52 protein-coding genes and 1 tRNA gene (1 of these 53 only partly in view) are annotated in these 55,035 nt (G+C 71.9%); 24 read left to right on the top strand and 29 right to left on the bottom strand.

Annotated elements, in window-relative coordinates; translation table 11 throughout:
- The 9 genes from lnt to ACWGPE_RS10775 all read right to left on the bottom strand — a co-directional run.
- Positions 1-952, bottom strand: partial view of an apolipoprotein N-acyltransferase gene (lnt, locus tag ACWGPE_RS10815; RefSeq protein WP_231431036.1) — the 5' portion only. Its footprint begins 605 nt before the window's first position; the window shows 952 of its 1,557 coding nt (coding positions 1-952); its start codon is at positions 950-952; its stop codon lies beyond the left edge, outside the window.
- A gap of 23 nt (positions 953-975) precedes the next feature.
- Positions 976-3,402 (bottom strand): DEAD/DEAH box helicase, encoded by a 2,427-nt coding sequence (locus ACWGPE_RS10810; RefSeq protein ID WP_452048681.1) that lies wholly within the window; start codon positions 3,400-3,402, stop codon positions 976-978.
- 29 nt (positions 3,403-3,431) lie between these two features.
- Positions 3,432-4,190 carry a twin-arginine translocase subunit TatC gene (tatC, locus tag ACWGPE_RS10805; RefSeq protein WP_231432333.1) on the bottom strand — a complete coding sequence of 253 codons (759 nt, stop codon included), beginning with the start codon at positions 4,188-4,190 and terminating at the stop codon, positions 3,432-3,434.
- Positions 4,191-4,240: 50 nt separating this feature from the next.
- On the bottom strand, positions 4,241-4,459 hold the full coding sequence (gene tatA / locus ACWGPE_RS10800) for a twin-arginine translocase TatA/TatE family subunit (protein WP_231431034.1): 219 nt from the start codon (positions 4,457-4,459) through the stop codon (positions 4,241-4,243).
- A gap of 121 nt (positions 4,460-4,580) precedes the next feature.
- Positions 4,581-5,573, bottom strand: coding sequence for a helix-turn-helix transcriptional regulator (locus tag ACWGPE_RS10795; RefSeq protein ID WP_231431033.1), 993 nt, complete (start codon positions 5,571-5,573; stop codon positions 4,581-4,583).
- Positions 5,570-6,589 carry a helix-turn-helix transcriptional regulator gene (locus tag ACWGPE_RS10790; RefSeq protein ID WP_231431032.1) on the bottom strand — a complete coding sequence of 340 codons (1,020 nt, stop codon included), beginning with the start codon at positions 6,587-6,589 and terminating at the stop codon, positions 5,570-5,572. Before ACWGPE_RS10790 ends, ACWGPE_RS10795 begins: the two co-directional genes overlap by 4 nt.
- A gap of 49 nt (positions 6,590-6,638) precedes the next feature.
- Positions 6,639-7,562: an FKBP-type peptidyl-prolyl cis-trans isomerase gene (locus ACWGPE_RS10785; protein ID WP_452048680.1), complete on the bottom strand. Its 924-nt coding sequence runs from the start codon at positions 7,560-7,562 to the stop codon at positions 6,639-6,641.
- Positions 7,563-7,604: 42 nt separating this feature from the next.
- Positions 7,605-8,657 carry a tRNA (adenine-N1)-methyltransferase gene (locus tag ACWGPE_RS10780; protein WP_452048679.1) on the bottom strand — a complete coding sequence of 351 codons (1,053 nt, stop codon included), beginning with the start codon at positions 8,655-8,657 and terminating at the stop codon, positions 7,605-7,607.
- Positions 8,654-9,328 carry an HAD family hydrolase gene (locus tag ACWGPE_RS10775; protein WP_376930186.1) on the bottom strand — a complete coding sequence of 225 codons (675 nt, stop codon included), beginning with the start codon at positions 9,326-9,328 and terminating at the stop codon, positions 8,654-8,656. The genes ACWGPE_RS10780 and ACWGPE_RS10775 overlap by 4 nt, the downstream gene beginning before the upstream one ends.
- A gap of 75 nt (positions 9,329-9,403) precedes the next feature.
- Between ACWGPE_RS10775 and ACWGPE_RS10770 the strand changes: the two genes are divergently transcribed.
- Positions 9,404-10,309: a PAC2 family protein gene (locus ACWGPE_RS10770; protein WP_231431028.1), complete on the top strand. Its 906-nt coding sequence runs from the start codon at positions 9,404-9,406 to the stop codon at positions 10,307-10,309.
- 72 nt (positions 10,310-10,381) lie between these two features.
- Here ACWGPE_RS10770 and ACWGPE_RS10765 read toward each other — a convergent pair whose 3' ends face one another.
- Both ACWGPE_RS10765 and ACWGPE_RS10760 read right to left on the bottom strand, forming a co-directional pair.
- Positions 10,382-11,212 (bottom strand): undecaprenyl-diphosphate phosphatase, encoded by an 831-nt coding sequence (locus ACWGPE_RS10765; RefSeq protein ID WP_275505808.1) that lies wholly within the window; start codon positions 11,210-11,212, stop codon positions 10,382-10,384.
- Between the two features lie 85 nt (positions 11,213-11,297).
- A complete protein-coding gene (locus tag ACWGPE_RS10760; RefSeq protein WP_275505807.1) occupies positions 11,298-12,617 on the bottom strand; it encodes a M20/M25/M40 family metallo-hydrolase in 1,320 nt (439 codons plus the stop codon).
- Positions 12,618-12,796: 179 nt separating this feature from the next.
- Here ACWGPE_RS10760 and ACWGPE_RS10755 point away from each other — a divergent pair.
- From ACWGPE_RS10755 to ACWGPE_RS10735, 5 genes are all read left to right on the top strand, one after another.
- A tRNA-Leu gene (locus ACWGPE_RS10755) sits at positions 12,797-12,881 on the top strand.
- 115 nt (positions 12,882-12,996) lie between these two features.
- Positions 12,997-13,758: a hypothetical protein gene (locus ACWGPE_RS10750; protein ID WP_452048678.1), complete on the top strand. Its 762-nt coding sequence runs from the start codon at positions 12,997-12,999 to the stop codon at positions 13,756-13,758.
- Positions 13,755-15,299, top strand: a complete 1,545-nt coding sequence (locus tag ACWGPE_RS10745; RefSeq protein ID WP_231431024.1) for a DNA polymerase Y family protein — start codon at positions 13,755-13,757, stop codon at positions 15,297-15,299. The genes ACWGPE_RS10750 and ACWGPE_RS10745 overlap by 4 nt, the downstream gene beginning before the upstream one ends.
- A gap of 13 nt (positions 15,300-15,312) precedes the next feature.
- Entirely contained in the window at positions 15,313-18,765 is a 3,453-nt protein-coding gene (locus ACWGPE_RS10740) for an error-prone DNA polymerase (RefSeq protein ID WP_231431023.1), read from the top strand.
- A gap of 65 nt (positions 18,766-18,830) precedes the next feature.
- Positions 18,831-19,700 (top strand): DUF3097 domain-containing protein, encoded by an 870-nt coding sequence (locus ACWGPE_RS10735; protein ID WP_452048677.1) that lies wholly within the window; start codon positions 18,831-18,833, stop codon positions 19,698-19,700.
- A 40-nt stretch (positions 19,701-19,740) separates the two neighbouring features.
- On the opposite strand, the gene ACWGPE_RS10730 is transcribed toward ACWGPE_RS10735, so the two are convergent.
- The 3 genes from ACWGPE_RS10730 to ACWGPE_RS10720 form a co-directional block, all read right to left on the bottom strand.
- The gene (locus ACWGPE_RS10730) at positions 19,741-20,493 is read right to left on the bottom strand and encodes an SDR family oxidoreductase (RefSeq protein WP_231431021.1); all 753 of its coding nucleotides are present in this window, start codon (positions 20,491-20,493) and stop codon (positions 19,741-19,743) included.
- Positions 20,494-20,530: 37 nt separating this feature from the next.
- Positions 20,531-21,625 (bottom strand): VIT1/CCC1 transporter family protein, encoded by a 1,095-nt coding sequence (locus tag ACWGPE_RS10725; RefSeq protein ID WP_231431020.1) that lies wholly within the window; start codon positions 21,623-21,625, stop codon positions 20,531-20,533.
- Positions 21,626-21,863: 238 nt separating this feature from the next.
- On the bottom strand, positions 21,864-22,340 hold the full coding sequence (locus tag ACWGPE_RS10720; protein ID WP_231431019.1) for an Lrp/AsnC family transcriptional regulator: 477 nt from the start codon (positions 22,338-22,340) through the stop codon (positions 21,864-21,866).
- A 110-nt stretch (positions 22,341-22,450) separates the two neighbouring features.
- On the opposite strand from ACWGPE_RS10720, the gene ACWGPE_RS10715 reads away from it, so the two are divergent.
- Positions 22,451-23,671 carry a trans-sulfuration enzyme family protein gene (locus ACWGPE_RS10715; protein WP_255679933.1) on the top strand — a complete coding sequence of 407 codons (1,221 nt, stop codon included), beginning with the start codon at positions 22,451-22,453 and terminating at the stop codon, positions 23,669-23,671.
- A 69-nt stretch (positions 23,672-23,740) separates the two neighbouring features.
- Here ACWGPE_RS10715 and ACWGPE_RS10710 read toward each other — a convergent pair whose 3' ends face one another.
- Positions 23,741-25,594 carry a DEAD/DEAH box helicase gene (locus ACWGPE_RS10710; protein WP_420831063.1) on the bottom strand — a complete coding sequence of 618 codons (1,854 nt, stop codon included), beginning with the start codon at positions 25,592-25,594 and terminating at the stop codon, positions 23,741-23,743.
- Between the two features lie 47 nt (positions 25,595-25,641).
- Between ACWGPE_RS10710 and ACWGPE_RS10705 the strand changes: the two genes are divergently transcribed.
- Positions 25,642-26,427, top strand: coding sequence for an SGNH/GDSL hydrolase family protein (locus ACWGPE_RS10705; RefSeq protein WP_231431017.1), 786 nt, complete (start codon positions 25,642-25,644; stop codon positions 26,425-26,427).
- On the opposite strand, the gene ACWGPE_RS10700 is transcribed toward ACWGPE_RS10705, so the two are convergent.
- On the bottom strand, positions 26,409-27,686 hold the full coding sequence (locus tag ACWGPE_RS10700; protein ID WP_376930191.1) for a D-alanyl-D-alanine carboxypeptidase family protein: 1,278 nt from the start codon (positions 27,684-27,686) through the stop codon (positions 26,409-26,411). The two genes, ACWGPE_RS10705 and ACWGPE_RS10700, sit on opposite strands and share 19 nt — an antisense overlap.
- Positions 27,683-28,501: a TrmH family RNA methyltransferase gene (locus ACWGPE_RS10695; protein ID WP_452048676.1), complete on the bottom strand. Its 819-nt coding sequence runs from the start codon at positions 28,499-28,501 to the stop codon at positions 27,683-27,685. The genes ACWGPE_RS10700 and ACWGPE_RS10695 overlap by 4 nt, the downstream gene beginning before the upstream one ends.
- Positions 28,502-28,644: 143 nt before the next feature.
- On the opposite strand from ACWGPE_RS10695, the gene ACWGPE_RS10690 reads away from it, so the two are divergent.
- Both ACWGPE_RS10690 and ACWGPE_RS10685 read left to right on the top strand, forming a co-directional pair.
- Positions 28,645-29,427: a Sir2 family NAD-dependent protein deacetylase gene (locus ACWGPE_RS10690; RefSeq protein WP_452048690.1), complete on the top strand. Its 783-nt coding sequence runs from the start codon at positions 28,645-28,647 to the stop codon at positions 29,425-29,427.
- A 31-nt stretch (positions 29,428-29,458) separates the two neighbouring features.
- Positions 29,459-30,070, top strand: coding sequence for a histidine phosphatase family protein (locus ACWGPE_RS10685; RefSeq protein WP_376930192.1), 612 nt, complete (start codon positions 29,459-29,461; stop codon positions 30,068-30,070).
- 30 nt (positions 30,071-30,100) lie between these two features.
- Here ACWGPE_RS10685 and ACWGPE_RS10680 read toward each other — a convergent pair whose 3' ends face one another.
- Together ACWGPE_RS10680 and ACWGPE_RS10675 are read right to left on the bottom strand one after the other, a co-directional pair.
- Entirely contained in the window at positions 30,101-31,189 is a 1,089-nt protein-coding gene (locus tag ACWGPE_RS10680; protein ID WP_452048675.1) for a glycosyltransferase family 4 protein, read from the bottom strand.
- The gene (locus tag ACWGPE_RS10675; RefSeq protein WP_275505798.1) at positions 31,186-32,079 is read right to left on the bottom strand and encodes an alpha/beta fold hydrolase; all 894 of its coding nucleotides are present in this window, start codon (positions 32,077-32,079) and stop codon (positions 31,186-31,188) included. The genes ACWGPE_RS10680 and ACWGPE_RS10675 overlap by 4 nt, the downstream gene beginning before the upstream one ends.
- A 145-nt stretch (positions 32,080-32,224) precedes the next feature.
- Here ACWGPE_RS10675 and ACWGPE_RS10670 point away from each other — a divergent pair, with 145 nt between their 5' ends.
- Positions 32,225-32,941: an exonuclease domain-containing protein gene (locus ACWGPE_RS10670; RefSeq protein ID WP_231431011.1), complete on the top strand. Its 717-nt coding sequence runs from the start codon at positions 32,225-32,227 to the stop codon at positions 32,939-32,941.
- A 57-nt stretch (positions 32,942-32,998) separates the two neighbouring features.
- On the opposite strand, the gene ACWGPE_RS10665 is transcribed toward ACWGPE_RS10670, so the two are convergent.
- From ACWGPE_RS10665 to glgA, 3 genes are all read right to left on the bottom strand, one after another.
- The gene (locus ACWGPE_RS10665; RefSeq protein WP_231431010.1) at positions 32,999-33,247 is read right to left on the bottom strand and encodes a type B 50S ribosomal protein L31; all 249 of its coding nucleotides are present in this window, start codon (positions 33,245-33,247) and stop codon (positions 32,999-33,001) included.
- 155 nt (positions 33,248-33,402) lie between these two features.
- Complete coding sequence (locus ACWGPE_RS10660; RefSeq protein WP_231431009.1) at positions 33,403-34,194, bottom strand: ABC transporter ATP-binding protein; 792 nt, start codon at positions 34,192-34,194, stop codon at positions 33,403-33,405.
- Between the two features lie 49 nt (positions 34,195-34,243).
- The gene (gene glgA, locus ACWGPE_RS10655; RefSeq protein WP_275505796.1) at positions 34,244-35,431 is read right to left on the bottom strand and encodes a glycogen synthase; all 1,188 of its coding nucleotides are present in this window, start codon (positions 35,429-35,431) and stop codon (positions 34,244-34,246) included.
- An 81-nt stretch (positions 35,432-35,512) separates the two neighbouring features.
- Between glgA and glgC the strand changes: the two genes are divergently transcribed.
- Both glgC and serB read left to right on the top strand, forming a co-directional pair.
- Complete coding sequence (gene glgC, locus ACWGPE_RS10650) at positions 35,513-36,760, top strand: glucose-1-phosphate adenylyltransferase (protein WP_231431007.1); 1,248 nt, start codon at positions 35,513-35,515, stop codon at positions 36,758-36,760.
- The gene (serB, locus tag ACWGPE_RS10645) at positions 36,757-37,419 is read left to right on the top strand and encodes a phosphoserine phosphatase SerB (protein WP_231431006.1); all 663 of its coding nucleotides are present in this window, start codon (positions 36,757-36,759) and stop codon (positions 37,417-37,419) included. Before glgC ends, serB begins: the two co-directional genes overlap by 4 nt.
- Before the next feature lie 28 nt (positions 37,420-37,447).
- Here the strand turns inward: serB and ACWGPE_RS10640 are convergent, their stop codons facing one another.
- Positions 37,448-38,158: a beta-ketoacyl-ACP reductase gene (locus ACWGPE_RS10640; RefSeq protein ID WP_231431005.1), complete on the bottom strand. Its 711-nt coding sequence runs from the start codon at positions 38,156-38,158 to the stop codon at positions 37,448-37,450.
- A gap of 104 nt (positions 38,159-38,262) precedes the next feature.
- Between ACWGPE_RS10640 and ACWGPE_RS10635 the strand changes: the two genes are divergently transcribed.
- From ACWGPE_RS10635 to ACWGPE_RS10625, 3 genes are read left to right on the top strand one after another with little or no spacing between them, the layout of a single operon-like run.
- Positions 38,263-38,598 carry a DUF3099 domain-containing protein gene (locus ACWGPE_RS10635; RefSeq protein WP_231431004.1) on the top strand — a complete coding sequence of 112 codons (336 nt, stop codon included), beginning with the start codon at positions 38,263-38,265 and terminating at the stop codon, positions 38,596-38,598.
- Positions 38,595-38,849, top strand: coding sequence for a hypothetical protein (locus ACWGPE_RS10630; RefSeq protein WP_231431003.1), 255 nt, complete (start codon positions 38,595-38,597; stop codon positions 38,847-38,849). Before ACWGPE_RS10635 ends, ACWGPE_RS10630 begins: the two co-directional genes overlap by 4 nt.
- Positions 38,846-39,697, top strand: coding sequence for an SURF1 family cytochrome oxidase biogenesis protein (locus tag ACWGPE_RS10625; RefSeq protein ID WP_452048674.1), 852 nt, complete (start codon positions 38,846-38,848; stop codon positions 39,695-39,697). The genes ACWGPE_RS10630 and ACWGPE_RS10625 overlap by 4 nt, the downstream gene beginning before the upstream one ends.
- A gap of 42 nt (positions 39,698-39,739) precedes the next feature.
- Here the strand turns inward: ACWGPE_RS10625 and ACWGPE_RS10620 are convergent, their stop codons facing one another.
- The gene (locus tag ACWGPE_RS10620; RefSeq protein ID WP_231431001.1) at positions 39,740-41,338 is read right to left on the bottom strand and encodes an ABC-F family ATP-binding cassette domain-containing protein; all 1,599 of its coding nucleotides are present in this window, start codon (positions 41,336-41,338) and stop codon (positions 39,740-39,742) included.
- Positions 41,339-41,452: 114 nt separating this feature from the next.
- Here ACWGPE_RS10620 and ACWGPE_RS10615 point away from each other — a divergent pair, with 114 nt between their 5' ends.
- On the top strand, positions 41,453-42,577 hold the full coding sequence (locus tag ACWGPE_RS10615; protein ID WP_452048673.1) for a winged helix DNA-binding domain-containing protein: 1,125 nt from the start codon (positions 41,453-41,455) through the stop codon (positions 42,575-42,577).
- Positions 42,578-42,684: 107 nt separating this feature from the next.
- On the opposite strand, the gene ACWGPE_RS10610 is transcribed toward ACWGPE_RS10615, so the two are convergent.
- Both ACWGPE_RS10610 and ACWGPE_RS10605 read right to left on the bottom strand, forming a co-directional pair.
- On the bottom strand, positions 42,685-43,248 hold the full coding sequence (locus ACWGPE_RS10610; RefSeq protein WP_231430999.1) for a YceI family protein: 564 nt from the start codon (positions 43,246-43,248) through the stop codon (positions 42,685-42,687).
- Positions 43,249-43,373: 125 nt separating this feature from the next.
- Positions 43,374-44,543, bottom strand: coding sequence for a glycoside hydrolase family 3 N-terminal domain-containing protein (locus ACWGPE_RS10605; RefSeq protein WP_452048672.1), 1,170 nt, complete (start codon positions 44,541-44,543; stop codon positions 43,374-43,376).
- A gap of 80 nt (positions 44,544-44,623) precedes the next feature.
- On the opposite strand from ACWGPE_RS10605, the gene ACWGPE_RS10600 reads away from it, so the two are divergent.
- The 6 genes from ACWGPE_RS10600 to ACWGPE_RS10575 all read left to right on the top strand — a co-directional run bounded on the left by ACWGPE_RS10600 (position 44,624) and on the right by ACWGPE_RS10575 (position 50,778).
- Positions 44,624-45,781, top strand: coding sequence for an aggregation-promoting factor C-terminal-like domain-containing protein (locus tag ACWGPE_RS10600; RefSeq protein ID WP_275505793.1), 1,158 nt, complete (start codon positions 44,624-44,626; stop codon positions 45,779-45,781).
- Positions 45,781-46,584: an oxygenase MpaB family protein gene (locus tag ACWGPE_RS10595; RefSeq protein ID WP_452048671.1), complete on the top strand. Its 804-nt coding sequence runs from the start codon at positions 45,781-45,783 to the stop codon at positions 46,582-46,584. Before ACWGPE_RS10600 ends, ACWGPE_RS10595 begins: the two co-directional genes overlap by 1 nt.
- Before the next feature lie 14 nt (positions 46,585-46,598).
- On the top strand, positions 46,599-47,093 hold the full coding sequence (locus tag ACWGPE_RS10590; RefSeq protein WP_275505792.1) for an Lrp/AsnC family transcriptional regulator: 495 nt from the start codon (positions 46,599-46,601) through the stop codon (positions 47,091-47,093).
- 108 nt (positions 47,094-47,201) lie between these two features.
- Positions 47,202-48,323, top strand: coding sequence for a pyruvate dehydrogenase (acetyl-transferring) E1 component subunit alpha (gene pdhA, locus ACWGPE_RS10585; RefSeq protein WP_452048670.1), 1,122 nt, complete (start codon positions 47,202-47,204; stop codon positions 48,321-48,323).
- Entirely contained in the window at positions 48,320-49,339 is a 1,020-nt protein-coding gene (locus tag ACWGPE_RS10580) for an alpha-ketoacid dehydrogenase subunit beta (protein WP_231430993.1), read from the top strand. The genes pdhA and ACWGPE_RS10580 overlap by 4 nt, the downstream gene beginning before the upstream one ends.
- Positions 49,336-50,778 carry a dihydrolipoamide acetyltransferase family protein gene (locus ACWGPE_RS10575; RefSeq protein ID WP_452048669.1) on the top strand — a complete coding sequence of 481 codons (1,443 nt, stop codon included), beginning with the start codon at positions 49,336-49,338 and terminating at the stop codon, positions 50,776-50,778. Before ACWGPE_RS10580 ends, ACWGPE_RS10575 begins: the two co-directional genes overlap by 4 nt.
- A gap of 27 nt (positions 50,779-50,805) precedes the next feature.
- On the opposite strand, the gene ACWGPE_RS10570 is transcribed toward ACWGPE_RS10575, so the two are convergent.
- Positions 50,806-51,309 (bottom strand): hypothetical protein, encoded by a 504-nt coding sequence (locus ACWGPE_RS10570; protein ID WP_231430991.1) that lies wholly within the window; start codon positions 51,307-51,309, stop codon positions 50,806-50,808.
- Between the two features lie 92 nt (positions 51,310-51,401).
- A complete protein-coding gene (locus ACWGPE_RS10565; protein ID WP_275505787.1) occupies positions 51,402-51,899 on the bottom strand; it encodes a glutathione peroxidase in 498 nt (165 codons plus the stop codon).
- 132 nt (positions 51,900-52,031) lie between these two features.
- Here ACWGPE_RS10565 and ACWGPE_RS10560 point away from each other — a divergent pair, with 132 nt between their 5' ends.
- Complete coding sequence (locus ACWGPE_RS10560) at positions 52,032-52,811, top strand: metal-dependent hydrolase (RefSeq protein ID WP_308191648.1); 780 nt, start codon at positions 52,032-52,034, stop codon at positions 52,809-52,811.
- Between the two features lie 376 nt (positions 52,812-53,187).
- On the opposite strand, the gene ACWGPE_RS10555 is transcribed toward ACWGPE_RS10560, so the two are convergent.
- Positions 53,188-54,855 (bottom strand): amidohydrolase, encoded by a 1,668-nt coding sequence (locus tag ACWGPE_RS10555; protein ID WP_231430989.1) that lies wholly within the window; start codon positions 54,853-54,855, stop codon positions 53,188-53,190.
- Between the last annotated feature and the right edge of the window lie 180 nt (positions 54,856-55,035).

The raw sequence follows: 55,035 nt of genomic DNA, 5'->3' as shown, positions 1-55,035 counted from the left end.
GGATCGACGTGTTGAAGAACTCGTCGCCCCGCGTCGTCACCGTGTTCAACACGATCGGCGCGTCGAGGCGACGCCCGAGCGTGTCGAAGATCCCCGCGGTCGCCGGGCTCCGCGTGGGGTCGAGGTCCGACCCGCCCTCCGGCCAGAGCAGGACATCGATGCCCTCCTCGTCGAGGATCGGCTCCGTCGCCTCGAGCTGTGCGGCGAGCACGTCGCCGGGCTGACGTTCGTCGAAGTACCCGGACGGTCCGTTGCCCTGCACGCTCGCGACCCGGAGCTCTCCCGAGGCGGTCGTCGGAAAGGCGGGAGCCATCACCGCGACGATCAGCAGCGCGACGACGGGGATGGCCGTACGCAGGTCGCGCCAGCCCCGCAGGCGCACCCACTCGATGACACCGGCCACCAGCGCGACCATCACGAATCCGAGTCCGGTCGAGCCGATCCAGGCGACGACCTCGGCGAACGGACTCTGCGACTGGCTCAGCGCGGCGCGACCCCAGGGGAAGCCGCCGTACGGCATCGTGCCCGCGGCGGTCTCGCGCACGATCCAGAGCCCCGACACGAGCAGCGGCAGCCAGACGAGCCTCGTCCATCGCGAGTCGCTCGCCCGCGGCACCCAGCGGTACGCGAGCGCGATGAGCACGGCGCCGCCGGCCATGAAGAACGATTCGAAGATCGAGAGCGCGAGCCACGGGATCGGCCCGAGGTAGAGCGAGGTCCACGAGACGTGCGGCAGGTAGAAGGCGAGTCCGAAGACGAAGCCGACGAGCGCGGCGCTCCACGCGCTTCGGCCGATGAGCGGCAGGAGGGCGAGCGCGATGCCCGCGAACGCGAGGGGCCAGGCCGACACGTCGGGGAACCCGAGGTCGTAGACGAATCCGCCGACCGCGGCGACGATGACGGCTGCCCACAGCGGCAGCGGAAGCAGGCGTCGTGCAGGGGTGGATGGCACCAGATCAGCCTAGGCGACTCGGATCAGGCGACCGTGCCGTAGGCGACGACACCGCGTCGTACCTCATCGATGGCGGAGCGTGCCGTGGCGGCGAGCTCGGCGTCGGCGACGATCGAGATCTGGTCGAGCAGGTCGATCACCTGCTTCGTGAGCCGCACGAAGTCGCCGGCCGCGAGCTCGGTGTCTTCGAGCACGCCCGCGAGCGCACCGCCCCGGGCCCAGCCGTGCATCGCCGAGGCGAGCGCGGGTGACGGCTGCTCGCTCGACGGCAGGCGATGATCGCGTTCGAGGTCGTCGAGCGCGCTCCACACGTCGAGCGTCTTGTCGAACGCCTCGCGGAAGCCGCGTCGCGGCAGCCGGTACTCGACCCCGCGGTCGTCTCGTCGGGGCTCGTAGACGAGGGAGGCGGCCATCGCGGCGATGCCCGCGACGTCGAGGCCGTCCCAGAGCCCGAGGCGCAGGCACTCGGCGACGAGCAGGTCGCGTTCGCCGTAGATCCGCTTGAGGACGCGGCCGGCCGACGTCGAGACGAGGCGGCCGTCGCCGTCGACCTCGAGATAGCCGAGCGCGGTGAGCACCTCGGACACCCGATCGAACCGCTTGGCGACCTGCCCCGTCCGGCTGCGGATCTGCCGGGAGAGATCGTCGTGCTCCTGCTTGAGGCGCCACCACCGCTCCGCCCAGCGCGCGTGCGACTCGCGCTCGGCGCAGCCGTGACAGGGGTGGGCGCGCAGGCGCTTGCGCGCGTCGGCGAGCTCTCGCTGCAACCGCTCGCGCTCGGCGTGCGTCGGGTTGCCCTTCGAGGACTGGCGCTCGAGCCGGCCGATCTCACGGCGGATGCCCGCGTACTCGGCGAAGTCGCCGAGATGGCAGCGCATCGCCTCGTCGTAGCCCGACATCGACTCCTCCTGCTTCCGCAGGGTGCGGGCGAGGTCGACGACCGCGCGGTCGGCCTGGAACTGCGCGAACGAGAGCTCGAGGATCTGCCGGGTGCGCTCACGACCGAATTGGTCGATCAGGTTCACCGCCATGTTGTACGTCGGACGGAAGCTCGAGTTGAGCGGATAGCTGCGTCGGGAGGCGAGCGCCGCGACCGACTCGGGGTCGAGGCCGTCGACCCACTGGATGACGGAGTGGCCTTCGATGTCGATACCGCGCCGGCCGGCACGGCCCGTGAGCTGGGTGTACTCCCCCGGAGTGATCGGCACTCGGGCCTCGCCGTTGAACTTGTCGAGCTTCTCGAGCACCACCGAACGAGCCGGCATGTTGACGCCGAGAGCGAGCGTCTCGGTCGCGAACACGACCTTCAGCAGCTTCTTCTGGAAGAGCTCCTCGACGATCTCCTTGAACGCCGGCAGCATGCCCGCGTGGTGCGCGGCGACGCCGCGCTCGAGCCCTTCGAGCCAGTCCCAGTACCCCAGCACCGCGAGGTCCTCGTCGCGAAGCATCCTCGCCCGTTCTTCGACGATGGCGCGGATCTCGGCGCGCTCGTGTCCCGCGGTGAGCCGGATGCCGGAGCGGAGCACCTGGCGTACTGCCTGATCGCAGCCCGCACGGGAGAAGATGAACACGATCGCGGGGAGCAGGTTCTTGCCCTGCAGCAACGCGACGACCTCGGGCCGATCGAGCCGACCGCCCTGCTGGGCCTGGTGGAACCGGCCGCGATCGCCGCCCCGGCGCCCGCGGGCCGAACGCTGCCCGAGCGACCGGCCGCCGGCCCGCGCCAGTTGCTTCAGTTCGGGATTCACCCGGTGGGTGGCGGCCTGGCCCGACGAATCGAACAGCTCGACGAGCTTCGAACGCACGAGCACGTGCTGTTCGAGCGGCACCGGGCGGTCTTCGGAGACGATCACCTCGGTGTCGCCGCGCACCGCCTGGAGCCAGTCGCCGAACTCCTCCGCGTTCGACACGGTCGCGCTCAGCGAGACGAGGCGCACCTCCTCGGGGAGGTGGATGATGACCTCCTCCCAGACGGCGCCGCGGAACCGGTCGGCGAGGTAGTGCACCTCGTCCATCACGACGTACGCGAGGCGGTCGAGCAGCGGCGAGTCGGCGTAGAGCATGTTGCGCAGCACCTCGGTCGTCATGACGACGATGCGCGCGCCCGAGTTCACGTTGGTGTCGCCCGTGAGGAGCCCGACTTGGTCGGCCCCCCAGGTGTCGCAGAACTCCTGGTACTTCTGGTTCGAGAGCGCCTTGATCGGGGTCGTGTAGAAGACCTTCTCGCCGCGCTCCTGCATGGCGAGGTGCACGGCGAACTCGGCGACCACGGTCTTGCCCGCACCCGTCGGAGCGGCGACGAGCACGCTGCGCCCCTCGTCGAGCGCCGCGCAGGCCGCCGCCTGGAACGGGTCGAGGTCGAATCGCATCGAAGCGGCGAAGTCGGCGAGCCGCGGCTGCCGTCGTTGTTGGCGCGACCGCGCGTAGCGCTCGGCCGGCGAGAGGCTCATCACCCCTCCAGCCTAGACAGCGACGAACCTCAGACCGCTTCGCCGAACTCGGCGATGTTGCGACGTGCGACGCGCTTGTCGTGCAGGTTCGCGATGAACCAGGCGGCGAAGTACAGCACGATCATCGGGATGGCGAGCATGAACATCGAGACCACGTCGGCCGACGGCGTCGCGATGGCGGTGAACAGCACGATCACGAGGATCGCGACGCGCCACGACTTGATGATCGCCGCCGCGCTGATGACGCCGGCGAAGTTCAGCAGCACGATGAAGACCGGTACCACGAAGGCGACGCCGATCGCGATCACGAGCTTCAGGACGAAGTCGATGTACTCCTTCGCCGTCAGCAGCGACATCGCCCCTTCGGGCACGAAGCTCGTCATGAGCTTGACGATGTTCGGCAGCACGAACCAACCGGCCGCGCAGCCCGCGAAGAAGAGCGGGATCGCCGTCGCGAAGAACGCGAGCGTGAAGCGGCGCTCCTTCTGATTGAGCCCCGGTACGAGGAAGGCGAAGATCTGGTACAGCCACACCGGGCTCGAGATCACGAGGCCGAGGGTGAACGCGATCTGCAGGCGCAGGTCGAACGCGCTCGAGATCGTCGGGAAGACGATCGCGGTCTCTGCGCTGTGCCCCTGCGCCTCTGCGACGCGCACGACCGGCTGCTGGATCGCGTCCCAGACGTAGAGATCGGTCAGCACCCATCCGGCGACCATGCCGACGACGATCGCGATCGCCGAGATGAAGAGGCGCTTGCGCAACTCGACGAGGTGCGCGGCCAGAGACATCCGCTTCTCGCGGTTCTTCTCCCCGCGATCTTTCACCGCGGTCATCTGTGTCAGGCGCTCTTGCCGGAATCCGACTCCTCGGACTTCGGCGTGTCGTCACCGGCGGCGGCAGCGTCGCCGTCGCCCTTGTCGGAGCGCACCTCGGTCTTGAGAATCTTCATCGACTGCCCGAGGCTGCGGGCGAGCGCCGGAAGCTTGGGGGCGCCGAACAGCAGCAGGATGACCACGAGGATGATCAGCGCGTGCCAACCGGTGAAGCCTTGCCACATAGGTTTTCGTCCGTTTCTCGGGGGATGTTGGCGACAGTCTACCTGCCGGAGGTTTCTGCGAGGTCACGGCTGTGGACGGATGCCCCGGTCGGACCGTCGGGTCCGACGCGGCGATCCGTACTCAGTGACCGGATGCCTCGTCGTCAGCGTATCCGGCGAGCCCGGCGGTCGCCCAGCCGGCGACCGCCGCCCGCGCCTCCGCGGGCGAGACGACGGTGACGAGCCCGGGAAGTCCGGCGACGAGCCGCTTGAGCCCGTGCACGTGGGCCAGTCGCAGGGTGACCCTGAGTCGCCCGTCGACCTCCTCGGACTTCGAATCGGCCAGATAGTCCGCGAGGAGCGGCAGCGCTTCGGGGAGCGCATCGACCACGACGTCGAAGTCGCTGTCGGATCCCTGGAAGAGGGTGTCGGGCACGACGGTCTCGGCATGCTCGCCGATCGGAAGGTCGGAGACCACGAGGTCGCTCATGCGGTCGACGCGGAAGTTGCGGACGTCTTCGCGCGTATGGCAGTAGGCCTGCAGGTACCAGTCGGCGTCCTGCGAGAGGATGCGAAGGGGGTCGACCCGGCGACGCCCCGCGACCCCGACCGCGTTGCGGTAGTCGAACTCGAGCTGCCGTCCGTCGGCGACGGCCGCGCGGATCGCGGCGAGCGACGCGTCGCTCTCCGACTCGGCGACGGCGAGCCTCGTCGGTGCCGCCGAGGCGCCGGCGGTGAGCTTCTGCATGAGGGCGCCGAGCGAGGCGCTCCCCGCGTTCTCGGGCAGTGCGGAGAGGTACTGCAGTCCGGCGATGAGCGCGGCCGCCTCGCGCGCCGAGAGGCGCGGGGCGTCGTCGATCGCGACGTGGTGCACGATGACGATGACGTCGTCGTCCTCGAACGCGTCCCAGTCGATGTCGAACAGGTCGTTCGGCTGGTAGGTGCCGGTGGCGCCCGGCAGCCCCGATGTCGCGATGAGTCGGACGGCGTCGCGGATCTCGTCGTCGGTCACGCCGAAGTGGGCCGCGGCGTCGGGCACGTCCACGACCTGCTGCTCGAGCAGGTACGGCACGAGCGAGAGCAGGAACACCAGCTTGTCGGAGGCCTTCAACGGCTTGCGTCGCGACTCGTTCATCGTTCGCTCCTCCCGCGGTGCGCGTCGGCGACGAGGCGCAGGCGATCGCGCACCGCCTGCCGCAGCGACGCCGGGCCGAGCACGCGCACCTCGGGCCCGTACGCGGCGAGCTCGTCGGCGAGCACCGCCTCGTCGGTGTAGTGGAGACGGATGACCCCCGCGTCCTCGTCGCCGTCGACGGCGCGCTTGCCGAGACGGACTTCGGCGTCGCTGCCGGCGGTGACCGCCAGGTCGGCGACGTTCGAGAGGCGCAGCGCGTCGAGTTCGGCGATCACGCGGTCCTGGATGCCGGGCGGCGGCGCATCGAAGGTCGAACCGGCGACGGGCTGGACCTCGCCGACGATGCGGGAGAGCAGGAACGTGCGGGGCTCGTCGACATCGCGGTCGCGGGCGTGCAGGTGCCAGCGGCCCTCGTGCAGCACGACGGCGAGCGGGTCGACGGTGCGCACACGCGGCTCGCGCTCGCCAGGCTTGAAGTACCGGAAGCGCACGGTCTGCCGGCGATCGAGCGCCTGACGCAGCGGCTCGAAGGCGGCGTCGCGCACGCGCAGGCGCGGTGCGTAGCCGATGACGGGGTCGCGCGGCTCGATGCCCAGCGAGCGCAGCTTCGTGAGCGCGCGCTGCGAATCGGCCGACACGGATGCCTCGCGCCAGACCTCGGCGGCGAGGCCGAGCAGCGCCAGCTCGTCGGGGCTGAACCGCACGGCCTCGGGGAGCTCGTACTGCCCCTTCGGGATGCGGTAGCGCAGCGACTGGTTGTCTCCTGGGCGATCGGGCGACTCGACCGTCTCGAGCGGGATGCCGAGATCGCGGATCTCGTCCTTGTCGCGCTCGAACTGGCGCTCGAGGTTCGCGTTCGAACCCGAGGCGTCGTAGCGTTCGGCGTAGCCCCGGACGGTCGAGAGGATCTCGGACTTCAGCAGTCCGGTCTCGGTGGCGACGAGCGCCAGGACGAGGCTGAACAGCCGGTCCTCGACCGGAACCTTCGCTGCACCACTGGGTTCTGTTCCGGCCACACGAGCGATCATACTGAACCGCCGGCGCCGCTCGGGCGCCGGCGATCGGTCACAGGACTCCGAGAATGTCGACGACGTAGAACTGGGCCGAGCCGCTCGCATCGTCACCTTCGGGGGCCACGATCACGCCGATCTGCGATCCGGCCTTCTGGCCGACGAGCTCCTTCGTGACCGCGGGGGGAAGGCTTCCGCCCTGGCCGCCGTCACCGGCCACGGCCGTGACGGGGGCACCGTCCTCCCAGGTGGAGCCGGTCACCTCGTTCGACTCCCAGTCGACCGCGGTGTACTGCACGACGACCTGGTCGCCCTCTTCGACGACCTCGCCCGATCCGGCCTTCAGCGTCTCGACCTCGCTCTGCTCCGGCGCGGGGCTCTTCGGGACCGTGATGCCGGGGCGGCCGTCGGGAGCGAGCACCACGGCGGGGAAGCCGTCGCGTGTGAGGCGGGGGCTTCCGTCGGCGCGCGACGGGAATGCGCGCTGCACGTCGATCACGAAGACGAGGCTGTCACCGGGGTTGACACCGATCTGCGGGTTGCCGTTGGGCCCGAACGCGTCCTTCTCGGGCACGACGACCGCGACCCGCGACCCCTCGCGGGCGCAGGTGAGGCCCTTCTTCAGGCCAGTGAGCGATTGGTTGGTCACGACGAGCGGAATCGGCTCCTCGTCTCCGAATCCGGTCACCTGGATCTCGTCGCCGGTCGCGCCGTTGTACACGGCGAGGCCGGTGAGCGCGAGCTGACCCTCCTCGAGGTACGGCCCCTCCCCCGCGACGATCTCGGTGCACTCGGTCTCTTCGGGCATGAGCGGCGTCGGGAACTCGACCTCGGGGCTCGTACCGAAGTCACCGGTCACGTCGATCGTGTCGGACGACCCGCCCGGCGCGGCCTCGGGCGCGGGTGCCTGGGTGGCGCAGCCGGAGAGCGCGACGGCGACGAGCGCGGCCGTGGCGATGAGCGCGAGAGACGAGCGCACAGATCCTCGATTCTTCATGGGTCGCTGAGGGGCGATGAAAGCCTACCCGTCCGAGACGGGCGACTCCTGCTCGGGGGTTTCGAGGTCGCCGGCCGACTCGGAACCGGCCTCATCCGAACCGGCGGACTTCCGTGCCGCGGCGTCGGCCGCGCGAACCCGCTTGCGCAGCGCCTTGGCGCTGACCTGGCGTTCGCCGAGGGCGCCCGGCGTCCACGCCTCGACGTCCTCGTCGCTGAACTCGGTCTTCGACGGACGTCGCTTGAGCTCGGGCAGGACGGTGCCGGGCGCGAGCCGGCGCGCCGTGATGAGGAACCCGGTGTGGGCGATCATCCGGTGGTCGGGTCGCACGGCGAGACCCTGCACGTGCCAGCCGCGCACCATCGTCTCAGAGGACTGCGGTTCGGTGTACTCGCCCGTGGCGCGGATGGCCTCCGCGACCCGCGACAGCTGGGTGACGGTGGCGATGTAGCAGAGCACCACTCCGCCGGGCTTGAGCGCACGGGAGACCTCGTCGATGCACTCCCACGGCGCGAGCATGTCGAGCACGACCCGGTCGACCGAGCCCTCGTCGACGGTCTCGGGCAGCGCCTCGGCGAGGTCGCCGAGCGTGATCGACCAGTTGTCGGGCACCGCACCGTGGAAGGTCGCGACGTTGCCGCGGGCGACGTCGGCGAACTCCTCGCGACGTTCGAACGAGTGCAGGCGGCCGCGTTCCCCGATCGCGCGGAGCAGCCAGAGCGAGAGGGCGCCGGAGCCGACGCCCGCCTCGACGACGGTCGCGCCGGGGAAGATGTCGGCCTGCGCGAGGATCTGCGCGGCGTCCTTCGGGTAGACGATCGCGGCGCCACGGGGCATCGACATCACGAAGTCGCTGAGCAGCGGGCGAAGGGCGAGGTACTCGATCCCGACCTGGTTCGCGACGACCGAGCCGTCGGGGAGGCCGATCAGGTCGTCGTGCGCGATCGGCCCCTTGTGGGAATGGAAGAGCTTGCCCGGCTCGAGCGTGATGGTGTGCATCCGGCCCTTGGGGCCGGTCAGCTGAACGCGGTCGCCGACCCGGAACGGCCCACTCTGCTCGCCTCGACTCGTGGTCATCTGGTCGCCTCCCGTTCGCCGACGAGCGCCGCGACATCGGCCACCGTCATGCCCTCGAGCGTCGGCCAGAGCACCGTCGACGACACGTCGTCGAGCTCGAGGATGTTGGGCACGCCGACGGCGATGGTGCCGGCGTCGTAGGCCGAGGTGAGGCCGGCAGGCGAATCCTCGAACGCGACGCAGTCGGCGATGTCGACGCCGAGCTCGGCCGCGGCCTGCAGGTACGGCTGGGGATGCGGCTTGGCATGCTCGACCGAGTCGCCCGTCACGATCGCGTCGAACGCCGTGAAGGGGATCGCGGAGATGATCTCGTCGGCCATCGAGCGCAGCGACATGGTCACGAGCGCGGTCGGCACGGATGCCTCGCGCAACGCGAGGAGCAGCTCCCGGGCGCCGGGCCGCCAGGGCACGCCGTGCTCGGCGAGCATCTCGGCCACTCGATTCGTGAGGCGCAGGACGATGGTGTCGGCGTCGAGGTCGACGCCCTTCGCCTGGAAGACGCGGGCGGATTCCCACAGGCCGCTGCCGACGAGGGCCAGCGCCTCGTCGTGGGTCCAGGTGCCGCCGAAGGCTTCGACCAGCTCCTCCTCGGCGGCCATCCAATAGCGTTCGGTGTCGACGAGGGTTCCGTCCATGTCCCAGAGGACGGCGGCAGGCAGGCGTGAGGTCACAACGCCCAAGTCTACGGGCACGGCCTATTGTGGAGGGGAACCCGGACGACCGGGGTGGGAAGCGGGGCACACGGAGTGATTCAGCCGGCCGGATTCGAGGGCCGAAGGCTGCTCGTCGTCGCCTTCGAGGGCTGGAACGACGCGGGCGAGGCCGCGAGCGGCGCCGCCAAGCTGCTCGCCGAGCGGCTCGGCCTCGTCGAGGTCGCCGCCGTCGACCCAGAGCTCTACTTCGACTACCAGTTCACCCGCCCGACCGTGGTCGTCGGCGACGACGGCGTCCGCAGGCTCGAGTGGCCGGGCGCCGCGATCCTCGGTCCGAGCGGACCGGCCGATGTCGACGAGCCGGTGACCGGCCCCGGGGCATCCGGCCTGCACGTGCTCATCGGAGCCGAGCCGGCCCGCAGTTGGAAGGGCTTCGCCGCCGAGCTCATCGACGCCGCGCTCGCCGCCGACATCGACGGCGTCGTGCTGCTCGGGGCGATGCTCGCAGACGCCCCTCACACGCGCCCGCTCACCGTGTTCGCGTCGAGCGAGAACCCCGAGGTCCGCGAGGCGCTCGGCGTCGAGCGCTCGACCTACGAGGGGCCGGTCGGCATCCTGAGCGTGCTGGCCGACCGGGCCGAGCGCCTCGGCATCCCGACCGTGTCGCTGTGGGCGTCGGTGCCCCACTACGTGCACAACGCGCCGTCGCCCAAGGCCGTGCTCGCCCTGCTCGGCAAGCTCGAGGAGCTGACCGGCCTGTCGATCCCCCGCGGCACCCTCGAGACCGAGGCGCAGGCGTGGGAGGCCGGGGTCGACGCCCTCGCCGCCGACGACGAGGAGATGGCCGGGTACATCGCCCAGCTCGAGCAGGCGCGCGACGCGGTCGACGCCCCCGAGGCGAGCGGCGAGGCGATCGCGCAGGAGTTCGAGCGCTACCTCCGTCGCCGCGGCGACGGACCCGAGGGCCGTGCCGACGGGCGCGGTCCCGCGACGCCCTGACGGCTGCTTCCCCGCTGCCGGAATCACGCCGTCGTGGACGCCTCGGTCGAGGCATCCACGACCGGCGTCGACCTAGACCGGCTGCAGCGTGCCGTTCGCGAGCAGGAAGAAGAGCAGCCCGCCGACCACGATGCGGTAGATCACGAACGGCAGGAAGCTGTGCTTCGAGATCCAGCTCATGAAGAACGCGATCACGAGGATGGCCACGACGAACGCGACGACCGTCGCCGCCGCGGTCTCGAGCGGACTGTAGACCGACGGCTCGTCGAGGCTCTTGACGAGCTGGAACAGCCCGCTGCCGAACACGGCCGGGATCGCGAGCAGGAAGGCGTAGCGGGCCGCTGCGGCGCGTTCGTAGCCGAGCAGCAGGCCCATCGTGATCGTGCCGCCCGAGCGCGAGACGCCGGGGATGAGCGACAACGACTGGGCGAGTCCGAAGAGCACGCCGTGCGGGTACGTCAACTGGTCGAGCTTGCGGCGCTTGGCTCCGGCCCAGTCGGCCAGGCCGAGGATGATGCCGAACACGACGAGCATCGTCGCCGTGATCCAGAGCGATCGGAGCACCGTCTCGATCTCGTCCTGGAAGAGCAGGCCGAACACCACGATGGGGATCGAGCCGATGATGATGAGCCAGCCCATGCGGGCGTCGGGGTCGTTGCGGGGCACGCGCCCGGTGAACGAGCCGAACCAGTGCGACACGATGCGCACGATGTCGCGCCAGAAGAACACGACGACCGCGGTCTCGGTGCCGAGCTGGGTGATCGCGGTGAAGGCCGCCCCCGGGTCCTGCGCGCCCGGCAGGAACTCCCCGAGGATGCGCAGGTGGGCGCTCGAGGAGATCGGGAGGAACTCGGTGAGGCCCTGGACGAATCCCAGGATGAGCGCTTCGATCACGTGGTGCATCCGCCTTCCGCCTCCGCGGAAGTCGGAGGTCTCAGCTGGCCTGACGTGGGTGGCCCGATGGGCCGCCGCGCCGTCGACTCGCCGGTCAGTACTCGAGGAGCAGGTCGCGAAGGACCCGCCTACCGAAGACTAGTGCGTCGAGCGGCACCCGCTCGTCAACGCCGTGGAACATCGCAGGGAAGTCCAAGCCTTCGGGCAGGCGCAGCGGGGCGAAGCCGTAGCCGGCGATGCCGAGGCGACTGAGCGCCTTGTTGTCGGTGCCGCCCGACAGCAGGTAGGGGAAGACCGGCGCGCCGGGATCGTGGGTCTCGAGCGAGCGCTTGACGGCATCCACGAGCGATCCGGACGTCGCGGACTCGAGTCCGACGTCGCGGTGCACCACCTCGATCTCGATGCCGTCGCCGACGAGCGCCTGCACCTCCGCGAGCACCGCCTCCTCTTCGCCGGGGAGGGTGCGGATGTCGATGAGCGCCTCGGCGCGGTCAGGGATCACGTTGTGCTTGTAGCCGGCCTCGAGGAGGGTCGGATTCGACGTCGTGCGCAGCGTCGCCGTGATGAATCCCGACGCGGATCCGGTCGCGAGGGCGAGCTCGTCGGGCGACACCTGTTCGGGGTCGACGCCGAGCACCGCGGCGATCTCGGCCAGGAGCTCGCGGGTCGTGTCGGTGAGGCGCATCGGCCACTCGGTGCGCCCGAGCGTCGCGACCGCCTCGGCGAGCTTCGTGATCGCGTTGTCCCGGATGAGCCGCGAGCCGTGCGCCGCGACGCCGCGGGCGACGAGCTTGATCCAGAGCAGCGACTTCTCGCCCGTCTGCAGCAGGTAGGCCCGGCGGCCGCCGACGGTGATCGAATAGCCGCCGACCTCGCTGATCGCCTCGGCGGCCCCGGCGAAGAGCTCGGGGTGGTGGTCGACGAGCCAGCCCGAGCCCGCTCCCCCGCCCGCCTCCTCGTCGGCGAAGAAGGCGATGACGAGGTCGCGCTCGGGCTGCGCCCCGCTGCCGAGGATGTCGCCGAGCGCGGCGAGCATCATGGCGTCCATGTCCTTCATGTCGACGGCGCCGCGACCCCAGAGCATTCCGTCGCGGATCTCGCCCGCGAAGGGGTCGACGCTCCAGTTGCGGGCGTCGGCGGGCACGACGTCGAGGTGGCCGTGCACGACGAGGGCGGGCTTGTCGGGATTGCGCCCGGGAACGCGGGCCACGACGCTCGTGCGCCGGGGCTCGGGTTCGAACATCCTGGGCGCGAGTCCGAGGCCGGCGAGCCGGGCCTCGACGTACTCCGCGGCCTCGCGTTCGCCGTTGGCCCGCCCGCTCCCGTAGTTGGAGGTGTCGAACCGGATCAGGTCGCGCGCGATCACCGCGGTCTCGTCGAGCACTGGGTCTGGGGTCGCGGATGCCTCGGCCATGCGCTCCACGCTAGTCGGTACGGCAACCGGTGCTCGCAGCGATCCCGGAATCGCGAGTTTTCCTGCCGCTCACCCGGGGTTTCGAGGCGTCGACGACCTCGTCGTGGCGGTTTGGTCAATCGGGCTCCGCAAACCGTGCTAATGTCTTCTACGGCCGCTGAGCGATCAGCGGAAACCACGCGCGGGTGGCGGAATTGGCAGACGCGCTAGCTTGAGGTGCTAGTGCCCGTATAGGGCGTGGGGGTTCAAGTCCCCCCTCGCGCACGTGGGTCGAAAGGGCCGGATCGGAAGATCCGGCCCTTTCGCGTTTTCCAGAACGGTTTCGGACGTTCGGCCGAGACGACTTGCCAGTTTCGAACATGTGTTCGAAACTTGAAGGGTGACCCAGGCCGCTCCCCTCCCCTCGTCGACGGCCCGCCTCGAGCGGGTCGACGAGTTGCAGGCGCGCATCCACGGCATGCAGTCGACCCGGCTCGAGACCCGGGCGGTGCCGACCCATGCGGCCTTCACGGGGCTGCTGCCGGGCGGAACCCTGCGTGAGGGCACCGTCGTCGAGGCGCACGGGTCGACCACCCTCGTGATGGCGCTGCTGGCCGGCCCCTCGGCGAGCGGGCGCTGGGCGGCCGTCGTCGGCATGCCCGAGTTCGGGGTCGAGGCCGCGGCCCGGTTCGGCATCGATCTCGAGCGGCTCGTGCTCGTGCCGGAGCCCGGGCGGCAGTGGTTCGCGGTGGTCGCGGCGCTCGCCGACGTCATTCCCATCGTCGCAGTGCGACCGGCCGAGCGCGTCGCCCCTGCCGAGGCATCCCGGCTCGCCGCCCGCCTGCGCGAGCGCGGTGCCGTGCTGATCGCCGCCGGCCCCTGGCCGGGCAGTGACGCGAGCCTCGACGTCGAGGCGAGCGAATGGCACGGCCTCGAGTCCGGCCACGGCCTGCTCGACGAGCGAGAGGTCGTCGTGAGCGCTGCAGGCCGCGGCGGCTTCGTGAAGCGGCGTCGTTCGAAGCTGCGGCTGCCCGACCGCGCGCTCGGGTTCGAGGCGCTGGACGAGGGGCCGGGTGCAGCAGATGCGGCCGGGTCTCCCCCGTCCGGCACCGAGGCGGGGCTGGCCCCCGTGCTCCACGGCGAGTTCCGGAGGCCGGCATGAACCCGGCCTCCCCCACGAGGGCGATCGTGCTCTGGTGCCCCGACTGGCCCGTGTTCGCCGCGGCTCGCGAGGCGGGGCTCGACCTCGACGCGCCCATCGCCCTCACCGAGGGCGGTGCGGTGCACTCCTGCTCGGCGGCGGCACGACGCGACGGCGTGGCGCGCGGGCTGCGCCTCCGCGAGGCGCAGTACCGCTCCCCCGCGCTCACCGTGCTGCCGTACGATCCCGCCCTCGACGTGCGCGCCTTCGAACCCGTCGTCCGACGGGTCGAAGACGCGGTGCCGGGGGTGCAGGTCGTGCGCCCCGGCACGCTCGCGATGCGGGCGCGGGGGCCGGCCCGCTACTACGGCGGCGAGGACGCCGCGGCACGGGCACTGCTCGACACGGCACGGCAGCTCGGCCCCGAGGTGCGGGTGGGCGTCGCCGACGGGCCGTTCGCCGCCGAGCAGGCGGCACGCGCGGTGCGCTCCTCGCCGCACATCGGCATCGTGGCGCCGGGCGGCTCGGCCGAGTTCCTCGCGCCGCTGCCCGTCGGCCTCGTCGTCGACGAACGCACCCGGGTGCTGCTCAATCGGCTCGGGGTTCGCACGCTCGGCGACTTCGCGGCGCTGCCGGCCGACGATGTGCGCCGCCGGTTCGGGGCCGCCGGTGCGTTCGCCCACGACCGGGCCGCCGGCCGCGAGTCCAACGGGGTGGCGGCCCGAACCCCGCCGCCCGAGTTCGAGGTGCTCGCCGAGTTCGAACCGCCGCTCGATCGCATCGACCAGCTCGCATTCGCGTTCCGAGTGCGAGCCGACGAGTTCATCGACCGCATGCGGGCGGTCAGGCTCGTGTGCACGGCGATCCGCGTCGAACTCGACGACGAGCGGGGCGGCCGATCGAGTCGCAGCTGGCTGCATCCGCGCTGGTTCACGCCCGCCGACGTCGTCGACCGGGTGCGCTGGCAGCTGCAGGGAGCCGGCACCGCCGACAGCGGGCTCGCCTCGCCGATCACCGCGCTGCGGGTGATCCCCGAGCGGGTCGACTCCACCGCGAACCACGAGGCGGGGCTCTGGGGGCAGGGGCCCGACGAGCGGGTGCACCACGCGCTCACCCGGGTGCAGAGCATGCTCGGGCACGAGGGGGTCGTCACGGCGGCCGTCGGCGGCGGGCGCATGCTCGCCGATCGGCAGGTGCTCGTACCGTGGGGCGACCGGGCTCCCGAACGGCGCGAGGCCCCGTGGCCCGGCAGCCTGCCCGCGCTCGCGCCGGCGAGCGTGTTCCGCGAACGGCACCCGGTCGCCCTGCTCGACGCCGCCGGCGCCACGGTCGCGATCGATGCGCGCGGCGCGATCTCGTCGCCGCCCGAGACCTTCGCGGTCGGCCGCACCGCACCGGCGCGGGTACGCGCGTGGGCCGGCCCGTGGCCGGTCGTCGAACGCTGGTGGGACGACGCGCGTGCGCGGCGCGTGCACCGGTTCCAGCTCGTCGACCACGACGGCTGCGCGTGGCTCCTCGTGCGCGACGCCGAGGGCTGGTGGGCCGAGGCGAGGTACGACTGATGGGCAGAGGCTGATGGGCTGGAACAATCCCGAGATCCCCTGGTCGGAGCTCGAGCGCAAGCTCTCCGACCGCCGCAGGCCGAGCCCGTCGAAGCTCATCGCCGACGGCGGCGACGGCCCGGCGTTCAGCCGCAAACGGCAGCCCTACCGGCCGAGCGAGGGGCTCACCGCGCCCGAGGGGCCGGTCGTGCCCTACGCCGAACTCCACGCGCACACGAACTACAGCTTCCTCGACGGGGCCTCTTCGCCCGAGCAGCTGGTGGAGGAGGCCCACCGGCTGGGCCTCTCCGGGCTCGCGGTGACCGACCACGACGGCTTCTACGGCATCGTGCGCTTCGCCGAGGCGGCCGAGAGCTTCTCCGACCTCACGACCGTCTTCGGGGCCGAGCTCTCGCTCGGGCTGGGCCGTCCGCAGATGGGCGAGGCCGACCCCGAGGGCGACCACCTGCTCGTGCTCGCCCGCCGCGAGGCGGGCTACCACCGGCTCGCCGCGGCGATCACGGCGGGCCAGCTCGCGGGCGGCGAGAAGGGGCGCCCGGTCTACGACCTCGACGACCTCGCCGCGCGGGCGGGAGATGACTGGACGGTGCTCACGGGGTGCCGCAAGGGCGCGGTGCGGCGGGCGCTCGCCGCGGAGGGACCGGATGCCGCGCGGCGTGAACTCGATCGACTGATCGCGCTCTTCGGGCGCGATCAGGTGGTCGTCGAGCTGTTCGACCACGGGCATCCGGCCGACCAGCGGGCGAACGACGTGCTCGCGGGGCTCGCCGAAGGCGCTCGGCTGCGGATCGTCGCGACGAATGCCGTGCACTACGCGACGCCGCCCGAACACCGGCTCGCGAATGCGCTCGCGGCGGTTCGCGCGCGGCGCAGCCTCGACGAGCTCGACGGGTGGCTGCCCGCCTCCGACGGGCTGCACCTGCGCAGCGGCGCGGAGATGCAGGCGCGGTTCGCGAGGTATCCGGGCGCGGTCGAGCACTCGGTCTCGCTCGCAGGAGAACTCGGCTTCACGCTGCGCAGCGCCAGGCCCAGGCTTCCCCGCCAGGAGGTGCCCGAGGGGCACACCCCGATGAGCTGGCTGCGGGAGCTCGTGCGGCAGGGCGCCGCCGAGCTCTACCCCGGGGCGGGCGACGCCGTGCACGCCCGGCTCGAGCACGAACTCGCGATCATCGAGCAGAAGGACTTCCCCGGCTACTTCCTGATCGTGCACGATCTCGTCCGCGAGGCGCGGAGCCGAGGCATCCTCTGCCAGGGCCGGGGATCTGCCGCGAACTCGGCCGTCTGCTACGCGCTGCGCATCACCGCGGTCGACTCCATCAAGTTCGACCTTCCGTTCGAGCGGTTCCTCTCCGCACTGCGCGACGAGGAGCCCGACATCGACGTCGACTTCGACTCCGACCGGCGGGAGGAGATCATCCAGTACGTCTACGAGAAGTACGGCCGGCAGAACGCCGCACAGGTCGCGAACGTGATCAGCTACCGGCCGAAGGTCGCGGTGCGCGACATGGCGAAGGCCCTCGGCTACTCGACCGGGCAGCAGGACGCGTGGTCGCGACAGGTGGAACGCTGGGGCGCGGTGGTCGAGACCGACGACCACGACATCCCCGGCCCGGTCGTCGAGCTGGCCGAGCAGGTGCTCGGATTCCCGCGGCACCTCGGCATCCACTCGGGCGGCATGGTGCTCACCGACCGGCCGGTGGGCGAGGTCTGCCCGATCGAGCACGCCCGCATGGAGCACCGCACGGTGCTGCAATGGGACAAGGACGACTGCGCCTGGATGGGCCTCGTGAAGTTCGACCTGCTCGGGCTCGGCATGCTCGCCGCCCTGCAGTACACGTTCGACCTCGTGCGCGAGCACACGGGCGAGACGTGGGAGCTGCAGTCCGTCCCGAAAGAGGAGCCGGCGGTGTACGACATGCTCTGCCGAGCCGACTCGATCGGCGTGTTCCAGGTCGAGAGCCGGGCGCAGATCGGCACGCTCCCCCGCCTGAAGCCGCGAAAGTACTACGACCTCGTCGTCGAGATCGCGCTCATCCGGCCCGGCCCGGTGCAGGGCGGGGCGGTGCACCCGTACATCCGGCGGCGCACCGGTGAAGAGCCGGTCAGCTACCTGCACCCGAACCTCGAGCCCGTGCTCGAGCGCACGCTCGGGGTGCCGCTCTTCCAGGAGCAGCTCATGCAGATGGCCGTCGCGGTCGGCGGCTGCACCGCGGCCGACGCCGACCTGCTGCGCCGGGCGATGGGCTCCAAGCGCGGCGTCGAGAAGATCTCGAAGCTCAGGGCGAAGCTCTTCGAGGGCATGGCGGCGAACGGGCTCAGCGACGACGACGCGCAGGCGATCTACGACAAGATCGAGGCCTTCGCGAACTTCGGCTTCGCCGAGAGCCACGCACTCTCCTTCGCCCTGCTCGTCTACGCGAGCTCGTGGCTGAAGCTGCACTACCCGGCGGCCTTCCTCGCGGCGCTCCTGCGCGCCCAGCCGATGGGCTTCTACTCGCCGCAGACCCTCACCGCCGACGCGCGACGGCACGGGGTGCGAGTGCTGCGACCCGACGTGCTGCGGTCGGGCGTGCACGCGGGGCTCGAGGCGTGCGACGGGCCCCGCGTCCCCGGCGAGCAGGCGGATGTCGCGGGGCGGACGCCAGCGCAGCGGCGACCGCCGACCGGCATGGCGGCGTGCACGCACGTCGCCCAGCCCGACATCGGCGACTTCGACCTCGAGGCGCCCGATCGGTCGGCCGAGCATCGCCGCGACGGGGCCTTCGCGGTGCGGCTCGGGCTCGCCGACGTCTCGTCCATCGGGGCGAAGGTCGCGCAGCGCATCGTCGACGAGCGCGACGCGCGCGGCCCGTACCGAGACATGAGCGACCTCTCCCGCCGGGCGGCGCTCGACACCGAGCAGCTCGAGGCGCTCGCCGCAGCGGGCGCCTTCGAGGGCTTCGGGCTCGCCCGTCGCGAGGCGCTCTGGCTCGCCGGCGAGGCCTCGCAGGACCGCGCCGAGTTCCTGCCCGGGTCGGTGGTCGTGGTGCAGCCGCCGCTCCTGCCCGTGCTCTCACCGGCCGAGCAGGTCGTGTACGACCTGTGGGCGACCGGCATCTCCCCCGACGACCACCCGATCCGGCACATCCGCGATCGGCTCGACGAGCGCGGGGCGATCCGCATCGATCGCCTGCGCGAGGTCGAGTCGGGCCGACGGGTCGAGGTCGGCGGCGTCGTGACGCACCGGCAGCGGCCGGCGACGGCGTCGGGCATCACCTTCATCAACCTCGAGGACGAGTCGGGCACCCTCAACGTGATCGCCGGAGTCGGTGTCTGGAACCGCTACCGGCGCATCGCCCGGGAGGCGCCCGCGATGGTCGTCCGAGGCATCCTCGAACGGTCGAACGAGGGGGTCACGAACCTCATCGTCGACCGCTTCGAGTCGCTCACCGTGCAGGCGCAGACGCGGTCGCGCGACTTCCGGTGAACCGCCGGCGGGGTCGAGCCGTGCGCCTCGCGCTCGAGGGGGCCGCACTCCGATAGCCTCGACCGGTGCCTGCGACACCGCCCTACGACGCCGACCCCTTCGACCGATACGGCAGCGACGTGCTCGCCGGTGACTGGAAGGCCCGCGGCCGCACCGTGATCCCCGCCGTCGAGGCGGAGCGCGACCTCGTGGTCGAGCTCGCCGACTCGGGCTACTGCGGCGCCGTGGTGCGCGTCGAGAAGGGCGTCGTCGTGCTCGAGGACCGATACGGCAAACAGCGGATGTTCCCGCTCGGCCACGGGTTCCTCGTCGAAGGGCGCGCGGTGCAGCTCACGGCACCCAGGCCGAAGGCCCCGACCGGGCGGCTGCGCACCGCGTCGGGATCGTTCGCGGTCGAGCAAGGACCTGCGAAGGTCGCCCTGCCGAGCCGCATCTTCGTCGAGGGCCGGCACGACGCCGAGCTCGTCGAGAAGGTCTGGGGCGCCGACCTGCGCGTCGAGGGCGTCGTCGTCGAGTACCTCGAGGGGGTGGACGTGCTCGATGAGGTGCTCGCCGAGTTCCGCCCCGGCCCCGGGCGCAGGGCGGGAGTCCTCGTCGACCACCTGGTGCCCGGTTCGAAGGAGCAGCGCATCGCCGACGCGGTGGCGCGCGGGCCCTACCGGTCGGACGTGCTCGTGGTCGGCCACCCGTACATCGACGTCTGGCAGTCGGTGAAGCCAGCCCGCCTCGGCCGGGAGGCCTGGCCCGTCATCCCCCGCGGAACCGAGTGGAAGCACGGCGTGTGCGAGGCCTTCGGCTGGCCGCACGCCGACCAGGCCGACATCGCCCGCGCGTGGCAGCACATCCTCGGCCGGGTGCGCGGCTACGGCGATCTCGAACCGGCGCTGCTCGGACGGGTCGAGGAGCTCATCGACTTCGTGACCGCACCGGCCTGACGAGACCGGTCGCGTCGCTCGCCGCGCCGCGGGCACGCGGTCAGATCGACGACCCGCCGTCGCTGTGCACGAGCTGGCCGGTGACCCACCGCGCATCGTCGGACACGAGGAATCGCACGAGCCGCGCCGTGTCGTCGGGCGTGCCGAGCCGACCGGTCGGCTGCTGCGCCGTGAGCGCGGCGCGCGTAGCGGCATCCATCCACCCGGTGTCGATCGGGCCCGGGTTGACCAGGTTCGCCGTGATGCCGAGCGGCGCGAGCTCTCGTGCGGCGGCGACGACGATGCGATCGAGCGCCCCCTTCGACGCCCCGTACGGCACGTTGCCGACGATGTGATCGCTCGTCAGCGCGACGATGCTGCCGCCGCCTGCGGGAACCTGCCCGGCGAACGCCTGCACCAGCAGCAGCGCGGCGCGCGTGTTCACGGCGAAGTGGCGGTCGAAGCTCTCGACCGAGGTGTCGAGCACGCCCGAGTCGACACTCTGGGCGTGCGACAGCACGAGCGCCCGGATCGGGCCGAGGGCGGCGGATGCCTCGGCGAAGAGCCGTGCGGGAACGGCGGGGTCGGCCAGGTCGGCGTCGAGGCCGATCGCACCGGCGCCGATCGCGCGGAGCTCGGCCTCGAGGCTCGCCGGATCGCGATCGGGATCGCCGCCGAGCCCCATGCGCCGGTCGTAGTCGGCGAGATGGCTGAACGCGATGTCCCAGCCGTCGGCCGCGAGCCGCGTCGCGATCGCCCACGCGATCGTGTTGCGCCGGCCTGCTCCGGTGATGAGCGCGACGGGGCGGTGCATGTGACTCCTCGGGACGTGCGGTCGGGGGCTCGGCGGATCAGCCTACCGTCGTGCCGAACGCGAGGCCGAGCAGATAGGTGACCGCGGCGGCGCCGAGCCCGATCGAGAGCTGACGCAGTGCGCGCTTCAGCGGCGAGGCGCCGGACAGGAGGCCGACGGTCGCGCCCGTCGCGAGCAGCGCGATTCCGACGAGCACGGTCGCCGTCACGACCGCGGCGAGGCCGGTCATTCCGAACAGGTACGGCAGGACTGGGATGAGCGCGCCCGACGCGAAGAAGCAGAAGCTCGAGATCGCCGCGGAGAGTCCAGTGCCGATCGCCTCGTCGTCGTCGGCCTCGATCGCGAGCGCATCGGTGGGCGCCTGCGCCAGCTCGGCCGCCTGCACGCGGGCCACGACGAGTGCCGCGTGCTCGATGGCGTCGTCGGGCTCCATGCCGCGGGCGCGGTACACGAGGGCGAGCTCGTTCGCGTCGACGTCGAGGTGCGGCAGCGCGTCTCTCGTCGTGGGGTCGGGCGCGGATGCCTCGAGCAGCTCCCGCTGGGATCGCACCGACACGTACTCCCCCGCCCCCATCGACAGTGCACCGGCGAGCAGGCCGGCGATCCCCGTGAACAGCACGACGCTCGCCGGCACGCCCGTCGCGCCGATGCCGAGCACGAGCGCGAGGTTCGAGACGAGCCCGTCGTTCGCACCGAAGACGGCGGCGCGGAAGGTTCCGGCGAGGCGCCGTCGGCCCCGTGCCGCGAGCCCTCGCACGACCTCGCCGTGGATGCGTTCGTCCGCGGCCATCGCCGCCGTCGCGTCGGGGTCGGTCGCGTACGGCGATCGCGCCTCGGCCCGCTGCGCGAGTGCGAGCACGAAGATCGAGCCGAAGCGGCGCGCGAGCGAGGCGAGCATGCGGGTGCGGACGTCGGCACGCGGAACGCCCGCCTCGTCGCCGCCGAGCAGGCCGAGCCAGTGCGCCTCGTGGCGACCCTCAGCCGCGGCGAGGGCGAGCAGGATCTCGCGCTCCTCGCCGTCGCGACGGGCGGCGAGCTCTCGGTAGACGGCCGCCTCCGCACGTTCCGCGGCGAGATACCGTCGCCAGCGATCACGGTCGGCCGGGGTGCCCTGCGGCGCCACGTCGGTCATCGTGCCTCCTCGTCGTGGTGCGGGCGCGGTCCGACGCCGGCATGCGCCCGCGACATCGCGCGGCCGTGTCACGGCCGACGACCACGCTATCGGGCGCCCCGGCCGCGGCGGCCCGGTTGTGCGGGATTGGCAGCTTTTCGGACGGCCGAACACCCGCACGGATGCCTCCGGCCGGTGCCGAGGCATCCACGCCGCCACGGGCGGGAACCGAGGGGCGCGGACGGGAGCAGCCGGCCCGTCAGCCGACGAGCTTGTTCCAGCCGTCGCCGTCGACGTGCTCGAAGATGAGGTTGGTCTCGGTATGCGCGACCGCAGGGTGGCCGGTGAGGTGGGCCAGGACGAACTCGCGCAGCTCTTCGGCGTCGCGGGCCGCGACGTGCAGCAGGTAGTCCTCTGCTCCCGCCATGTGGAACACGCCGAGCACACCCGGCAGATGCGGCACCTGGGCGCGGAAGGCGTCGATCTCGCCGCGGTCGTGCTTGACGAGCCGAACGGCGATGAGCGCCTGGAGCGAGACGCCGAGCGAGGCGAGGTCGACGTCGACGCGATAGCCGCGCACCGTGCCGAGCGACTGCAGGCGGCGCAGGCGCAACGAGACCGTCGACTCGGCCACGCCCACCTCGGCGGCGAGTGCGGCTCCGGAGGCACGCGCGTTCGTCGACAGCGCCTGGAGGAGCGCGCGGTCGACGCGGTCGAGTTCGGGCTTCTGCGCCATGCGTGCGCTCCCATCGATCGAGTATGCAGATGCTTCGAGATTTCCAGACTATCCCACTGATCGTTCGAGCCGAGTTGTTTCTGGTGACAGGATCTGCTTTCGTTCCTGCCATGCAGACATCGTCGTCGCATCTCGAGACCCGCGCCGTCCACGGCGGAATGCGCGGTGTCCGGGAGAGCGGATCCCATGTGCCCGTCATCGACTTCTCGACCACCAACCCGCTCGGCTCGGTCGAGACCGGCGGGCTCTCGTACGAGGAGCTCGCCACCGGTCACGACCTCGGCGATGGCCGCTCGGCCGTCTACCAGCGTCTCTGGCAGCCCGGCGTCGCCCGGTTCGAGGAGTCGCTCGCCGGGCTCGAGGGCACCGACGGGGCCGTCGCCTTCGGCAGCGGCATGGCGGCCCTCGCCGCCGTGCTCATCGCGACCGCCTCGGCGGGCCGGCCGCACATCGTGGCGGTGCGCCCGCTCTACGGCGGCACCGATCATGTGCTCGAGAGCGGCCTGCTCGGCACCGACGTCACCTGGGCGACGGTCGACGAGGTCGCGGCGGCGATCCGCCCGGACACGGGTCTCGTGGTCGTCGAGACGCCGGCGAACCCGACCCTCGAACTCGTCGACCTGCGCCGGCTCGCGGCCGTCGCGGGCGAGGTGCCGGTGCTCGTCGACAACACGTTCGCGACCCCCGTGCTGCAGCGTCCCGCCGAGCACGGCGCGCGGCTCGTGCTGCACAGCGCGACGAAGTACCTCGGGGGCCACGGCGACGTGATGGGCGGGGTCGTGGCAGCCGACCGCGAGTGGGTCGAACGGCTGCGGCGCGTGCGCGCGCTCACCGGCGGGCTGCTGCATCCGATGGCGGCCTATCTGCTGCACCGCGGCCTGCGCACGCTCCCCCTGCGCGTGCGCGCGCAGCAGACGTCCGCGGCGGTGCTCGCGGATCGCCTGGCCTCCCACCCCGCGGTCGGCCGGGTGCACTATCCGGGGCTGCCCGGCCAGGACCCGCAGGGCCTGCTCGGCCGCCAGCTCGAGGGTGCCGGCTCGATCATCGCGATCGAGCTCGCCGGAGGGTTCGACGCCGCGGTCGCGTTCACCGAGGCGTGCGAGCTCGTCACGCATGCCGTGTCGCTCGGCGGTGTCGACTCGCTCGTGCAGCATCCCGCTTCACTCACTCACCGGCCCGTCGCCGGCGAGGCGAAGCCGGGCGACGGCGTCGTCCGGCTGTCGATCGGCCTCGAGCACGTCGACGACCTCACGGACGACCTGATGAGCGCGCTCGACGCGGCGGCCGTCATCGCGGGCATCGAGGCCGTGGCGCGGGTCTCGGCTGGCTGACCTGGATCGGACCGCCCGGGACCGCCGGTTCGACGCCGAGCGTCGGGGTCCCGGGCGAACCCGCCACGATCAGCGTCCGCCGAGTCTCCGCCGGAGCAGCTCGATGCGGGACTGCAGCTGCGTGACCGTCGCCTGTGCGACCTCGGGACCGCCGCAGGCGCGACGGAGCTCGGCGTGCACCATCGAGTGCGCCTGGCCGTTCTGTCGCGCGTAGAGGCCGACGAGGCTGTTGAGCAGCGAGCGCTGCTCCTTCAGGGTCCGGTACAGCGCGACCGGCTCGACCGAGTCGCCGTCGCCCGACACGCCCTCGGTGGATGCCGCGTGCTTGCGTCGTTCGCTCTGACGGCGCGCCTGCCGCGCCTGGCGGTGGCGCAGGAGCTCGGACACCTGTTCGGGTTCGAGCAGCCCCGGGATGCCGATGAAGTCGTACTCCTCGTCGCTGCCGGGCTCGGCGAGCGTGCCGAACTCGGTGCCGTCGAAGACGACCCGGTCGAAGCTCGCGTCGGACGCGATCGCCTGCCACGTGAACTCGTCGGCGAGCTCGTCGGACGCCTTGTCTTCGCGGTTCGCGGATTCGAGCAGACCGTCGTCGAGCCCCGGGTCGTCATCGCCGTCGCCGTCGCGACGGTCGAGCGCATGGTCGCGGGCCCGCTCGAGCTCGGAGGCCAGTGCCATGAGCACGGGCACGTTCGGCAGGAAGACCGACGCCGTCTCGCCGCGCCGGCGTGCGCGCACGAATCGGCCGATCGCCTGCGCGAAGAACAGCGGGGTCGACGAGCTCGTCGCGTACACGCCGACCGCGAGCCGCGGCACGTCGACGCCCTCGGACACCATGCGCACCGCGACCATCCACCGACGGTCGTTGCCCGAGAACTCCTCGATCCGGTTCGAGGCGGCCTTGTCGTCGGAGAGCACGACGGTGACCGGTTCGCCGCAGATCCGCTCGAGGATCTCGGCGTAGGCGCGGGCCACGGTCTGGTCGGTGGCGAGCACGAGTCCGCCGGCGTCGGGGATCGAGTGCCGCACCTCGGTCAGGCGCCGGTCGGCCGCCTGCAGCACCGCCGGGATCCACTCGCCGGTCGGCTCGAGCGCGGTGCGCCAGGCCGACGAGGTGATGTCCTTCGTGTTGTCCTCGCCGAGCTTCGCCTCCATCTCGTCGCCCGCCTTCGTGCGCCAGCGCATGTGGCCCGCGTAGACCATGAACATGACGGGACGGACGACGCCGTCGGCGAGGGCGCGGCCGTAGCCGTACGAGTAGTCGGTCTGCGAGAGGCGGACCCCCGCGGCGTCGGGTGCGTAGTTCACGAACGGGATCGGAGCGGTGTCGCTGCGGAACGGCGTGCCGGTGAGCGACAGGCGCTTCGTCGCAGGCTCGAAGGCCTCGCGGATCGCGTCGCCCCAGGAGAGCGTGTCGCCGCCGTGGTGCACCTCGTCGAGGATGACGAGGGTGCGGCCGGAGAGGGTGAGTTCGCGGTGCAGGGCGGGACGCATCGCGACCTGGGCGTAGGTGACGGCGACGCCGTGGTAGTGCCGTGCCGAACGGCCGTGGGCGTTGCGGAATCCGGGGTCGAGGCGGATGCCGACCCTGGCCGCCGCGTCGGCCCACTGGCGCTTGAGGTGGTCGGTCGGCGCGACGACCGTGAACCGGTCGATGATGCGGCGCGAACGCAGCTCGGCGGCGAGGCGCAGGGCGAAGGTCGTCTTGCCTGCGCCCGGGGTCGCAGCGGCGAGGAAGTCGCGCGGCAGCTCGGCGAGGTACTGCTCGAGGGCCTCGGCCTGCCAGGCCCGCAGCTTCGACGCGGTGCCCCATGCGGCGCGCTCGGGGAACGACGGTGAGAGGTGCTCGGCCGCCGAGGTGCCCGGCTGGGCTCCTGAAGGCGTCGCGGTACTCACTGGTTCGAGGGTAGTGGAGCCCTGCGACATCCTCGAACCGGCACCCGCCCGTACCTCGTTCTGTGCAGAATGGAGGGATGGTCACCCAGCAGCATCCCTGGTCCCGCTACGTCGCGATCGGCGACTCGTTCACCGAGGGCATCGGCGACCCCGAGCCCACCGTGCCGGGCGGCCACCGCGGATGGGCCGACCGCGTCGCGGAGGTCCTGTCGCAGGGCACCGAGGACTTCGCCTACGCCAACCTCGCGGTGCGGGGCAAGCTCATCCAGCAGATCGTCGACGAGCAGCTCGAGCCCGCGCTCTCGCTGCGGCCCGACCTCATCACGATCTCGGCGGGCGGCAACGACGTCATCCGGCCCGGCACCGATCCCGACGAGATCTCGGCGCGCTTCGAGTACGCGATCGACCGGCTCAGCCGCGACCACGCCACGATCGTGATCTTCACCGGCGTCGACGTCGGTTTCTCGCCCGTGTTCCGCGGCATCCGCGGCAAGGTCGCGATCTACAACGAGAATCTCCGTGCGATCGCGGCGAGGTACGACTGCATCGTCGCCGACCAGTGGGCGCTCTCAGAGATCCAGGACCCGCGGATGTGGGCTCCCGACCGGCTGCACCTCAACGCGCTCGGACACCACACGGTCGCGCGGATGGTGCTCGCAGCCCTGAACGTCGAGAACGACCTCGATGCGCTGACGCCCGAGCCGCTGCCCCTGACCACGTGGCGGCAGGCGCGGGTCGAAGACCTCGCGTGGGCGCGCGAGTACCTCGTGCCGTGGGTGGTCCGGCGCATCCGCCACCAGTCGTCGGGCGACTTCATCACGGCGAAGCGCCCCGAGGCGGGCCCCTACTCGCTGCCCGACTGAGCGGTGCTCTGAGCGAGGCCGTCGGGGTTCGCCAGCCGCCACCAGGTGCCGGGATCGTCGATCTCGGCGTCGAGCACGAGCGGCACCGTGATCTCGCGGTCGCCGGAGCGCACGACCGCGGTGCCGACGTCCGCCCCCTCGGCCGCGACGGTCACGGGCTTCGCGTGCACCTCGACCTCGACGGGCGTGTCGCTCCACACCACGAGCGAGGCGCCGTCGGCGGCACGCGCCTTCGCGGTGTCGCCCCACGGCGTCTCGTAGCTCGCGAGCTCCTGCCCCGCCTCGAGCGGGGCGACCTCGTGGAACCCCGGGGCGACGCTGTCGAGCAGCGTCGCGACGGCCTCTCGCAGGACCGCGTGGTTCTCGGCGCCGAGGAGCACACCGACGACCGTGACGGTCTGCTCGCCGACCGCGTAGTCGGCCGAGAAGAGCAGGTTCGCCGCGTCGTCGGTCGTGCCGGTCTTGATGCCGTCGACGCCGTGCGTGCCGAGCAGCTTGTTCGAGTTGTCGAGCTCTCCGAGCTCGGGGATGTCGACCGACTTCGTGGAGACGATCTCGGCGAGCGTCGGCTCCGCGAGGGCGAGCTCGCCGAGCTGCACGAGGTCGGCCGGCGTCGAGATGTTGTCCATCGAGAGCCCGCTCGAATCGGCGATGCGCGTGTTCGCGAGCCCGTGGTCGGCGAGCCAGGTCGTCGCGGCGGTCACGAGACCCGCCTCCGAGCCGTACGCCCAGTTCGCGAGCGAGATCGCGTAGTTGTTGCCCGAGGGAAGCAGCATCGCCTCGAGGCTCTCCTTGAGGCTGAGCGTCGAGCCCGCCTCGACGGGCGCGACCGATCCGTTCTGGGCGATCATGTCCCAGTAGATGTCGACGTCGGCCTCGGTGTACTCGATGTCGGGGCCGCCCTCGCCCGCCGGGATCGGGTGGTCCTGCAGGATCGTGAGCGCCGTGATGACCTTCGTGATGCTCGCGGTCGCCATCGGCCGGTCGGGCTCGCCCGCGGCGAGCAGGCCGTCGAAGCCCACCGCGCCGACCGCGTAGCCCCCGAAGCCGGGGAGGTCGAGCGCCTGCGCCGGCGCGGCCAGGGGTTCCGGCTGCTCGACGACGGGCGATGCCGCCGGCACGGCGGCCCCGAGCGCGTTCGCCGTGTACACCCCGCCGCCGACGACCAGCGCGAGGACGACGCCGAGCGTGCCGAAGACTGCGATGCGACGGCGCCGGTACACGCGCTTCCGCTCGGCGGGATCGGGGGTCGTCGTCATCGGGCCTCCTCGGGTTCGACGGCGACGGCGTACAGCACGACGGCCGCGGCGGCGGCGACGTTGAGCGAGTCGACGCCGTGGCGCATGGGGATGGTCACGACCCGGTCGGCGGCCGCGAGCGCGCGTCGGCTGAGGCCGTCGCCCTCCGCCCCGAACACGAGGGCGAGGCGCTCGGGCGCCGTCGCGGCGAGGTCGGGCAGCGCGACGGCGTCGTCGGCCAGGGCGAGCGCGGCGATCTCGAACCCCGCCCCGTGCAGCAGCTCGGCCGCCTCGTCCCACTCCGGCAGCCGGGTCCACGGCACCTGGAAGACGGTGCCCATGCTGACGCGTACGCTGCGTCGGTAGAGCGGATCGGCGCATCGGGGCGACACGAGCACGGCGTCGGCGCCGAGCGCCGCGACCGAACGGAAGATGGCGCCGACGTTGGTGTGATCGACGATGTCCTCGAGCACGACGACCCGGCGGGCGCCCGCGACGAGCGACGCGACTTCGGGCAGTTCGGGGCGCTCGAACGCGGCGAGTGCGCCCCGATGCACGCGGTAGCCCGTGATCTCCTCGAGCTGGTCGGGGTCGGCGAGGTGGACCGGGATGTCGAAGGACTCCAGCACGGGTGCGAGCCCGTCGAGCCACTTCTCCTCCATGAGCACCGAGCGAGGTCGATGGCCGGCCGCGATGGCGCGCCGGATCACCTTCGCCGATTCGGCGATGTAGAGGCCCTCCTCGGGCTCGCGCACGCTGCGCAGCGCGACGTCGGTGAGCCTCGCGTAATCGGCGACGGCATCGGATGCCGCGTCGCGGACTCGTTCGATGTGCATGGATCTCCTCCCCTCAAGAGTGCCAGCCCGTGAAACAATCCGGAAAACGACGGCGTTTACTCTCAGGGGTGTCGAAGGGAGACGACGTGGAGCAGGCGATCGGCCGGGCGCAGGCCACCGGCATCGACGAGGCGATCGAGCTCATGCGGGGCGCGCGCGTGGCCGTGCTCACGGGCGCCGGCGTCAGCACCGACTCGGGCATCCCCGACTACCGGGGCGAGGGGGCGCCCGTTCGCACGCCGATGACGGTGCAGACGTTCCTCTCCTCCGAGTCGGCGCGCAAGCGGTACTGGGCCGGCAGCCACCTCGGATGGCGTGACTTCGCGGCGGCCGCGCCGAACACCGGCCACCGGGCGCTCGCCCGGCTCGAGGCATCCGGGGTGGTGTCGGGCATCGTGACGCAGAACGTCGACGGCCTGCACCGGCGCGCCGGGAGCCGCCACGTCGTCGAGCTGCACGGCGGCATGGACCGGGTCGTCTGCCTCGAGTGCGGGCAGCACTACGCGAGGCAGGCGATCGCCCAGGAGCTCACCGTGCAGAACCCGTGGCTCGACGCCGATCGCGCGGTGCGGCTCAACCCCGACGGAGACGTCGAGATCGACGACGTCGAGGCGATGCGCGTGCCCGTCTGCACGGTGTGCGGCGGCGTGCTCAAGCCCGATGTCGTGTTCTTCGGCGAGTTCGTGCCGGTGCCGACGTTCCGCGCCGGCGCCGCGCTCGTCGCCGGCTCCGACGTGCTGCTCGTGGCGGGCTCCTCGCTCGTCGTGAACTCCGGGATGCGGCTCCTCGAGCAGGCCCGCCGCAGCCGGCGCCCGGTCGTCATCGTCAACCGCGGCGCCACGAAGGGCGACGCCCGGGCCGCAGTGAAGATCGACGCCGGCACGAGCGAGACGCTCGCCGCCTTCGCGACCGCGCTCGATTCGTGAACCCGCCGCCCGACGTGCGAGAGTCGTCGACATGACGGATGCCTCGACGAGTGCCGCACCGGTGACGATCGCGCTCGTGCGCCACGGTGAGACGGACTGGAACGTGCAGCGCCGCATCCAGGGGCGCACCGACATCCCGCTGAACGACACCGGACGCCGCCAGGCCGTCGACACCGGCGCTGCGCTCGCCGCATCGGACAGCGACTGGGACGCGGTCTACGCGAGCCCGCTCTCGCGGGCGTCGGAGACCGCCGAGCTGATCGCCGCCGAGCTCGGCGCGCCGGTGCTCGGACATCTCGAGGCGCTCGCCGAACGGGGCTACGGCGTGCTCGAGGGGCTCGACCATGCGGGCCGTGCGGCCGTCGAGGCGCAGGCGGCCACGATCGAGGGGCTCGAGACGCGCTCCTCGGTGATCGAGCGCTCGAGCGCCGCCCTCGCGGAGATCGCGGCGGCGCACCCCGGCGGCCGTGTCGTCGTGGTGTCGCACGGCGGCGTGATCCACTCCCTCATCCTCCACCTGAGCGGCTGGACGCTGCCCTCCGCCGGCTACACCGTCACGAACGGGTCGGTGCACCTCGTGACCGCGACGGCCGGTGAGCTCGAGCTCGCGGAGCCCGATCTGCTCACCGGCACCGGGGGCTGACCCGCTGCGCCGACCTTCCGGCCGCCGCCGTCATCGCCGCCGGCGGCCGCCCGGTTCGGCGACGACCCGCTGCATGAGTGCGTAGAGCGCGGCCGCCGACTTCGCCCACGTGTACCGTGCCGCGACCTCGACCGATGCGGCCGAGCGTCGCTCCCACTCGTCGCCGTCGTCGAGCGTGCGCAGCGCCGCGACGAGCGTCTCGGGGCGGTCGGAGTCGAAGAACAGCGCGGCGTCACCGCCGATCTCGCGGAAGATCGGGATGTCGCTCACGACGACGGGCGTGCCGAGTCGCATCGCCTCGACGAGAGGGATGCCGAAGCCCTCGGCCTTCGAGGCGTGCACGAGCGCGGTGGCGCCGGAGAGCAGCTCGGCGTACGCGGCGTCCGTCACCCCGTCGTGGAAGACGAGACGGGCCTCCGGTGCGAGCCTCGTGAGTCGCTCGCGCTCCTCGTCGCTGATGCGGCTGAGCAGGTGCAGCTCGTGGTCGGGGAGCGCGGCCGTCGCACGCACGAGCGTGTCGACGTTCTTGTACGGCATGTACGAGCCCATGTAGACGAGCCGGTGGCCGACGGGGCGGGTGCGCGGAAGGTCGGGCGCGGCGAGGTCGTCGGCGGCGTTCGGCACGACCGTCACGGGCCGGCGCGTCAGCCGGTGCTCGCGGATGAGACCCGCGGTCGTCTCGGACACGGTCACGACCGCGTCGGCCCGGTCGAGGAGCGCACGCTGCGGCCACCACGCGAGGTGGTAGAGCCGCCAGAGGAGCCGGATCGCGGCGGGCAGGTCGCGCGGCGGCGTGCGGTTCTCGTAGTAGATCAGGTCGTGGAGGGTCAAGAGGAGCCGGTAGTCGCGACCCCACGAGCCCATCGTCTGCATCGGCGAGAACACGATGTCTGGGCGGAGGCGACGTACCTGGCGGGCGACGAAGGGCTCACGGGCGCTCGTCGGCGCGCTCACGAGTTGCCACGGGAGCGGCGGCAGCATCTCGAGCTGGCGGTGGTCGCTCACGAGCATCGTCACGGGATGCAGCTTCGCGAGCTCGCCCACGATGCCCGCAGTGAAGCGGCTGATGCCGTCGTGGTGCCCGATCCGGGTGTAGCGGCAGTCGACGACGATCTTCATGCCCGCTCCCCCGCCTCGAGGAAGCGGGCGATCCGGCCCGCGGCGTCGCCGGGGGTCTCGTAGTGGATGAGGTGCCCGACCTCGGGGATGACCTCGAGGGTCGCGTCGGGGAACCGCGTGACGAGCCGTCGCTGGGCTTCGAGCGGAGTGACGTCGTCGCGCTCGGCCGCGACGAGCAGCGTCGGCACCGCGATGTCGGCCGCGTACTCGCCGACGTTGTGGCTGACCGAGGCGCGGAACGCCTCGAGCAGCTGGTCGCGGTCGCCGAAGTCGGAGAAGTAGCGGTCGTGCTGGTCGTGGATCCAGCGACGGAGCTCGCGATCGCGGGTCTTGGCCATCGTCACGCTCATCACCCGGACGATCGCACCGTTGCGGAGCAGGGCGAAGCCGGCCCGCTCGGGCAGCGCAGCCGACGCGCGGTAGTAGACGACGGCGAGCCGGGTCATCACGCCTCTCGGCCCCTCGAGTGCCGGGGCGCCGATCGGGTTCACGAGCACGAGCCGGCGCGGGGCGAGGCCGCCGGCCACCGCCGCGCTCGCCACGATCGACCCGAACGAGTGGCCGAGCAGGTCGTAGTCGCCGTCGAGGCCGACCGCCTCGACGAAGGCGGCGAGCCAGCGCGCATAGCCGTCGATGTCGTGGGCGCGGTCGGCGAAGACGGCCGACGCACCGAACCCGGGCAGGTCTGGCGAGACGATGCGGTAGCCCGGCAGCTGCGCCACGATCGGTTCGAGCCCGTGGTGGTCGCCGCGGAAGCCGTGTACGAGGACCAGCACCGGCGCGCCCGCGTCGCCGTACTCCCACCACGCGGTCGACGTGCCGTCGACGTCGATGCGGTGCTCCCTGACTGGGATGCGGTCGAGCGCGGAGGCGTACGGCGAGGCGATCATCCCCGCCATTCTACGGACGGCGACTGCGCGCGACCTGCGCGTCGCGGCCCGTGCTCGCCGCGTCGCGCGGGATTGCACGGCCCGGGGTCAGGACACGCGATCGGCTGCACCGGTGATGACGGTGGCGCTGCATAGCCTGTGGCACATGGATGCTGTGAACGGGGCCCGCTGGGCCGACACCCTCGCCGTCTTCGACCTCGAGACGACCGGGATCGACGTCGACGTGTGCCGCATCGTCACGGCGCACGTGGGCGTGCTCGGTGCCTCGGGCGAGGTGCTCGAGCGGCGCGAATGGCTCGTCGATCCGGGCGTCGAGATCCCGACGGCCGCCTCGCTCATCCACGGCGTCACGACCGAACGGGCTCGGCTCGAAGGGCAGAACGCCGCGACCGCGGTCGCCGAGATCATCGGCGAGCTCGCATCGGCCGCGGCGAGGGGCCTGCCGATCGTCGCGTACAACGCCGCGTACGACCTCACCGTGCTCGCGCGGGAGGCCGAGCGCTACGGGCTCGCCCCGCTGCCGGGCCCGGGCCCGGTCGTCGACCCGCTCGTCATCGACAAGGCGGTCGACCGCTACCGCAGGGGCAAGCGCACGCTCTCGGTCACGGCCGCCCACTACGGCGTCCGCCTCGACGACGCGCACGACGCGGGCGCCGACGCGGTCGCGGCCGGGCGGGTCGCACAGGCCATCGCGCGGGCCTACCCCGAGCTCGCGGCCCTCGCGATCGGCGACCTGCACGCACGGCAGGTCGAATGGTGCCGCGACCAGGCCGAGAGCTACCAGGCGTGGCGACGCGGCAACGGCGAGCCCGAATTCACGACGTCGGGCGCGTGGCCCGTGCGCGTTCGCACCGGCGCCTGATGCGAGGACGACGAAGGGGCGGGCGACCTCGGTCGCCCGCCCCTTCGGTCGGCTGGATTACTTGCCGAAGTTCTTGAAGCGCTGGTTGAACTTCTCGACGCGGCCGGCCGAGTCCATGATGCGCTGCTTGCCCGTGTAGAACGGGTGCGACTCGCTCGAGATCTCGACGTCGATGACCGGGTAGGTGACACCGTCGAGCTCGACCGTCTTGTCGCTCGTCGCGGTCGAGCGCGTGAGGAACGTGGCGCCCGAAGCCAGGTCGCGGAAGACGATGGCGTTGTACTCGGGGTGGATGTCGGTCTTCATGGAGACTTCCTTGGATTCGGTTGATAGAGCGATCGGATGATGTTCGAGCTCCCGCCGCGCGAGTGACGCACCTTCGCGGTGCCGTTCGTCGGCGGGAAAGCATGCTGGCCCCGAGGGCCAGCTAACGAGTTTAGCAGAGTCGAGGCGCGAACGTCTCAGACGGCGCGCGCGGCGAACCGCCCGTCGCGCTCGGTGAGCTCGATCTTCATGTCGAAGGTGGTGCTCAGCGCCTCGGCCGTGAGCGCCTCGGCGAGCGGGCCCGCCGCGACGATGCCGCCCTTCGACAGGAGCAGCGCGTGCGTGAAGCCGACCGGGATCTCCTCGACGTGGTGGGTGACCATGACGATCGCCGGAGACGCCGGCGACGCGGCGTAGCCGCCGAGGAGCCCGACGAGCTCTTCGCGGGCGCCGAGGTCGAGGCTCGCGGCCGGCTCGTCGAGGAGCAGGAGCTCGGGGTCGGTCATGACCGAACGGGCGATCTGCACGCGCTTCTGCTCGCCGTCGGACAGGCTGCCGAACCGGCGGCCCGAGAAGCCCTCGAGGCCCCACTCCTTGAGCACGCGCTCGGCGCGACGGAGGTCGATGCCCTCGTACTCCTCGTTCCAGCGCCCCGTGACCGAGTACGCCGCGGTGAGCACGACGTCGAGCACGGTCTCGTCGCGCGGGATGCGGCGGGCCATCGCCGTCGAGGCGAAGCCGATCATCGGGCGGAGCTCGAAGACGTCGACCTTGCCGAGCTTCTCCTGCAGCACCTCGGCCTTGCCCGAGGTCGGGTGCATCGCAGCGGCGGCGATCTGCAGCAGCGTGGTCTTGCCCGCACCGTTCGGCCCGAGCACGACCCAGCGCTCGTCGGAGTCGACGCTCCACGTCACCGAGTCGAGGATCGTGTTGCCATCTCGGACCACCGACACATCCCGGAACTGCAGAACCGTACTCGCACTCGCCATGCGTCCAATGCTATCGGGAGCGAAGTCGCCCTCCGACGCACCCGTCGGGTCAGCGGCCGAGCACCCGCTCGTACACCTCGATCGTTCGGGCGGCGATCGCGTCCCACGCGAACTGCGTCTCGGCGCGCCTGCGGCCGGCCGCGCCCATCTCGGCGGCACGCGCCGGATCGGCGACGACGCGCGTGAGCGCCGCAGCGAGATCGGCGACGAAACGGTCGGGGTCGAGCGGCGTGCCCGTGCCGTCGTCGGCCTGCTCGATCGGCACGAGCACGCCCGTGACGCCGTCGTCGACGACCTCGGGGATGCCCCCGGTCGCGGTGCCGACGACCGGCGCGCCGCAGGCCATCGCCTCGAGGTTGACGATGCCGAGGGGCTCGTAGATCGAGGGGCACACGAAGCACGTCGCCGCGGTGAGCAGTGCGGTGAGCTCGTTCCTGGGCAGATGGCGGTCGATCCAGACGACGCCGTCGCGCTCGGCGCGCAGGCCCTCGACGAGGCCCTCGACCTCGGCCATGATCTCAGGGGTGTCGGGAGCGCCAGCGCAGAGCACGAGCTGCACGTCGGCGGGCAGCAGCCGCGCCGCGCGCAGCAGGTACGGCAGGCCCTTCTGCCGGGTGATGCGGCCGACGAACACGATCGAGGGCCGTTCGGGGTCGACGCCGAGCGCGCTCACGGCGTCGGCGTCGTTCGAGGGCGCCCAGTCGGTGAGGTCGATGCCGTTGTAGACGACCTCCACGCGAGCGGGGTCGAGGTCGGGATACGAGCGCAGGATGTCGCGGCGCATGCCGTCGCTCACCGCGATGACGGCATCGGCATCGGTGAAGGCGGCCCGCTCGACCCACGAGCTCAACCGGTAGCCGCCGCCGAGCTGCTCGGCCTTCCACGGTCGCAGCGGCTCGAGGCTGTGCGCGGTGACCACGTGCGGAACGCCGTGCAGTCGCTTGGCGGTGAAGCCGGCGAAGTTCGCGTACCACGTGTGCGAGTGCACGAGGTCGGCGCCCGCGGAGTCGCCGGCGATGAGCAGGTCGACGGCCATCGTCGAGAGTGCGGCGTTCGCCTCGGCGAACTCGGCAGGCACCGGGTAGGCGGTCGTGCCGGCCTCCGTGCGCGGCGCGCCGAAGCAGCGCACCTGCACGTCGATGCTCGCCCTCAGCGCGCGCACGAGCTCTGCGGCGTGCACGCCGGCACCCCCGTAGACCTCGGGCGGATACTCACGAGTGAGGAGGTCGACGCGCATGCTGCAACGCTAGCGCAGGGGCCGGTGACACGCTCCGAAACCGGGAGCACCGAATCGCCGCCGGCTGGTTACAGTGGGCACATGGTTGCGCGCAAGGTCTTCGGTATCGTCCTCGCCGGCGGCGAGGGCAAGCGGCTCATGCCACTGACGGAAGACCGGGCGAAACCCGCCGTGCCCTTCGGCGGCCAGTACCGGCTCATCGACTTCGCGCTGTCGAACCTGTTGAACTCCGGCCTTCGCCAGGTCGTCGTGCTGACCCAGTACAAGTCGCACTCGCTCGACCGGCACGTGTCGCAGACGTGGCGGCTCAACGGCCTCCTGAACTCCTACGTCGCGTCGGTGCCGGCGCAGCAGCGTCTGGGCAAGCGCTGGTTCTCGGGATCGGCCGACGCCATCCTGCAGAGCCTCAACCTCATCTACGACGAGCGGCCCGACCTCATCGTCGTCGTCGGCGCCGACCACGTCTACCGCATGGACTTCTCGCAGATGATCGACGCGCACGTCGAGTCTGGGGCCGCCGCCACGGTCGCCGCCATCCGGCAGCCGATCGCGCTCGCGAACCAGTTCGGCGTCATCGAGGTCGATCCCGCCTCCCCCGAGCGCATCAACCGGTTCCTCGAGAAGCCGAACGACCCCGTCGGCCTGCCCGACTCCCCCGGCGAGGTGCTCGCCTCCATGGGCAACTACGTGTTCGACGCGCAGGCCCTCATCGACGCGGTGCTGAGCGACGGCGAGCAGTCCTCGTCGAGCCACGACATGGGCGGCGACATCATCCCCGCCTTCGTCGACCGCGGCGAGGCGGGGGTCTACGACCTGCAGCGCAACGAGGTGCCCGGCTCGACCGATCGCGATCGCTACTACTGGCGCGACGTGGGAACGATCGACTCGTTCTTCGAGGCGCATCAGGACCTCATCTCGGTGCTGCCGGTCTTCAACCTCTACAACCGGGAATGGCCCATCTTCAGCCAGCAGCTCAACTCGCCCCCGGCGAAGTTCACGCGCGATGCGCGGGGTTCGCTCGGCACCGTGATCGACTCGATCGTGTCGCTGGGCTCCGTCATCTCGGGTGCGCACGTCGAACGGAGCGTCCTCGGCCCGTGGGCGATCGTCGGCTCGGGGGCGCACGTCGCCGACTCGATCCTCTTCGATCGCGCACGCATCGAGGCCGGAGCGACGGTGCAGCGCGCCATCCTCGACAAGGAGGTGGTCGTCGAAGCCGGCGCACGCATCGGCGTCGACCGCGCCGAGGACGTCGCGCGGGGCTTCATCGTGACCGACAGCGGCATCACCGTCGTGGGCAAGGGCTCGCGCGTCCGGACGCACGCGTGAGCGCCGCGCAGACAGGCCGCTCCGGCGGCCCGCTCGTCGTGCTCGACGCCGACTCGACGCTCATCCGAGAGGAGGCGATCGAGCTGCTCGCCGAAGCCGCCGGCAGCCTCGAGCACGTCGCCGCCGTGACCGAGCGGGCCATGCGCGGCGAACTCGACTTCGCGGCGAGCCTGCGCGAGCGCGTCGCGACCCTCGCGGGTGTCGAGACCGCCGTGTTCGACGAGGTGCGGACCCGCATGACCCCGACGCCCGGCGTCGAGGCCCTCATCGCCGGCGTGCACGCCGCGGGTGGTCGCGTCGGCGTGGTGTCGGGCGGTTTCCACGAGCTGCTCGACCCCCTCGCCGAACGACTGGGACTCGACTTCTGCCGGGCGAACCGGCTCGCGGTCGTCGACGGCCGGCTCACGGGCGTGGTCGACGGGCCGATCATCGACGCCGAGGCGAAGCGCCTCGCGCTCGAGGAATGGGCCGACCGCAGCGCGATCCCGCTCGGCCGAACGGTCGCCGTGGGCGACGGGGCGAACGACCTCCGCATGCTCGACCGCGCGGCGCTCGGCGTCGCATTCTGCGCGAAGCCGATCGTGAGGGCGCAGGCCGACGTCGCGGTCGACCGACCCGACCTCGCTCAGGTGCTCGCGCTGCTCGGCCTGCGCGGCTGAGCCGCGTCGGCGGGAGCGTCGGACGCGCTCAGTGCCCCATGCCGAGGCCGCCGTCGACGGGGATGACGGCACCCGAGATGTACCCGGCGTCGTCGCCCGCGAGCCAGGCCACGACCCGCGCGACCTCGTCGGGAGACGCGAATCGTCCGAGCGGGATGTTCTTCTTGTACTCCGCCTGCTGCGCCTCGGGCAGCTCATCGGTCATGTCGGTCTCGATGAACCCCGGCGCGACGACGTTCGCGGTGATGTTGCGGGCGCCGAGCTCGCGGGTGAGCGAGCGGGCCATGCCGACCAGGCCGGCCTTCGACGACGAGTAGTTGATCTGGCCGGGCGAGCCGTAGAGCCCGACGACGCTCGAGATGAGCACGATGCGGCCGAACCGCGCCTTCAGCATGCCCTTCGACGCCCGCTTGACGACGCGGAACGCGCCCGTGAGGTTGGTGTCGATGACGCTCGTGAACTCGTCCTCGCTCATGCGCAGGAGGAGGGTGTCGCGGGTGATGCCCGCATTGGCGACGACGACCTCGACGGGGCCGAGCTCGGCCTCGATCTCGGTGAACGCGCGGTCGATCGACTCGGCGTCGGTGACGTCGGCCCGCACGGTGAGCGAGCCCTCGGGCCCCTCGCCGGAGCGGGCGGTGACGGCGACGCGGTGCCCCTGGGCGATGAACTCGCGGGCGATGGCGTAGCCGATGCCCCGGTTGCCACCGGTCACGAGGACGGTGCGGCTCGTCGTCATGCTGGACTCCGTTTCAAGGGTCGATGCGGGGAACTGGCCGTGCGGCCCGTCCCAGCATAGAGTGTCCCGTTCTCGGCATCCGTCGGGCCGCGACGGACGTAGGCTTGAAGCAAGAGGAGCGCCGTCAGATCCCGGCGACCACCATGAAGCAGCAGTCGATCACCTCGCTGCCGCCCTCCCCCGAAGCGGAGCGGCGCGCACGCATGATCAAGTACACGATCGCGATGACGATCCGGGTCGCCTGCATCTTCGCCATGCTCTTCGCGAAGGGATGGTGGCTCGCGGTCTTCGCAGCCGGGGCGATCTTCCTCCCCTACATCGCGGTCGTGCTCGCGAACGCGCAGGGTTCGGGTCGCGCGGGCCGTGCCGTCCGTCCCGATCGCGCCCTGCCCGCCGGGCCGTCCGCGCCCTCACCGGACGAAGGCGACGGAACCCGATGATCGGCGGACTCTCCGGCGCCCCCGACGGCGCCGTCTGCTCCCGCGCCGCGTGCACGACGGCCGCGACGTGGCGCATCGAATGGCGCAACCCCAAGATCCACACGGGCGACCGCAGCAAGACGTGGCTCGCCTGCGACGAGCACGTTGACTACCTGCGCGGGTTCCTCGAGGCCCGCTCGTTCCCGGTCTCCGTCGCCGCCTTCGGTCATGACGAGCGCGGCGCGGATGCCTCGACGGGAGGCCGCTCGTGAACGACTGGCGCTTCCTCCTCAGCGGCCGCTGGGCCGGGTACCTCGTCCTCGTGGTGATCTTCGCGATCGCGTGCTCGGCCCTCGGCACCTGGCAGCTCAACCGCCGCGCCGAGGCGCTCGCCGAGGTCGCCCGCATCGACGCGAACTACGACGCCGACGCCGTTCCCGTCGCCGAGGCGCTCCCCGATCCGGGCGCGTTCGACATCGACCAGCGCTGGCAGGTCGTGTCGCTCGAGGGCGAGTACCTGGCCGCCGACGAGGTCGTGGTGCGGAACCGACCGCTGGGCGGCAACGTGGGCTTCGAGGTCATCACCCCGTTCCGCCTCGACGACGGCACGGTGTTCATGGTCGACCGCGGCTGGATCCCGGAGGCGCCCGACGGACGACCGGGCGATATTCCGGCCGCGCCCTCGGGCGAGGTCGTGGTCGAGGCGCGCCTGAAGGCGGGTGAGGGCACGATCGAGGGCCGAACGTCGACGGGCACCGAGCTCGCGACGATCGATCTCGACGAACTCGCCGCACGGATCGACGCCCCCGCCTACACCGGCGCGTACGGCCTGCTCGTGCAGTCGCCCGACGACGCCGCCGAGCCGCCGCTCGCGGCCCCGCGCCCCGAGCGCGACGAGGGGCCGCACCTGTCGTACGCGCTGCAGTGGTTCGTGTTCGCCCTGCTCGCGTTCATCGGCCTGGGCTGGGCGGCGAACCAGGAGCGCAAGGGCCTCGCCGAGGCATCCACGGGCAGCGGCGGCGACCGCGGTCCGCAGCGCCGCGCACCGCGGCGACCCGAGCGGAAGGCCCGCCGCGACGAGGACGCCGACGTCGAGGACGGGATCCTCGACCGCCGGTAGGGCGCTCCCGGTCGATCGCTGCGGTGCGGCCGCGTGCGCGCGTCAAGCCAGTTCGATGAGCTCCTGGTACTCGGCCGACCAGTGGTCCTCCACGCCGTCGGGCAGGATGAGCACGCGCTCGGGGTTGAGCGCCTCGACGGCGCCCGGGTCGTGCGAGACGAGCACGACGGCGCCCTCGAAGTGCGAGAGCGCGTCGAGGATCTCGTCGCGGCTCGCGGGGTCGAGGTTGTTGGTGGGCTCGTCGAGCAGCAGCACGTTGGCGCCGGACACCACGATCATCGCGAGCGCGAGGCGCGTCTTCTCGCCGCCCGAGAGCACACCGGCCGGCTTGTGCACGTCGTCGCCGGTGAAGAGGAACGAACCGAGCACCTTGCGCGCCTCGGTCTCGGTGAGGTTCGGCGAGGCCGACACCATGTTCTCGAGCACCGTGCGCTTGACGTCGATCGTCTCGTGCTCCTGCGCGAAGTAGCCGATGCGCAGGCCGTGGCCGGGCTCGAGCTGCCCGGTGTCGGGCTGGTCGACGCCGGCGAGGATGCGCAGGAGCGTCGTCTTGCCGGCGCCGTTCAGGCCGATCACGACGACCTTCGAGCCGCGGTCGATCGCGAGGTCGACGGCGGTGAAGATCTCGAGCGAGCCGTAGCTCTTCGACAGGTCCGAGGCCTGCAGCGGCGTTCGACCGCAGGCCGCGGGCGTCGGGAAGCGCAGCTTCGCGACGCGATCGACCTGGCGCACCTCGTCGAGCCCTGCGAGCAGCTTCTCGGCGCGCGCGACCATCTGGTGGGCCGCGGCCGCCTTCGAGGCCTTGGCGCCGAACTTCGCCGCCTGGAGCTTCAGCACGTCGGCCTTCTTCTCGGCGTTGGCGCGCTCCTTCTTGCGGCGCTCCTCGTCGGCGGCGCGCTGGCGCTGGTAGTGCTTCCACCCCATGTTGTAGACGTCGATGACCGATCGGTTGGCGTCGAGGTAGAACACGCGGTTCACGACCTCGCCGACGAGCTCGACATCGTGCGAGATGACGATGACACCGCCCTTGTAGCCCTTGAGGAACTCGCGCAGCCACACGACGGAGTCGGCGTCGAGGTGGTTCGTGGGCTCGTCGAGGATCATCGTGGAGGCGTCGCTGAACAGGATCCGAGCGAGCTCGATACGCCGGCGCTGGCCACCGGACAGGGTCTTCAGGGGCTGGTCGAGGATGCGGTCGGGCAGGTTGAGGTTCGAGGCGATCGACGCGGCCTCCGCCTCGGCGGCGTACCCGCCCAGCGCGTTGAAGCGGTCGGTGAGGTTGCCGTACTTCTTCATCGCCTTCTCGGCCACGACCGGGTCGTCGCTGCCCATGTTCATGGATGCCTCGTGCATGCCGAGCACGAGCGAGCCGAGGCCGCGTGCGTCGAGGATGCGGGTGCGTGCGAGCATCTCGGGATCTCCCGACCGCGGGTCCTGCGGGAGATAGCCGATCTCGCCCGAGCGGTCGATGCGACCGTCGGTGGGCAGGGTCTCACCCGCGAGGGTCTTCGTGAGGGTCGTCTTGCCGGCGCCGTTCCGGCCGACGAGGCCGATCTTGTCGCCGTCGGACACACGGAAAGAGACGTTCTCCATGAGCAGGCGCGCGCCGACGCGGATCTCGAGGTCGTGGACGGCGAGCACGGCGGGCCTCCTGGCGGGGTGGGTTCGATGGTGCCGAGTGGCACAGCCTCCCAGTCTAACCGGCGGCGCGCGGCCGCCTCGCGCGATGTCGGCAGCGTCGGGCAGACTCGCAGCATGACGACGGATGCCTCGCGCGATTCCACGGTCGCGGCGCTGCGCGCGGCCCGGCTCCGGGCGCAGGGGCTCGTGACCCCGTTCGGCTCTCCCGCCGACGCGATCGAGCGGCTCGTCTGCGTGCAGGCGCAAGACCTCGCCGCGGCGAAGTGGGTGCTCGGCGCGCGCGTCCGCGACTCGAGCGAGGCGTCGATCGACGCCGCGATCGAGGGCCGGCTGCTGCTCAGGTCGTGGCCGATGCGCGGCACGCTGCACTTCGTCGACCCGGTGATGCTGCGTCCGATCCTCCGGCTCGCGTCGCCCCGGGTCCGCATGCGCTCGGCGAAGATGGAGCGCGACGAGGGCATCGACGAGCAGGTGCTCGCCACCGTCCGGGGCATCGCGGTCGCGCTGCTCGAGGGCGGGCGCTCCGCGACCCGCGACGAACTGCAGGCCGCCTGGAGCGCTGCCGGTGTCTCGACGACGGGCCAGCGCGGCTATCACCTGATCTGGCTGCTCGCGAGCGAAGGGCTCCTGTGCAACGGCCCGATCGAGACGCGTGCGCGACAGCGCTTCGTGCTCCTCGACGAGTGGTCGCCAGCGGGCGCGTCCGACCTCGGCGACGACGAGGCGCTCGCCCGGCTGTTCGCGGGGTACGCCCGGGGGCACGGTCCCGTCTCGGCTCGCGACTTCGCCTGGTGGACCGGGCTCACGCTCACGCAGGCTCGCGCCGCGGTCGATCTGGCGGGCGGCGCGGTCACCGCATGGGACGACGAGCGATTCGTCGCAGCCGACGCGCCGAGCACGGGCCGTTCCGCGTCGGGGCATCACGTGCTCGCGCCGTTCGACGAGTACTTCCTCGGCTATGGCGATCGCTCCGCCTTCTGCTCCCCCGACGACGCGCTGCGCGTCGTGCCGGGCAAGAACGGGCTGTTCCTGCCGATCCTGGTGCGCGACGGCGAAGTGGTGGGCACGTGGCGCCGCTCCCCCGAGCGGCGTGCCGGCACCACCGTGACGCTCGCACCCTTCCTGGCTGGGTGCGAGCTCGACGGGTTCCGGCCCGCCCTCGATCGCTGGGCGGCGTTCTGGTCGGCCCGGCTCGCCGGGGTCGAGGTGGAGCCGACCGAGGTGGGGCCGACCGCCTGACGGCACGGCGCCGCACACTCGCGCGGGGACGCGTCCCCATGGCGCCGCCGGAACGACGAAGGGTCGGACGCCCGAGGCATCCGACCCTGTCGATCGCGCCGCGCGACCTACTGCTGGAAGTCCGCCTGCAGCTCGAGCGTGATGGTGACCTGGTCGCCGAGCAGCACGCCGCCGGTCTCGAGGGCGGTGTTGTACAGGAGGCCGAAGTCCTCGCGGTTGATGACGGCCTTCGCCGACGCGCCGCCCTTGTAGTTGCCGTAGGGGTCGCCGCCGAAGCCGCCGAACTCGAAGTCGAACGTGACGGGCTTCGTGATGCCGCGGATCGTGAGGTCGCCGTCGACCTTGAAGTCGCCCTTCTCGACGCGCACCCCGGTCGAGACGAAGTCGATCGTCGGGTAGGTCTCGGCCTCGAAGAAGTCGCCGGTGCGCAGGTGGGCGTCGCGGTTGGGCTCGTTCGTCGACACCGACGCGACCTCGGCCGAGGCGGTCACGGACGACTCGAGCGGGTTCTCCGCGGTCACGAAGGTCGCGTCGAAGCGCTCGAACTTGCCCTTGACCTTGCTGATCATGAGGTGGCGGATCTGGAAGCCGACCTCGCTGTGGGCGGTGTCGATCTTCCAGGTGCCAGCGCGATAGCCGGGGATCTCGATCGTCGGGGCGGTGGTCGTCATAGCTCGCTGTTCTCCAGTTCGATATCTCGGGGCCGATCGGCCTCACGTATGCAAACGCATGGATCTGCCGGATCTATTCCCGGAACCGGGGAACTTTCTTCGCGGACTCCCGACCCGCTCGACATTCAGCTCAATTCGCGCCGCAGGGCGAGCACGCGCGTCACGGCGTCGTCGAGCCGCGCCTCGGAGATGCGCCCGGACGCCACGCCGTCCGTGATCGCCCCGACGAGCCCGTCGACCGAGATACCGAACTCGGAGGGATCGGCGGGAAGCACGTAGAGCAGCAGGTCGGCACCGGCCGCCACGGCGCGCACCGCGTTCTCCCCGGGGTCGGCGTACTCGGGGAGCCCGTTGTGCTGCAGCATCAGCATGTCGTCGGTCACCACGACGCCGTCGAACCCGAGCTCGTCGCGGAGGATGCGGTGCCACGCGGGCGAGAGCGACGCCGGCGCCGGGTCGATGGCGGGATACGCGAGGTGTCCCGTCATCACGAGCTCCGCCCCCGCGTCGATCCCGGCGGTGAACGGGAGCGCCGGGCCGGCACGCCACGCGGCGAGGTCGAGCGGCGCGCTCGGAACGCTCGAGTGCGAGTCGCCGGGCGCGGCACCGTGCCCGGGGAAGTGCTTGAGCGTCGTGGCGACGACGCCGCGCTCGCCTCGGACGGCCGCCGCGACGCGATCGGCCGCCGCTTGCGGGTCGGTGCCGAGCACTCGTCCGGCGATGAACGAGTCGGGGTCGTCCGTGACGTCGGCGATGACGCCGAAGTTGACGTTCGCCCCGCCCGCGTCGACGCTCTGCGCGCGAGCCGCGAACGCCGCGGTCGTGTCGGACGACGGTGCAGCGCGGAGGGTGCCGGCACTCGCCGCCGTGTCCCAGTCGAGACGCTGCACCTCGCCGCCCTCCTCGTCGACGGCGATGAGCGGCGGGAGTGCGGGATCGACCGTGAGCGCACCGGTCAGTGCGCGCAGCGACGCCGCGTCGCCCGCGATGTTGTCGCCCATGAGGATGACTCCCGACACCCCCTGGTCGAGATAGGTGCGCAGCGGTCCAGGATCGGTGCCGGGTGCGTGCAGCATCAGGAGTGCGGCCGCCTTCTCGGCCGCGGTCATCGTCGAGACCCGGTCGGAGACCCAGTCCTCGGAGGCGTCGGCCGTCGGCGTGGCCATGGCCGTCGGCGTCGCGGATCCCTCGGTGCCGGCCGTCGCTCGCGTGGGCGCGCTCGCGGGTGCGCACCCGACGAGGAGCGCCGCTGCGACGGCGAGCACGGCGGGCGGGAGAAGGCGGGGGGAACGCACCCGGCGAGTGTACGCTGCGTGTCTGATCGGGCGCCGAGCGGGGGCGTGGGTAGACTCGCGGCCTCGGGAGGGGTGAGTCGATGCGCCGCAGACGCCTGATCGTGCACGCCGCGACCGCGCTGATCCTCGTCGCGGCCATCGGAGCGACGGCGTCGCCCGCTGCGGCTGAAGACTATCCCAGCTGGGACGAGGTCGAGGCGGCGAAGCAGAGCGTCGCGGCCAGGGCGGCCGAGGCGGATCGCATCACGGCCATCGTCGACGGTCTCGAGCAGGAGGCCGGCCGGCTCGGCGACGTCGCCGTGGAGGCCGCCGCGACCGCCGCGACGGCGGAAGCCGAGCACCGCGCGGCCGCCGCTCGGGCCCGGCAACTCCGATCCGACGCGGACGCGGCGGCCGGGACGGCCGACGAGGCCACCGCACGGTTCGCCCATCTGAGTTCGGTGCTCGCGCGCACCGGGGGCGCCGATGTCGCACTCCGGCTCTTCGTCGAGGCGGGCGACGGCGGTGACGTCGGAGATCTCCTGGACGGACTGAGTCGCGGCGCGCAGCTCAGCGACCTCGCAGCGGGACTCGCCGCGCGGGCCGATGCCGCCCAGGCCGAGTCGGCCTCGGTCAGCGCGCAGGCGGATGTCGCCGAGCGCGAACGCGGGCGTCTCGCGGCGGCGGCGGAGACCGCGGCCGATCAGGCGCGCGCCGCTCATGAGGCGGCCGAAGCGCGCGTCGCCGAACAGCGGCAGGCGCTCGACACGCTCTACGCGCAGCTCGCGAGCCTGCGCGACCGCTCGGTCGAGCTCGAACGCCGGTACCGCATCGGCGAGCAGGCGCGTCTCGAAGCCGAGGCCCGCGAACGCGCGGCGGCCGAGGCGGCCGAGAACGCCGCCGACTCCGGCGGCGGATCGGGCGGCGATGCTCCGCCGCCGGGCATGGTCGTCGACCCCGATGCGGCCAAGGCGTACGCGGCGGGCGCCGTCGGTCGCTTCGGATGGGGCTCCGCCCAGTTCGAGTGCCTCGTTCTGCTGTGGACGCGCGAGTCGAGCTGGCGGGCCGATGCGTACAACGCGTCGAGCGGAGCGTACGGGATCCCGCAGTCGCTGCCCGGCAGCAAGATGGCCGCCGCCGGCGCCGACTGGCGCACCAACGCCGCGACGCAGATCGAATGGGGCCTGTCGTACATCTCGGGCCGCTACGGCGCCCCGTGCGGTGCGTGGGCGCACTCCGAGCAGTTCAATTGGTATTGATGGATTCCGACGACCTCCTCTTCCGCCGACATGCCGCCGAGGGTGTGCTCCTCCTCGGCGGCGGCGCGGCCATCCTGCTGCAGCTCGCCGACCCCCGTGTGGCGCACGGCGTGGCACGGCACAGCGACTTCGCGCATCGGCCGCTCGACCGGCTGTTCGGCACGCTCGACTACGTCTACGCGATCGGGTTCGGCGACGACGCGATCGTGCGCGAGGCCGTGCGGCGGGTGAACCGACGCCATGGCCCCGTGCGCAACGGCGGGGGCGCGGAATCCCCCGCCTACAGCGCCTTCGACGCCGATGCCCAGCGCTGGGTGGCGTCGACGATCCTCGCGACGGCCCTCACCCTCCAGGAACGTCTCTGGGGTCCGCTCGACCCGCACGTCGCCGACGTCGTGGTGCGAGGCTACGGCGAACTCGGCATCGGCCTGCAGGCCGGCCGCGCGGGATGGCCCTCGACCCGGACCGGGTTCGATGCCTGGTGGAGCGGCCGCCTGGCGACGGTCGAGGTCGGTGACGAGGCACGCCGCATCGCACGCACCCTCCTCACCGCTTCGCCGGCGCTGCCACCCGGCTCGCGGTTCCTCCTGCCGTTCGTCAGGCTGATCACCGCGGCGCTGCTGCCGCCCTCGGTGCGAGACGCGTACGGCTTCCGCTGGACGCCGCGCGCCGAGCGCGTGAGCCACGCCTGGCTGCGCGCCGTCGCGATGGCCTGGCCCCACCTGCCGGCGAGCATCAGGCACGCCCCGATGCGGGCCTCGCTCACGCGCGCGAGCCGCGCGAACCGGTACGCTGGGCGGTGAGGCAGAGGACGACGATGACCCCGCAGGCACCGCACCGCAACGATGCGCTCGACAGCATCGATCGCCGAATCGTGGCCGAACTCAGCCGCGACGGACGGCTCTCCGTGCGCACGCTCGCCGACCGCGTGCACATCTCGCGCACGGCCGCCCACAACCGCCTGCAGCAGCTGCAGCAGCGTGGCGTCATCACGGGCTTCGGGGCGCAGATCGACCGCCGCTCGATCGGGCTCCACATCTCGGCGCTCGTCGTCGTGCGCATCGGCGAGGTGTCCTGGGAGGAGATCGCGGCGAAGCTCGCGACGCTCCCCTTCGTCGAGAAGGTGCAGGCGGTCTCGGGCGACATCGACATCATCCTCACGGTGAGCGCGCCCGATCACGAGCAGCTGAGCCAGGCGATCCTGCGCGACATCCACGACATGCCCGGTGTCGTGTCGACGCGCAGCCATCTCATCCTCGAGGAGATCGACGGGCGACCACCCGCGCAGACCCTGGACATCTGGCGCACCTGACCGCACCGGTCGCGGACGATCGGCACGCATTCGGATCGTCGCAAGCCGTTCGTTCACGCTTGCGTGACACGCCCGCCGACGCGGGCGAGCATGTCGCACGATGGGCACATGAGCCTCAATGTCGAGCACCTCCCGACGCGCACCCTTCCCGCCGAGAAGCCGCTCCGGCTCCTCGACAACGCCGGCCACGCGGTGTCCGGCGAGTCCACCGGCGGGTTCTCGCTGCCCGACGTCGAGACCCTCCTCGACCTCTACCGCAAGATGGTCGTCGCACGACGCTTCGACGTGCAGGTCACGGCACTCACCAAGCAGGGTCGGCTCGCGACCTACCCCTCGGCGTTCGGCCAGGAGGGTTGCGAGATCGGCGCCGTCGCGTCCCTCGACGCCGTCGACTGGCTCTTCCCGACCTATCGCGACAGCATCGCACTCCTCACTCGCGGCATCGCGCCCGGCGAGATCCTGCAGTCGTTCCGGGGCGACTGGCACAACGGCTACGACCAGCATGCGTACCGCACGGCCGCGCAGGCGACGCCGCTCGCGACCCAGGCGCTGCACGCGGTCGGGCTCGCGCACGCCGCCCGCCTTCGCCACGACCCGATCGTCGCGCTCACCTTCATCGGCGACGGCGCGACGAGCGAGGGCGACACGCACGAGGCCTTCAACTTCGCCGCGGTCTGGCAGACCCCGACCGTCTTCGTCGTGCAGAACAACCAGTACGCCATCAGCGTGCCGCTCGCGCGCCAGACGCGCGCGGCGACCCTCGCCGACAAGGCCGTCGGCTACGGCATGCCCGGGTTCCACGTCGACGGCAACGACGTGGCCGCGATGTACGCGGTCACGACGGCCGCGGTCGGACGGGCGAGGGCCGGCGGCGGCCCGACGCTCGTCGAGGGCGTCACGTACCGCATCGAATCGCACACGAACTCCGACGACCCGACCCGCTACCGCTCCTCGCGCGAGGTCGAGCACTGGAAGCGGCGCGACCCGATCGAGCGGCTCGAGAAGTACCTGGTCTCCGAGGGCGCCCTCACCGAGAGCCTGCGCGCCGACATCACGGACGCCGCCGAAGATCTCGCGGCCGCGACGCGCGAGGTCATGACCGTCGAGGCCGAGCTCGACCCGCTCGAGCTGTTCGATCACGTCTACTCGCGGCCGCGTGCCGCCCTCGCCGAGCAGCGCGCCTTCCTCGAGGCCGAGCTCGCCGAGGCCGCGCAGGAGGCCGGCCGATGACCGCCACCGCGACCGCAGGCGCCCGCGCCGAGGCATCCCCGACCGAACTGACGATGGCGGGGGCGCTGGGCGCCGCACTGCGCGACGCGATGGCCGCCGACGACCGCGTCGTCGTCTACGGCGAGGACGTCGGCCCGCTCGGCGGCGTGTTCCGGGTGACCGACGGCCTGCAGGCGCAGTTCGGCGAAGACCGCATCTGGGACTCGCCGCTCGCCGAGTCGGGCATCATCGGCACCGCCGTCGGCATGGCGATGTACGGCCTGCGCCCGGTCGTCGAGATGCAGTTCGACGCGTTCAGCTACCCCGCGTTCGAGCAGATGGTCTCGCACGTCGCCAAGATGCGCAACCGCACCAAGGGCCGCGTCACGCTGCCGATGGTCGTGCGGATCCCGTGCGCCGGCGCGATCGGCGGCGTCGAGCACCACTCCGACTCCTCCGAGTCGTACTGGGCGTCGACACCGGGCCTCACGGTCGTCATGCCCTCGAACCCCGCCGACGCCTACTCGATGCTGCGCGAGGCGATCGACAGCGACGACCCCGTGGTGTTCATGGAACCGAAGAGCCGGTACTGGGCGAGGGCCCCGCTCGCACTGCCGGTGACGACGGCGCCCATGGATCGTGCCGTCGTCGTGCGCGAGGGCACCGACGTCACGCTCCTCGCTTACGGGCCGACCGTCCGCACCGCGCTCGAGGCCGCCGACGCGGCGATCGACGAAGGGCTCTCGATCGAGGTCGTCGACCTGCGGAGCCTCTCCCCCTTCGACGACGAGACGGTCGGCGCGTCGGTGCGCAAGACGTCGCGCGCCGCCGTCATCCACGAGGCCGCCCAGTTCGGCGGCTACGGAGCGGAGGTCGCAGCCCGGGTGACCGAGCGCAACTTCCACCATCTCGCAGCGCCGATCCTGCGCATCGCGGGTTTCGACATCCCGTACCCGTCGCCGAAGCTCGAGGAGCACCACCTGCCGACGGCCGACCGCGTGCTCGCAGCACTCGACACCTGGGAGTGGGACGCATGACCCGCGAGTTCATCCTGCCCGACCTGGGCGAGGGCCTCACCGAAGCCGAGATCGTCGCCTGGCTCGTCGCGCCCGGCGACGAGGTCGCGATCGACCAGCCCGTCGTCGAACTCGAGTCGGCGAAGTCGGTCGTGCAGCTGCCGACGCCCTTCGCCGGCGTCGTCGAGTCGCTCGGCGGCGAGGTCGGCGAGACGTTGCACGCCGGCGCGGTGCTGCTGACGCTCGGTGCCGCGACCGCGGCGACCGCGGCGACCGCCGGGGATGACTCGACCACGGCGGCCTCGGCGGCCGACGTCGCCTCGCCGGGTGCGGTTCCGGTGGCCGCCGAACCGGGCGTCGCCGCTCCGACCGATGTCGCGACCGAGGAATCGGGCGCCGTGCTGATCGGCTACGGGACCCGCACGAGCGGCGCGACCAAGCGCGCGGCCTCCGCGCCCGCACGATTCGGCCGTCGCCGCAGCGGCGGCGCTGGCGGCGGAGCCTCGACCGGCGCCGGTGCGAACGCGCCGACGATGCTCGACCCCGCGCGACGCTCCCCCGTCGTCTCCCCCATCGTGCGCCGTCTCGCACGTCAGCACGGGTTCGACGCGAGCCGGCTGACCGGCACTGGCCCCGACCACCTCGTCATGCGGCGCGACGTCGAGGCGTACATCGGCGAGCAGCAGGCGCAACGCCCCGGAGCCGACACTGCGCCGACTCGCGTCGGGGCATCCGCACCCGACGCCGCCCCGGCCCCCACCACGGCGGCCGGCGACGAGCGGCTGCCGCTCGACCGCGTCGCGCGGGCCGCCGCCTCGCACTTCTCGCGCTCCCGCCGCGAGATCCCCGAGGCGACCGTCTGGATGGACGTCGACGCGACCGCGCTCGTCGAGGCCCGGCGTCACCTGAACGAGGCGACCGGTGAACGCTTCGGCACCACGGCGCTCGTCGCGCGCTTCGTGGTGGCCGGGCTGCGCCGTCACCCCCGGCTCAACTCGAGCTACGACGCCGAACGCGGCGAGCTCGTGCTGCACGGCGCCGTCAACCTCGGACTCGCCGCGCAGACGCCACGTGGGCTGATGGTGCCCGTCGTGCACGACGCCGAGCGCATGACCCTGCGCGAACTGCGCGACGCGATCGGCGTGCAGACCGAGGCGGCGACGACGGGCGCGTTCGCCCCGAACGCCCTCACGGGGGGAACGTTCACGCTGAACAACTACGGCACCCTCGGGGTCGACGGTTCGGCTGCGATCATCAACCACCCCGAGGCGGCGATGCTCGGCATCGGGCGCCTCGTGGAGCGCCCCTGGGTGGTCGACGGCGCGTTGGCCGTGCGGACGGTGACGGAACTCACGCTGTCGTTCGACCATCGGGTGTGCGACGGCGCCGAGGCTGCGGCGTTCCTGACGTTCGTGGCGCGCTGCATCGAGCACCCGATCTCGGTGCTCGCCGAGCTCTGAGGCGGGCGGGCCCCGTCGATCGGCCGATCAGAAGAACTCGTCGGGCGTGCCCGCGGCGCGCTCGACATCGCGGGTGTCGACACCCGCGGCGCGCAGCTTGGCGACCGACACCCGGAGGCCCGACTCCATCTGCGCCGCCCAGGCGTCGGACTCGCGGGCGCTCGTCTCTGCGGCGCGGGCGCGCGCGTCGGCCGACTCGGCCGCGTCGCGCGCGTCGCGCACCTGGCGCAGCGCGAGCGAGATGCCGTAGTAGGCGGCCACCATGGTCGCGATCGGCGCCGCGACGATCGCGAGCGCGCTGATCGCACCGGCCGACGGGCCGAAGGCGACGACGAACGCGAACGCGATGAACAGCACGACGATCGCGACGAGCACGACGAGCATGAATCGCAGGTCGCGGCCCCAGGGACGGACGTCGTTCGACGGGGCGGGCGGCATCGCAACGGTGTCGTCGGTCGACTCGGGTGCCGGTGCGAAATCGGGCACCGTCGGCTGGTCGTCGCGGCTCGGACGGGCGTACGCGTCTGACATTCGGACTCCGCTCCTACGTTCTGATCGACCCCCCAATTCTGGGCCGCCCCTGTCGGGGGGTCAAGGAACCGCGCCGGGCGCGGGCGGATGCCTCAGGCGGCGCGCCGCCTGGCGAGGCCGCGTTCGATCGTGGCGATGATCGCCGGGTCGTCGGGCTCGGTGGTCGGCCGGAAGCGGTGCACCTCGCCATCGGGGAGGATGACGAACTTCTCGAAGTTCCACTTCACGCGGCCGGCCTTGCCGCGGGCATCCTGCACCTTCGTCAGCTCCTCGTAGAGCGGGTGACGGTGACGGCCGTTGACCTTGGTCTTCTCCATGAGCGGGAAGCTCACGCCGTACGTCATCGAGCAGAACTCCTTGATGTCGTCGGCCTCGCCGGGCTCCTGCCCGGCGAACTGGTTGCACGGGAAGCCGATGACGGTGAAGCCCTGGTCTTCGTACTCGCGCTGCAGGGCTTCGAGCTTCTCGTACTGCGGGGTGAGCCCGCAGCGCGACGCGACGTTCACCACCATGACGACCTCGTCGGCGTGGTCGGCGAGCGAGGCGGGCTCGCCGTCGATGGTCGTGAGCGGGATGTCTCGGATCTGCACGCCTTCGAGCCTACGCCGCCGCGCGCTCGGTGTGGGCGGGTGCCGCTACGATCGCAACGCCCTACCGGAAGGATCCGACCCGATGCACCGCGCCCCGATCGCCGTTCATGCCTCCTCCGACGGCGGCCGGCGATGATGGGGGTCAGTCATGCGGTGAGCGGAGCGGCCGCCTGGATCGCCGTGACCGGCACCGTGCCGTACCTCTCGAGCGGTGCCCTTCCGCTCGACCCGGTCGCCGTGCTCGCAGGCTCACTGGTCTGCGCCGGAGCGGCCCTCCTCCCCGACGCCGATCATCACAGCGCGACCATCGCGCAGTCGGTGCCGGTGCTCGGCCGGTTGACCGCCCGCACCGTCGAGGCCGTCTCCGGCGGGCACCGGCACGGGGCTCACTCACTCCTTGGCGCATTCGTGGTCACGGGCGCGGCGTGGGCGCTCACCTTCGCGACCGTGGAGGTCGACGGAGTGGGTCCGCTCTCGATCGGCGTCGCCGCAGGCGTCGCCGCGCTCACGTGCTTCGGCGTCAAGGCGCGCGACTTCGTCGATTCGTGGTTCACCGCATGGATCGCGGGTCTCGCGCTCGCACTCGTGCTCATCGTCGTGGCGCCGGGCGGACTCGCCTGGTTCCCGCTCGCGGTCGCGCTCGGGTTCGTCGCCCACCTCGCCGGCGATGCGCTCACGACGGGCGGCCTGCCCGGTCTTCTCTGGCCGTGGATGCCGCGGCCGCCGTCCTTCGTGCGTGCCGTGCCGCTCGTGAACCGCGTCTGGCTGCCGAACGGGTTCGTCGCGCTGCCTTTGCTCGGCGACACCGGGTCGTGGCGAGAGAAGGCCCTCGGCGGGCTGCTGGCGCTCTATTGCACGGTCGCGGTCGCCGCTGAGGTGCTGCGCGCGATCGGCATCGAACTCGGGGCGTGACCTCTCGCGTCCGCCGGAGTCCCGCGCGGCCGCGGCCATGCGGCCATGCGGCCGCGGCAGACTACCGGCGGCGGCTGCGCTGCCCCGGGCGCCGCCAGCGGCGCGCGCGCTGCTCGGATGGGCTTCTACTGGCTGTTCGGGTATTCGGCGAGGTCCCGGTGCTCCTGAACGCCGGTCTCAACAACCACGGATCAAACTCAGCACGTACGACGTTGCATTGCGGGTGACTAGCGAGAGACGTTCAGGGGCCACGGGGCTCGCGAACGAGCGACGACCAACTCGCTCGTGGATTGGTTTGGGCGGCGTCGTGCCAATTGCCTGTAGTCAACAAAGCGCCGACTGAGGCCTGTCCGCTGGGAGGGCCAGGCAACGTCGTTCATCGTTCGAACACGACCTCGCCCCCGACGACGGCCAAGGCGGTCTGCAGCGACACGATCGCTTCAGCGGGCAGCTCGAACGGGTCGCCCGTCGCGACCGCGAGATCGGCCCGCTCGCCGACCCGGACCCGACCCGGACGCCCGAGCACGAGCTCGGTCGACCCCGACGTGTAGGCCGCGAACGCCTGCTCGAGCGTGAGCGCCTGGTGCTCGGCGTCGAGCGTCGGCGGCACGGCCCCCTCGGGGAGCGGCGGCAGCGGGACCCCGGGAGGCGGCGGCGCCCAGCGGTTCATGACGACGTGGATCGCGAGCCACGGATCGGGCGGTGACACCGGCCAGTCGGAGCCCATCGCGAGCTCGGCCCCGCCGTCGGCCATCGCGCGGAACGGGTAACCGGCGAGCATCCGCTCCTCGCCGATCATCGGCACGACGTACGGGTCGGGAGCGGCCCACAGGCCCTGGATGTTCGCGGTGATGCCGAGCGGGCCGAATCGCGCGGCGTCCTCGGGCCGGACCATCGACAGGTGCGCGATGTGGTGGCGGGGCGCCGCCCACCCCGCGCCGTCAGCGCGTGCCGCCTCCCGTGCCGCCTCGATCGCGTCGAGCGCGACCCGGATGCCGCGGTCGCCCATGATGTGCAGGTGCAGCGCGAAGCCTGCCGCGTCGAGCTGGGCGACGAACGCCCGGATCACGTCCTCGTCGAAGTGCAGCTCACCGGCGAACCCGTCGCCGTGGTTGCAGTAGGGCTCGAGCAGCGCTGCCGTCTCGCCGTGTGGCACACCGTCGATCATCGCCTTCGCCGTCGAGGTGGAGAATCCCGCGAGAGCGTTGCGCGTACGCAGCTCGACGAACCGGGCCACGAGCGCCGGCACCTCGTGGAGCTGCAGCCCGGGCGCGATCCAGAGCGCCCCCGAAACCGAACTCCGCAGCTCGCCCGAGGCGATGCCGCGCAGGTACGCGGGCGTGCAGTCGGCCTTGCCGTTGTACTCGCCGAGGATCGCCTCGTGCCAGCCCGTCACGCCGATCGACCACAGGTACTCCTGCGCGTTCAGCAGGCCGGCGAGCACCTCGTCCTCGGTGGCCGGCGGGATCACCCGTCCGACCAACTCGGCCGCGGTCTCGTTGAGGTACCCGGTCGGGTCGCCGTCGGCGTCGAGGTGGATGTGCCCGTTGTGCGGCTGCGGGGTGTCGCGATCGACGCCCGCGAGCTCGAGCGCCCGCGAGTTGACCCACAGCGTGTGGTGCCCGGCGTCGCTCAGCGCGACGGGGCGGTCGGGCACGATCGCGTCGAGCACCTGCCTGGTGGGCGCCGGGAACAGCTCGTGGCTCCACCCGCCACCCGTGAGCCATCCGGCGTCGCTGCGCTCGGCGCCGGCGCGAATCAGCTCGAGCGTCTCCTCGACGCTCTGCGCCGGCGTGAGGTCGAGGCTCAGCCGTTCGACACCCGCGAACGCCGCGTGCACGTGCGCGTCCACGAACCCAGGGTGGATGACGCCGCCTGCGGCGTCGACGATGCGTGTCGCGTCACCGCGGAGCGCGAGCACGTCGGCATCGGCACCGACGCGCACGATTCGGTCGCCCGCGACGGCGACCGCGGTGTGCACGGTGCGCACGCGCCCGTCGAAGACGCGCCCGTTCACGATGACGAGGTCGGCGGGTTCGGTCATGTCGGTCTCGATTCTCTGCATCAAGCTCGGGGTTCGGGATCCCTCGGGCGAGGCATCCGGTCGGGTGACGCCGCCTCAGACGAGGCGGAACACGCGGATGATGACGAAGCCCGGCTCGGCCCGGGCGTACCCGACGAACTGGGACTCGGTGAGCCACTGCAGCTCGGGGTGGTCGGTGCG

This window comes from Agromyces sp. NPDC055658, from assembly GCF_053618155.1.
The sequence above is the reverse complement of the archived record's forward strand: the minus strand, read 5'-3'. Positions and strand labels throughout refer to the sequence as shown.

Bases quoted from the DNA above. Each gene is read 5' to 3' on its own strand.
- ACWGPE_RS10700 (WP_376930191.1), bottom strand. From the start codon at position 27,686: ATGACGACGACCCCCGATCCCGCCGAGCGGAAGCGCGTGTACCGGCGC.
- ACWGPE_RS10675 (WP_275505798.1), bottom strand. From the start codon at position 32,079: ATGATCGCCTCGCCGTACGCCTCCGCGCTCGACCGCATCCCAGTCAGG.
- ACWGPE_RS10720 (WP_231431019.1), bottom strand. From the start codon at position 22,340: ATGGCGCAGAAGCCCGAACTCGACCGCGTCGACCGCGCGCTCCTCCAG.
- ACWGPE_RS10725 (WP_231431020.1), bottom strand. From the start codon at position 21,625: ATGACCGACGTGGCGCCGCAGGGCACCCCGGCCGACCGTGATCGCTGG.
- ACWGPE_RS10795 (WP_231431033.1), bottom strand. From the start codon at position 5,573: ATGAACGAGTCGCGACGCAAGCCGTTGAAGGCCTCCGACAAGCTGGTG.
- ACWGPE_RS10580 (WP_231430993.1), top strand. From the start codon at position 48,320: ATGACCGCCACCGCGACCGCAGGCGCCCGCGCCGAGGCATCCCCGACC.
- ACWGPE_RS10765 (WP_275505808.1), bottom strand. From the start codon at position 11,212: ATGCACCACGTGATCGAAGCGCTCATCCTGGGATTCGTCCAGGGCCTC.
- ACWGPE_RS10570 (WP_231430991.1), bottom strand. From the start codon at position 51,309: ATGTCAGACGCGTACGCCCGTCCGAGCCGCGACGACCAGCCGACGGTG.
- pdhA (WP_452048670.1), top strand. From the start codon at position 47,202: ATGAGCCTCAATGTCGAGCACCTCCCGACGCGCACCCTTCCCGCCGAG.
- ACWGPE_RS10810 (WP_452048681.1), bottom strand. From the start codon at position 3,402: ATGAGCCTCTCGCCGGCCGAGCGCTACGCGCGGTCGCGCCAACAACGA.
- ACWGPE_RS10705 (WP_231431017.1), top strand. From the start codon at position 25,642: ATGGTCACCCAGCAGCATCCCTGGTCCCGCTACGTCGCGATCGGCGAC.
- ACWGPE_RS10680 (WP_452048675.1), bottom strand. From the start codon at position 31,189: ATGAAGATCGTCGTCGACTGCCGCTACACCCGGATCGGGCACCACGAC.
- ACWGPE_RS10660 (WP_231431009.1), bottom strand. From the start codon at position 34,194: ATGGCGAGTGCGAGTACGGTTCTGCAGTTCCGGGATGTGTCGGTGGTC.
- glgA (WP_275505796.1), bottom strand. From the start codon at position 35,431: ATGCGCGTCGACCTCCTCACTCGTGAGTATCCGCCCGAGGTCTACGGG.
- ACWGPE_RS10630 (WP_231431003.1), top strand. From the start codon at position 38,595: ATGATCGGCGGACTCTCCGGCGCCCCCGACGGCGCCGTCTGCTCCCGC.
- ACWGPE_RS10555 (WP_231430989.1), bottom strand. From the start codon at position 54,855: ATGACCGAACCCGCCGACCTCGTCATCGTGAACGGGCGCGTCTTCGAC.
- ACWGPE_RS10760 (WP_275505807.1), bottom strand. From the start codon at position 12,617: ATGGCCGAGGCATCCGCGACCCCAGACCCAGTGCTCGACGAGACCGCG.
- ACWGPE_RS10665 (WP_231431010.1), bottom strand. From the start codon at position 33,247: ATGAAGACCGACATCCACCCCGAGTACAACGCCATCGTCTTCCGCGAC.
- ACWGPE_RS10610 (WP_231430999.1), bottom strand. From the start codon at position 43,248: ATGACGACCACCGCCCCGACGATCGAGATCCCCGGCTATCGCGCTGGC.
- glgC (WP_231431007.1), top strand. From the start codon at position 35,513: ATGGTTGCGCGCAAGGTCTTCGGTATCGTCCTCGCCGGCGGCGAGGGC.
- ACWGPE_RS10595 (WP_452048671.1), top strand. From the start codon at position 45,781: ATGGATTCCGACGACCTCCTCTTCCGCCGACATGCCGCCGAGGGTGTG.
- ACWGPE_RS10575 (WP_452048669.1), top strand. From the start codon at position 49,336: ATGACCCGCGAGTTCATCCTGCCCGACCTGGGCGAGGGCCTCACCGAA.
- ACWGPE_RS10690 (WP_452048690.1), top strand. From the start codon at position 28,645: ATGCGGGGCGCGCGCGTGGCCGTGCTCACGGGCGCCGGCGTCAGCACC.
- ACWGPE_RS10640 (WP_231431005.1), bottom strand. From the start codon at position 38,158: ATGACGACGAGCCGCACCGTCCTCGTGACCGGTGGCAACCGGGGCATC.
- ACWGPE_RS10615 (WP_452048673.1), top strand. From the start codon at position 41,453: ATGACGACGGATGCCTCGCGCGATTCCACGGTCGCGGCGCTGCGCGCG.
- ACWGPE_RS10695 (WP_452048676.1), bottom strand. From the start codon at position 28,501: ATGCACATCGAACGAGTCCGCGACGCGGCATCCGATGCCGTCGCCGAT.
- ACWGPE_RS10710 (WP_420831063.1), bottom strand. From the start codon at position 25,594: ATGTCGCAGGGCTCCACTACCCTCGAACCAGTGAGTACCGCGACGCCT.
- ACWGPE_RS10670 (WP_231431011.1), top strand. From the start codon at position 32,225: ATGGATGCTGTGAACGGGGCCCGCTGGGCCGACACCCTCGCCGTCTTC.
- ACWGPE_RS10780 (WP_452048679.1), bottom strand. From the start codon at position 8,657: ATGACCACGAGTCGAGGCGAGCAGAGTGGGCCGTTCCGGGTCGGCGAC.
- ACWGPE_RS10590 (WP_275505792.1), top strand. From the start codon at position 46,599: ATGACCCCGCAGGCACCGCACCGCAACGATGCGCTCGACAGCATCGAT.
- ACWGPE_RS10560 (WP_308191648.1), top strand. From the start codon at position 52,032: ATGATGGGGGTCAGTCATGCGGTGAGCGGAGCGGCCGCCTGGATCGCC.
- ACWGPE_RS10745 (WP_231431024.1), top strand. From the start codon at position 13,755: ATGAACCCGGCCTCCCCCACGAGGGCGATCGTGCTCTGGTGCCCCGAC.
- ACWGPE_RS10685 (WP_376930192.1), top strand. From the start codon at position 29,459: ATGACGGATGCCTCGACGAGTGCCGCACCGGTGACGATCGCGCTCGTG.
- tatC (WP_231432333.1), bottom strand. From the start codon at position 4,190: ATGTCTCTGGCCGCGCACCTCGTCGAGTTGCGCAAGCGCCTCTTCATC.
- ACWGPE_RS10715 (WP_255679933.1), top strand. From the start codon at position 22,451: ATGCAGACATCGTCGTCGCATCTCGAGACCCGCGCCGTCCACGGCGGA.
- ACWGPE_RS10740 (WP_231431023.1), top strand. From the start codon at position 15,313: ATGGGCTGGAACAATCCCGAGATCCCCTGGTCGGAGCTCGAGCGCAAG.
- tatA (WP_231431034.1), bottom strand. From the start codon at position 4,459: ATGTGGCAAGGCTTCACCGGTTGGCACGCGCTGATCATCCTCGTGGTC.
- ACWGPE_RS10730 (WP_231431021.1), bottom strand. From the start codon at position 20,493: ATGCACCGCCCCGTCGCGCTCATCACCGGAGCAGGCCGGCGCAACACG.
- ACWGPE_RS10600 (WP_275505793.1), top strand. From the start codon at position 44,624: ATGCGCCGCAGACGCCTGATCGTGCACGCCGCGACCGCGCTGATCCTC.